This is a genomic window from Synechococcus sp. SYN20 (assembly GCF_014279555.1).
Lineage (GTDB): Bacteria > Cyanobacteriota > Cyanobacteriia > PCC-6307 > Cyanobiaceae > Synechococcus_C.
Genome location: NZ_CP047959.1, coordinates 1464090 through 1521123, shown reverse-complemented (window position 1 = coordinate 1521123; position 57034 = coordinate 1464090). Strand labels below are relative to the sequence as shown.

The window sequence follows — 57034 nt, the reverse complement described above, 5'->3', positions numbered from 1 at the left end:
AACTCAGCGGATTGCAGTTGCAGACCCATCGATGGACTCCCATTCATCCTTAACAACGCATCGTGTTGCATCAACCTCGTGGATTTCAACACTTTGTACAGACGCAAGTGACATTTGATCGGAATGAGCAAATTCAATCCGACTTGAAAAGCAAGCGCGGCACGGCGCATCTCTTTGTGCTGGGCGACATGGTTGGTCCTGATCGCGATTGCAATGCCTTGCTATCGCGATTACGCCAACCAAAGCGTGGGGATCTACAGCCCAATTGCATTTATGGATGGTGGGAAGAGCAGCTTCTTGCTGAACATGGCTATCGAGGCGATCAAAAGCCAGAAGCTTTTGATCGTGACAACGCAGCAATCACGATGCAGAAGTTGCGAGAAGCGGTGAACGTAGACCATCTCAATTGGCTGGCTTCTCTGCAGTTTGGCTTCGTCGAACTGGATTGTGGTTTGATCCATGGCAGCTCTGCAGACGTTGGTGATCAACTTCTTGAAACAACGTCACCCTTGATTCTTTTGGATCGCCTTACAAGGCTCGATGTCAATCGTCTATTCACTGCTCGCAGTGGACGTCAATTTCATCTCCAACTCAACGGCGGGACGATTCAGTCCAAGGTGAAGGATCATGCCGGTGAAGAACAGCAAGAACACACCGTGCCAAAACGCGGCGTGATTGGTATTGGCTCCGGGGCAAATTACACCCTTTACGATCCAGCGAGTGATCACATTGAATTTCTCAGTGTTTCAGGTCGATCCGGAAGATTTAGCCTTGGATTTGGGTAATCGGAAGATGAATCGAGCTCATTGATAAGATTTAAAATAAGGTCGTTACTGGAATGGGTTGTCTACAGCCGCGATCAGCGCAGAATCTGATTGTTGGAACTATGACTGCATGCTATTAATGCCACATATTGAGTTGTTGCCTTGCAAGTCTCCGGTCGATTCCTTGCTGAACCAGTCGCACTCAACGATCCGCTCCGGCCAGCTTTGAGCCGGGATCCAGAGGCAGTGGCTCTGCATGATCTAAACCGCAGCATGAGCTGGGCTGAACTTGAGCAGTCTTGTCATGCTCTAGCCAAGCATTATTGGAGCATTGGACTTCGCTCTGGTGACCGCATTGCTTCACTGATGCCTAATAGTTTGGAGTTGTTGATTCATTATTTAGCCGGCTTGCGCTGTGGACTTGTTTTAACGCCACTGAACTATCGCTATACCGTTCCCGAAATCAACCACGCTCTTGATGTGAGTGGTGCTCGATGTCTGATCCATCACTGCGAACGTCAGACTGATGTTGATGCCAGCAATGTTCCAACGGCCTGCGATCTTGGATGCATTGCGGTTAATGACGATGGATTTATCTCTGAGCTAAGCCAAGACTTTGGGGAGCTTGCCTTATCGCAAACTGAGCATGATCCTGATCAGCCTTGCTTTCTATTTTTCACGTCAGGAAGTACAGGAAAGCCGAAGGGTGTCACCCATACACGGCAAAGCTTGGGCTGGATGTTTTCTTCTGTTCTTGATGTCACCGGCTTAAGGCCTGGTGAGCAATTTCTCGCTGGTAGTTCTTTATCCCATATCGCTTCATCGACGTTTGCTTTATCGGCGTTGTGCCGTGGTGCCTCTGTTCTGGTGCCTAACAATCTCAGTTGTAGCTGCCTCGAAATCTTGCTTCGGGAGCATCATCCTCAGGTTGTGATGGCCTTACCTGTCACGTTGTTCAGTCTTGTGCGCGATGAACGCCTACAACGCAGCGACTTTGCATCGGTTCGGCTTTGCGTCAGTGGTGGTGACAAGGTCAACCATCAGTTGCATGTGGAGTTTGAACAGGCCACTGGACAGCGGATTGACGAGTGTTACGGCATGAGTGAGATTGGCTTTGCAAGCCTCTCCCCGATTGATGGTGAAAATCGGATTGGTTCTGTTGGCAAAATGTGCCCTGGTTTTGAAGGCTGCATCCGCTCATCCGATGGACGAGAGCTGAGTTTTGGTGAGGAGGGTTTGCTCTGGGTTAAGTCACCTACTTTGACCGTCGGATATTGGAATAATCCTGCCGCTACCGCTGAAACCATTCAGAAGGGTTGGCTCAATACCGGAGACGCCATGCGTCTCGATGATGATGGCTATCTCTGGTTCTGCGGACGTCGTAAACAAATCATCGTTCACGATGGATCCAATATTTGTCCCCAAGATGTAGAAGAAGCCTTGATGGAACATCCCGCCGTAGACCAGGCAGGCGTGATTGGGATTGAAGATGCCGTGCATGGACAAAACGTCCACGCTTATGTGTCCTTTAAATCTGGATTTGATCTGCCCACAGTTCCAGAACTGATTTCTTTTGCCCGTGAGCGGGTTGGGTATAAGGCTCCAGAAGTTCTGCAGATACTTCCCTCTCTTCCTCTTAATTCTGTGGGAAAGATCAACCGTGTGGCTCTTCATTCTATGACTTCCAAGCATTGAGTGACAGCTCACAGTTCATGGTTTCATTTCTAGTGAAATGATTTATGCTCCTCATGCACTACAAAAGGCATCGCTATTTTTAATCTAGCTGAATGGATTAATGGGATAACTTATTGCAAGCCTAGATTGCAAGTCTATGCTGAATGTTATTGATAAAAGTATTCGTAAGGCTTAAGTGCTGTAAAGTGCTTTCTAATTGCACCTCACCACTTGAATTAACTCAACCAGCGCTACTGTTAATATGTCTTAAATCTAATCAAAGCTGGTTTTATTGTTCTCAGCTTGTTATCTATTGTCCAGCTTTTGCCATTGATTTAAAAGCTTCATTGCCTGAATCATCAGCCATATCAGTCAATAATGCTTTGCTGTCTTCGCCAAGGTTTTCTAGGGTTTTGGCTGTGTAGTCGTAGTTATCAAAAATAGTTTCTATGGACCATACGTAATTATTTTCTATAGCATAGCTGCAAATACTTTTAACAACTTCGTCTTGAGTGGCTCTTATTCCTTTGTCCCAGAGATCTTTAACGATGAAATCCACCGTGACGGTCCCTTCAAGCATCGGGTCGAGGTCGAATGCCAGCACGCAACCAAGTTCATTAAAGGTTTCTACCCACGCAGTGTTGGTCTCAAGGCAACCCTTGATAATGGTATGGGCTTCTTGCTTTGTGGTCACTTGGAACCGATCAGATCTCTCATTCTTAATGCATCAACACCGGTATTGCCCTGATATTTCGGAATTATTTTATTCGGAATGTCTGACAAATCCTTTAGAGCTGCCGACTTTGCGATCACGCCTTGGATCTTGTGGCCCACACGAGGTTTCTTATGGGCAATTTATGTAGTGTCACTTCTAAAAAGCTTGCAAAAGTTTCTGTTTCATGACAGATCAGATCTCTCCTCGTGAACAGCCTTTTCGCAAGGCTCTATTAGATTTTTTGATCAGTTAATTTTTTGTTTTTCTTCTGTTGAGCTGACTACAGCTCTTTTCAGTTGGCGGATCGTAAGCATCAACATCGTGACGCGATGAGCTAGAGCTGATACCAAGAGATCATTGCGTCATGACTGCAGCGACACTGACCTCCTTTCCCTTGCAGAACTGCAGGTTTGAGCGGTTTGGCACTGCGATTATTCCCGTGGATGACATGACGCCCCATAGCGACGTTGATGCCCATCTCAAATTTGAGGGAGCTGACCTGCGCTACTACGTGATGCGCCTTCGCCATCGGCCGGCGGTTCTGGCAAGCATGACCCGCCATCAGCGGGCTACGCAGTGTTTAGGTTCTGCTGACGCCCAGCCTTGGTGGTTGGCTGTCGCTGCTCCAGAGCTGCTTCCCGAGGAGCTTTGTGCTGCATCTGTGCAATTGGTTTACGTCCACCCGGGCGAAGCTGTGAAGCTCCATCAGGGCACCTGGCATGCTGGGCCCTTTTTTCACGAGCCCTCTGCCCTGTTTTACAACCTGGAGTTGGGCGATACCAACCTCACCGATCACAACTTTCAGGCGCTCACAGCTCCGATCAAGTTGATGCTGGACCCATCCCTCAGCTCACCCAGCTCCTAATGATCTGCTACTGATGATTCTCTGGTCAGTCATTGACGCCAATGAGCACCACCAATAGCTTGCGTCCTCTTCCTTGCAGAACGGGTCCGCTCATGGGGTTGCGCGAATCCATCGCTTACCTGCGGGATCCTGACGGTTTCATCGCAGAACGCCACCAACAGTTTGGACCAGTTTTCGGCACAACCCTCTTTTTTCGTCCTACGGCTGTTGTTGGTGGTCCAGATGCGGTTGAGCAGTTCATCCGCCTTGAGCGCAGCATTAGTGAAAGCGCGTTACCAGCCGCCTTTACCGCCTTACACACAGCAGACGGTGCTTTAAATCAGGCTGGTGAGAAACATCGGTCCACGCGACGTGGCTATTCCGCTCTCTTCAGTCCAACCAATCTTGAGTCTTACTTACCACTGATCAATCGCTGCATGGTGCAGTTCACATCAAGCATTGCTCAACACGGGAGTACGTGTATCGCGCTCGATGCGAAGCATCTTTGTCTCAATCTCTATTCAGAACTCTTTGCTGGTGAATCGTTAACGAAGGATGAGATCGAAGCTTTTATCTCTTACAACGATGCACTTCTGAGTCTTAGCAAGCAGCTTCCTTCGTTTCGGAAGGGAGAGAAGGCACTAGCTGCGCTTCAGCAGAGCATGCAAGTGCGCTTGGGCAAATATCGACGCGGCGAATTGGATGGAGCTTGCTTCCGGATTTTTACTGACAATCTCGATGAACATGGACAGCCGTGGAGTGATGAACGCATTGCGACCGCCACCGTTTTGATGGTGTGGGGGGCCTATATCGAAGTTGCCTCCTTGATGGCTAGTTGTTTAATCCAAACCAAACATCGTCTTGATGTGAGAGATCAGGTCCTCGAGGAGGCAAGGAATCACAATCTGGAGTCTCCAGATACACCAGCTCATCTCGCTGCATGGGACCTTCCCTTCGTACAAGGTGTACTGCGTGAATCACTTCGATTACTACCCCCGGCTGGAGGCGGTTTCCGGATTACCTCTGAAGACATTGAGGTTTCTGGATACCGCATCCCAGCGGGAACCGTTGTGACGGCTGACCCGCGAATCGGAAACGCAATGTCTGCATTGTTTCCAGAGCCTCAGTCGTTTGCGCCTGAACGGTGGATGAGTGACTTTGATTTCAACAGCAACCTCAAACAAGGGACTGGATGCCCTTTTGCAGGGAGTGCCCTTCGGCTCCCCAAGGAAGGTTGGTTCCCAGGAGGGATTGGTAAACATGGTTGTCCTGGCTTGCCATTGGCTGAGCTCAGTGTGAGAGTTTTTTTGGTGCATTGGATGCAAACGATTCAGCATTGGGAGGCTGATTCAGACCAGGCTGAGTCGATTCCATACACACTTGTTCCTATTCGAATCCCTAGAGATTCCTACCGATTCAATGTTGTACCGGTTCCCAGGGATTCCACCTTTGGTTGAGTGTCGATTCACCATATTCCTTTTTGTTTTCGGGATTTCTAAAAGTGCTTTTAATGGATGCTAGGTAGCAATTTTTTAAGTATCTCTAACTTCGTTTTTGCTTCTCGGAATTGTCTGGATTTTGATTGATATTCACAAACGGATCTCAATGCTGAAAGTCCTGAATGGTTGTTGGATTATTGCTAGGCCATTCTGTAGCGTTTGTACTTATGCCCTGCTTTTCGTGTGAGATATTAGGGTTTACCTCTTTTTCGTTATGGCAAAGCTGCGCCTGACCATTTATGCCGCCACAGCCTTCGGAGGGATTGTCTGGCCTTGGTATTGCATCTATCAGTTTATCCAAGAAACTGAATCTCTAGGCCTGACTGATCCGCTGGAGATTGTCGACCTATTTTCTCAGGGCGTCTGGACTAACGCTTCCGCCGGTTTTATTGCTGCTGATTTGACTCTTGTTTTGATTGCTGCTTTTGCATTCATCATTGCCGAGGCATTGAGACTGAAAATGAAGTATTGGTATCTTTACTTTGTTGCCACTTTTGGCATCTCTTTTGCGTTTTCATTCGGCTTGTTTATGTTTAATAGAGAGAGGAACTTGATCCGTTCGTCTAATGCTTCTGCCTAAGATTTGGGCCTTGATCCATACGTATAACAACGTTTGATCCATGGGCTTTGGCATCAGCGTCAGTTGAGTGAAGCTGGAGATGAGCTTAAGAGTTTTTCAGCATCTGTTCCGAATCGCAAGCTCTCGACTGTTTTGCTGTTCCTCAGAGCGATGATGCACAAAGACTCGATTCTCCCTCGCTCATGATTCGCTCCAGAGCTGCGGTCGCTTGGGCTCCAGGCGAGCCCTTGGATGTCACCGAGATCGATGTCGCTCCACCCCGTGCTGGAGAAGTCCTCCTTCGTGTTGTGGCGACAGGGGTTTGTCATACCGATGCTTACACCCTGTCTGGCTCAGATCCTGAGGGTTTATTCCCTGCCGTTTTGGGGCATGAAGGCGGAGCTGTTGTGGAGGAGATTGGCGAAGGCGTGACCTCAGTGGCGGTCGGCGACCATGTGATCCCTTTGTACACACCTGAATGTGGGCGATGTCGCTTTTGTCTGTCCGGTAAGACGAACCTATGCCAGGCGATTCGTTCGACCCAGGGAAAGGGGGTGATGCCTGATGGCAGTAGTCGTTTTTCTCGTGATGATTTGATGATTCATCACTACATGGGTACGTCGACATTTTCCGAGTACACCGTTCTGCCTGAGATTGCAGTTGCCAAAATCAACTCTGATGCGCCGTTGGACAAGGTTTGCTTGCTTGGCTGTGGTGTGACGACGGGAATTGGAGCCGTCCACAACACCGCCAAGGTGGAACCTGGCAGCAGCGTGGCCGTCTTTGGCCTTGGTGGCATTGGATTAGCGGTGATTATTGGTGCGGTCCAGGCTGGAGCCGAGCGGATTATTGGGATCGACCTGAACCCTGCGAAGTTCGCCATCGCCCAACAACTGGGGGCCACGGAATGTATCAATCCTCGCGATCATGCAGCTCCCATCCAAGAGGTGCTGATTGACCTCACCGATGGAGGAGTCGACTACTCCTTTGAGTGCATTGGCAATGTGGATGTCATGCGTGCCGCTCTTGAGTCATGCCATAAAGGGTGGGGTGAATCCACCATCATTGGTGTTGCGGGAGCTGGACAAGAGATCAGCACCCGACCGTTTCAACTGGTCACAGGCAGAGTGTGGAGAGGGTCTGCTTTTGGGGGAGTGCGCGGACGCAGCCAATTGCCGGGCTACGTAGAGCGCTATCAAGCGGGGGAGATTCCGCTTGATCGCTTCATCACGCACACGATTGAATTGAAGGACATCAACCGGGCTTTCGCGTTGATGCATGCCGGCGAAAGCATTCGCACGGTTGTGCACTTTTAAGGAGGCTGTTGAGGAATGGAATTGATCAGTAGTCATCGTTGCTTTAACGGTGAACAACGCCGCTACCGCATCGAATCTGAACAGTTGAAAGGCAGCAGCACCGTAGGAGTGTTTATGCCCCCGAGTGCTCTCGCCACTCCTGCGCAACCTGTGCCTGCATTGATTTGGCTATCTGGCCTTACCTGTAGTGACGAGAATTTTGTTCAGAAAGCGGGAGCCCAACGGCGTGCTGCAGAACTTGGACTAGCTCTGATTACTCCAGATACCAGCCCAAGAGGCGACCACGTCCCCACAGATCCCGCAGGTCAATGGGATTTTGGCTTTGGCGCAGGCTTTTACGTTGATGCTGAGCAGGAGCCCTGGTCTAGGCACTACCGGATGCATAGCTTTGTGCTGGAAGAATTGCCATCACGGCTTTGCTCTGCATTGCCTCTTGATGTTCAGCGTCTTGGATTATCCGGCCATTCGATGGGCGGTCATGGTGCCTTGGTTCTCGGTTTGCGTCATCCAGACCGCTATCGATCGGTGTCGGCCGTGGCTCCGATCTCCCATCCTAGCCAATGTCCCTGGGGCCAAAAAGCCTTTGGTTACTTCTTTGGCACCACTCCTGAAGCTCAACTGCGATGGCGACAGTGGGATGCCGTTGCTTTGTTAGAAGACGGTTATCACCGCGAGGATCAGCTGTTGGTGGATCTGGGTTCAGCCGATCCCTTCTTGCAAGAACAGCTGCGTCCAGATGATTTGAGTCTTGCCGCTGAAAATCACCATCAACCAATGGCGTTATTCATTCATGAGGGGTACGACCACAGCTACTTTTTTATAGCCAGCGTGATTGATCGCCACCTTGAGCATCATGCGCAAGCTCTTGGTTTATTGAGTTAGGTAATAACAATTCTCGTTTAAATGATGCTTTCAAATCTCTACATGGCGCGTGTAGTTCTAGCTAGTGCACTATCCATTGATCCATGATGGTTAGAGTTAAAGAATTTTGAATCGTAAAAGCATTATGAATATAGTGTATCCCAGTGACACGAGCTAGGCTAAGCCAGTCTTTGTAGTAAAAACCTTATTTAGGTCTAATCTGATCAAAGACAGTGGTTGTGCCGTCGTGTGCAATGGCAAGCACATCAAAACCTTCAGCTTGAACACCTGCTGTTTCCATTCCTGGAGATCCCATGGGCATTCCAGGTGCTGCTAGGCCTCTAATATCTGGTCGCTCCTGCAACATTTTTTTGATGGATGCTGCCGGAACGTGGCCCTCTACGACATAGCCATCAACAACCGCTGTGTGGCAAGACGACAACTCCGGGGTAATGCCATTAGCTTGTTTGAAAGTCTCCATATTCTCGACCACTTTGTCTTGGATCCTGAAGCCTGCTGTTTCTACGTGTTCTCCCCATTTTGTGCAGCACCCACAGCTCTCAGAGCGATAAATGGCAATGTCAGGAAGAGACTCAGAATTCAGTGATGACTCCACAGCAACTGCTGTTTGCTGTGCCTCCACCGAAAGAGGCAGGATGGCAAAAAATAGCGCCATCACAACTCCTACATAAAACCGTTTCATCTCTATCTGCTCAACAACACGCCAATGATAATAAGCTGTAGCCTTACGCTGGAATCGTGATCATTAAAAGGTGTGACTATGCAGATCCTTCTAATGATTTTATAGGGTGATCAATGCAACTTCCGCGCATAAGCCTGGACCAAACGCAAGCGCAACGCATGGTCCATGACAATCGTGTTGTCGCATCTGGTCAAGAACAAACAATATTGTTGCTGACGACATATTTCCATGCTGACTCAGAATCTCTCTTGAGCTAGCAAGTTGATCGTCACTAAGTGACAATGAATCAGCACATGCTTGAAGAATCCTTGGCCCTCCAGGGTGAATGGCCCAATGTTGGATGCTGTTGAGATCCGTTCCACTGGAATGAAGCCACTCGTTAAGCCATGGTTGCAATGACGTGGAAATCGCTTCGGGCACTTTGGGGGATAAGCCCATGGAGAATCCGTGATCGCCAATTTGCCAATGCATTAAATCATGGGTCTTTGGAATCACTGTGGATCCAGAGGCCTGCAGGGTTACCTTTCCTGACGTTGATTTCGGGTTGGATGTCTCAGCATGAGTAGCGACCAAAGCAGCAGCACCATCTGCAAATAAAGTATTGGCCACGACATGTTCAGGATTCCAGCCGTATTGCAAATGAACACTGCACAATTCCACAGCGCATAGGAGAACAACAGCTTTTGGATCAGCTTCTACAAAGGCGCGGGCAACGCGTAAACCATTCAATGCCGCATGACACCCCATAAATCCAATATGTGTGCGTTGGACATTGGGAGACAACTGAAGTTGATCGATGAGATCAAAATCAACGCCAGGAGCATGAAACCCTGTACAGCTGATCGTGATTAGATGTGTAATTACACCAGCAGAGAGTTGTGAATCTGCGAGTGCACGTTTGCATGCTTTGAGTGCCATCAAGGAAGCGTTTAGGCGATACGCTTCCATTCGTTCTGCTGTCCTTGGGCTATTAACCCCATAAAACGGCAAACGTTGATGGATCGTCTGGGTTGCATCGCCAGTTAATAAAACACTGCCTCTGGTTTGGACTTGCGAGCGTCTCTGAATGCGGCGTACGAGCGAGGCGCGTTCGGGACGATCTGCACTCACCCATTCAGACAGTGTTGTGGACTCTGTTTGATTGACGCTCTGATCGGGTACTGCGGTTCCTAGACCACGAAACATTAATGGCATGGCTCACCTTTGGGCGATGGCAGCTTTTCTTCGTTCAGGCTGGAGACGATTGATTCAGCTATAGAGGGCCAACGTTTCACAAGTTCAAATAAAACTGTTGTGGAGGCCGGACGTTTTAAGACTGAGGACAAGGCTCTACAGACTGTTTGTCTCCTGCCGATATGCACCTGAAGCGTTGCCTTCCAGCGCATTTCCAAGTCTTCAGTCCACCGTTCCAGGCCTTCCAGTACGAATGGTGCTGCAGCAGCACCTGCCGTTAAGGCCCAGGCCATCCCTTCACCAGTGAAAGGCTCGACATATCCCGCGGCATCGCCCATCACAAGAAAGCGATCCCCTGCCACCACATTGGAAGTGCGGCTGAGAGCAGGAGTGAGTTGCCAGCGTTGCCCTTGTTGGAGTGCCGGTGGCACTGGAAATCCTGCCTGATTCAAAACATTTTGTGCTGCATCCACGGCGCCTTGACCTTGGGAGAGTGCATCTCGATCAAAGGCCCCCGCAAGATTCAGCAATCCGTCTTCCCTGCGAACCAATCCCACATAGCCCTGATTTCCAATGGCCATGTGAATGGCTCCACTGGGGTAGTGATCGGTGTCATCATCCACGACGCATCCGGCACCGTGTCTGGATTGCTTGCGAATCCTGCTTTGCCCTGCTTCGTTTTGGGGAAGACAACGCTGAGATAGGCCTGCGGCGACCAGCACAACGCGCGCGTTGACATGGCTAGTAGTCCCACTTTGATGATCTTTAAGGCGCACACATCTGTAGTTCGGGCGCGCCTCTTCCACTTGCGCAGTCATCTGAAAGCGAGCTGACGCTCCAGCTTTGATTGCTGCGTTGATCAGGGCTTGATCGAATAGTTCTCGAGAAAGGACATAGCCATTCGGTAATGCCAACGATGCTTCACGACCGCGCAGTCCAAGACGCAAGCTGTCCAGTCTTTGTCCGCCGCAATCTGCAAACAAGGTGGTTTCACCTCTAGAACTCAAAATCGCTTGAGCTTGGTTGTTAAAACAGCATCCACAGACTTTCCAGCGGGGAAACGAACGTTGCTCAACAAGCATGACGCGCAATCCTTGCTTTGCACAATCCAGAGCAGCAAGACCACCAGCTGGTCCAGCTCCAATGATCAGGACATCCCACAACACGTCCATCTCAGGAATGGGCCCAGGTCAACAGGTATCGCTCTGGCCATGAGCATTTGATCTGTGCATTTTTCATGCCTGCTTGCTTGGCAATGCTCATCATTTCATCGGGTTGAAAGGCGCCGCGTACAGAGAGAGGACCATCGGTATGAACCACCCAGGAACGGCTTAAGAGACGGGTTCCCATCCAGGCCAGTGCAAAGCCAATCCGGCTACGAATTAAATCATCCACGAGCACGAGTTTCCGAGATCGCAATGCCATCACTTCTAAAAGACGAACCACGTCAACCTCATCCAAATGATGTGCAAATAGCGTGCAATACACCACGTCAAAGGTGCTGTGGTCTTTGGGTTTTGTTAATGCATCGGCAGTAAAGACAGTGATGTCTGCTTTTCTCCTCTTCGCATTCGAGCGTGAAATCTCAACGGCCTCAGGGTTTAGATCACAGGCATGAATTTCGATTGCCAACCCCTTTCGTTGAGCCATCAGGGCAAGGTCGATAGCTGTATCACCTCCTCCACAGGCAAGCTCTAAAATGCGAAGTGGTTGTTCTGGTTGCGTGATCGCAAGGGCCTCGATAGCACGAAATAGAGCGGCAGAACAACGGCTGATCGCATTGATGCGTCGTAAGCCCATGAGTGCTTTTGCATGCTCTTTTGGATCGAGGCCAGGCTGATCCATGACTTCCGGTTGACGATCTCGGTTATTGAGAGCTGTACCCCAGATCATCGATCGCCCATTTTTTGTTTGGACAAGCTAGGAAGAATATGGCCCGGAGACGCTTTTGAGTTGGGCTTTTGGCTTCTCGGGATTGAGGCGTTGGTGTCCTAAGACCGCTAAGAATCGTCCGATGGAAGTGCTTTGCCTGAGGTTATGGGAATCAACCAGCGCGGATCGATTCTTGCTGAAGCACCTGTACATGCCTCACTCGTCATCGATACGGTATCGATCGACTCACGCTTGACGGGTAAAGACTTGTAAAAATGGGTTGACTCAATCGTTGCCAGATGTGTTCCTACTCCGTTATTGGCTGTGGCTACGTCGGTAGCTTCGTGGCGGCAAACATGAAAAGTCAAGGCCATTACGTCATTGGTACAACCCGCACCTCTCAACGGTTTGCGGAGTTGCGCAACGTTGTCAATGAACCGATCAGCCTTGATCTCGCTGACCCAAACTGCGATTTTTCATTCCTTGAAGAGCAGCAGGGTTTGCTGATCAGCGTGGCACCTACGCAAAATGGTGATGGATATCAATCGGTTTTTTCTAGCGGGATTCGAAACCTTGCCCGCGCTTTGCGCTGTCGTCAGTCCATCCAGCCTCTCCATGTGACCTACATCAGCTCTGCTGGTGTGTATGGAGATCATCGTGGCGAGATGGTAACTGAAGATTCATCTGTCGACTCTGCAAACCCTGTCAATGCGATGTTGGTGGAAGCAGAAAATGTATTGCTCACCATTGATCGTCCTGATACAAAAATCTGCGTGATGCGTTTAGGAGGTATTTATGGCCCCGGTAGGGATATGGTTTCGATGATTAAACAGGCAGCTGGTGAACAGATACCAAAAAATGGTAGTGATGTTCCTGCTTGGAGTGGCATTTTCGACATCACCAACGGTGTGAGTTTTGCTTTTAATAATCAGCTTGTGGGAACTTACAACCTTGTTGACGATATGCAGCTCAGTAGGCGCGAATTGTCAAATGAAATATGTGATATTGATGGATTGCCTCCTGTGATTTGGGCCAATGAAAATAGCCCAGGAGCTCGGGCGATGAATGCCAAAGTGAGTAATGAAAAAATTAAGTTAGAGGGATTCAGGCTGAGCTCACCTTCCATGCTCCTTCCTACTCCTGTTTAGGCAGTTGTTTTGTAGTTGATCGTCTAAGTTGTAGAGCTAGGTTGAAATAGCTCTACATGCATCCAAGTTCTTAGTACTTTCTTATTTCACTGGAAATATCCATAATGTATATCTAGGCTTACATATGTAGGAGTATTTTTTAGATAATTTGTAATCGTCTCCGAAACAGCAACATGAACCCTGCTAACGGTAATGAAGAGTTCAACATATTTACTCCATTGATAAAATTAAGGATTTCAATTTTCGGATTTAAATCAGCTGTTGAGAATTGATTCATCACGTTGAAGTATTAATTCACCAGGGAAGCTGTTGTCCGCTGGAATGCCAAAAGGTCCCGCTGGCATCGAGTTCTAGCTCATCAATTCGTGCCAGGAGCCCTATCACCGCTTTTTCTGGGCTGATTCCTTTTGGATTGAAGTTGATCATGCGCGTACTGACAAGCCCTGGGTGGAGGATGGCTACCGCAATTCCGCGTGGCTTCAGATCGATCGATAGTGATCGACCAGCCATATTCAGCGCTACTTTTGACATCCGATATCCATAAGAGCCACCTGATGTGTTGTCATCAATCGAGCCCATTCGACTAGTGATCAGGGCCAGCTTTGCGCCTCTTGGCATCAGTTCCACTAGCGATTGCGCCAACAACAACGGGGCTAGGGCATTCACTTCAAATTGACGTTTGATCCCTTCGCTATCAAGGGTCTCGAGATCCATGGATTGCAAAATCCCAGCATTGAGGATGACGCTATCCAACGACCGACTCCGTAAGTTCTGAACTAAGGCGGAGATAGAGGCTTCACTGCTCAGTTCGATGCCGGACTGAATCTCCACACCGATGGCCTCAAGCTCTGGAGACGCTTGGCGACATACAGCAATCACCTGGTCATGACGAGCCTGTAACTGACGGCAGAATTCAAGACCGATGCCCCTGTTTGCGCCTGTAACAAGAAAGGTGGACAAAGAGCCCTCTGAATCAGACAACAGTTTGGTTCGGAATCATGAGGGTGCGATGACCGGAAGGGATTTCCAGTTGTGCCAGTCGAAATGCCACCATTCAGTGGCAAAGGAACGAAATCCTCTGCGCTCCATTGCCCTGCGTAGTTTTTGAGCATTGGCGGCGCGGTCAGCGACGCCATCAGCATCCACATGGGCGGACTTCGAAAAATCGTCGTAATCCGTTGGCATTCGCAACGGATTCCCCTGCTGATTGATGAGTGTTACATCCACTGAAGCGCCTCGGGTATGACGTCCAGCATTGACTGAGGGATCTGAAACGTAGCGAGGGTCTTGGATTGCATCCCACATCAGCTGCTGAACAGCAAGTGGACGATGAGCATCCCAAATTTTTAATCCAAGTCCTTCCTTGGCAAGATCTTGTTGGACGTTTTGTAGTGCCAAGGCCACGGGACATCGTAATTGTGGATCAACCTTGGGATAAAGGGTTTGTCCTAGAAAATTATTAGAACTGGCATAGCGAATTTCAAACAGTGGTCTTGGTGAAACCCTATTTAATGACACAAGGTCAAGGCCGCTGCACGTTAATGGGGTCTCAGCACCACTAGGCAAAGCGCTAAGTGGGATGCAAAGACAAAATCCAGCCGCCACTTTGAGCAGGATCAGCACATCTTTAAGGCTTTTCCTTTTGCTTTCAGTCATTAAACCAAATACTGACATCAATGATTATGAGATGAATGTTGATTGAAAGTTCCACATTTCACCTGCCTCTTGCCACAACACCCAAGAGTGCCGAGATCCATCAACATCAATGAGTTGTCCAGCAAAACCGGCTGGTGATGGTTGAAAGAGATCGGTTAAATCCTTTACGGCCTTGCCATCACTTGTCAAGATTTCGGTGACTCGCTTTCCAATCCGCTTGGACAGATCTCGCTGGAACTCGTCAATGTTCATATGCCTTTTTCATGATGTTGCATGAAGTGTTTAGAGGTTCAGTGTTGAAACTGATTAGAGGTTAACTCTTGTCATTGGTTTCGTCTTCATGATCCTTCAAAAGGATTGTGTTTATTCATTCAACTATAGCTGCTTTCGTTTCGAGAAATGAATAAGCCAGGCATAGTTCATGGTTTGATTAAAGGCTTGTTGTGTATATAATGTTGAAAGAGGTCGATGTTGACTCAATCCTAATCAATTAGTTTGCACAATTAACATGGTTAATGCATTTGTAAGAGCTGTGGTCGGTTGATTTAGATGTTGCCTTTTGATGGAAGTTCATTCAACGTGATTGCTCTTTGTGCCCCGAGCATCAGGGCCGCAGCGTTTCAAGTGCAATCAATGGATTGAACAGGCGGTCGTGGATGACTAGGAGGTGCGATGTTCGATCCGGCAACGGCAGCGAATCATGGCAAGGTCTTCCTCCTTAGTCAATCGCTAATGCTCTGGGTGGATGTTGCCTCTCAATATCAATCGGCTGCATCCGTAGTGCCTGACTGGGACGAAATGCCGAGGAACGAGAATATGAAAATGATTCTCATTTTGTAAGAACTGAGCTAAAGTTCCTCTACTGGTTTCTCAGGGGTCAGCCTGAGAAGGAAACGGGGAAACAACGGTGTGATTCCGTCGCTGTCCCGCAGCTGTGAAGCGTCTCTTCGGGAGACGTCAGTCAGAACGCCCGCCAGATCTACAACCGACGAGGATCGACAATTGACTCTTTCGAAACAGGCCTTCTTGGGGCCGTTCAAAACGGCTGCCCTAGGAATTATTCCTCTCCTTTTGCTGGGAAGTCCAGCTTTTGCTCACCACCCGTTTGGCATGGGTGACAGCACCCAGCTCACCGGATGGTCGGGTCTTGTGAGTGGCATTGGCCACCCACTTCTTGGGCCAGACCATTTTCTCTTTTTGCTGGCCATCGCATTCATTGGTCTTAAACGTCCGAGCGCCTGGATTATTCCATTGCTGGCCATCGGCTTAGGTGGAAGCCTGATTTCTCAGTTCATCCCCTTACCTGATGTAGTTGCACCCTGGGCTGAAGCCCTCGTGTCGTTAAGCCTTGTGGTTGAGGGCCTGATTGCGCTTTCAATCGCTCCAGCTGCCTGGCTTTTGCCGCTCTTTGGTCTGCATGGCTTTTTGCTTGGCAGCACTATTGTCGGAGCGGAGCCCACTCCTCTCATCACCTACTTCTTAGGTTTGCTTATAGGACAAGGTGTTTTATTAGCCCTTGTCTGCTCTTTATCGCAAACCGTGATCACTCACCTTGGAGAGCAAGGGCGTCGTCTCGGTGCTGGGATCTGGATGGGTATCGGAATTGCCTTTGCCTGGGTCGTACTGATCGACTAATACGCTGATCAATAGAGAAAAACATTCACGACCTCTTCCTTCTTGATGAAAAAGAGGACTTATTATACAAACATTAAAATAGCCATGAATTTAATTCGTAAAATATTCATTGTGCCTGCAACTTTGAGTATTGTCTTTTCGACAGCTAATCTGAAGAGCAAAGCATCCAGTGTTATTGATCTCAGTATCAATGATATGCCCGAAAACACGGTGCACTCTGTTGCCAGCAGCCTCGAACAAGTCACCAGCATCACTCAGTTTTCAGACGTTTACCCAACCGACTGGGCTTATCAGGCACTGAGCAACCTGATCGAGCGCTACGGCTGTGTGGCTGGTTACCCCAACGGCACCTACCGCGGCAACCGTGCAATGACCCGCTTTGAAGCGGCTGCTCTTTTGAACGCTTGTCTCGACCGCGTCACTGAAGTGACCGACGAGCTCAAGCGCCTGATGAAAGAGTTCGAAAATGAACTCGCCATCCTCAAGGGCCGTGTTGACGGACTTGAAGCCCGCGTTGGCGAACTGGAAGCCACTCAGTTCTCCACCACCACCAAGCTTTCTGGATTAGCAACGTTTGTTGTTGGTGCCAATAACTTTTCTGGAACCAAATCAAAAGCAGATGCAGCCAATAGAGATTTTGGCGCTACTGCTTTCAATTACGACCTTCAATTAAGTCTTGAAACTAGTTTCACGGGAAAAGATTTGCTGCTTACAGTCTTAAGGACAGGTAATTTTGACGGTAATTTTGCTTTCGGAGGCAGTCCTAATGCATTATCAACTTTAGAAACAGCATTTCAAGAAAATGGTGGAAATAATTTAGGAATTGACAAGCTTTTTTATCAATTTCCTGTTGCCAACTCACTTACCTTCACTCTCGGTGCCCGTGTTGGTCAGGAAGATATGCTTGCCGTATGGCCTAGTGCTTATCCAAGCGATGCAATCTTGGATGTGACAACACTGAATGGTGCTCCAGCTGCCTATAACAAAAACCTTGGAGCAGGAGCTGGTGTTAGTTGGTCAGCTGACAACGGTTTCAGCGTCTCTGCAAACTATGTTGCTGCTCAAGTTTCAAGTTCAGACCCCAATGCTGGTGGTATAGGAACTGCATTTTCCGAAGCTTCAGGAACTATACAAATTGCCTATGAATCAGAAAGCTGGAACATCGCCGTAATTTGGTCAGGTGTTCAAAGTCCATCTGAATTAGCCGGTGGTTTTGGCACTCCATTTGCTGCAGAAAACTACTTTTCTGGTAGTAACTCTTATATGAATGCTTGGGGTATTGGCGGCTCCTGGCAACCACAAGACAGTGGTTGGATACCATCTGCCTCAGCAGGTTATGGCTATAACTCTGTTTACGCTAAGAATGCTGGAGATGTCACGGCCAGTCAGTCATGGAATCTTGGTCTGGAATGGGCAGACGTCTTCCTGAAAGGCAACAATGCAGGTATGGCTGTAGGCCAACCTATTTTTGCAACTAGTCTGAAAGGTGATTCAACTCCAGCTGATGGTAATTATGTATGGGAATGGTGGTATCAATTCCAGGTCACTGACAACATTAGTGTTACCCCTGCATTCTTTTATTTGAGCCGTCCAGAGGGTAAAAATACTGATCTTGATGGAAACGATAATACGTTTAGTCAACTTGGTGGATTGATAAAAACAACTTTCAACTTCTAAATTGCTTTAATCTAAAGCCAAATTTTCTTTATTTCTATGTTTTCTTTCTTGCGTTCTAAATCAATCTTCTCTGTTCCTTGAGCATTGCTGCTTATGATGTTGCTCGTTTCCTGTAGTAACTCACAAAAAACAGATCGCAATAGTGATCAATCAAAACTCAACGTTGTAACAACGTTTTTACCTATCACTCTGTTCACGGAAGCGGTCGCCGGTGAATGCGCCACTGTCACGTCATTGATTCCACCAAATCTTGGCCCCCACGATTTTCAGGCTACGCCTGCCGACATCTCAGCCCTAAGTAATGCCTCGGTCTTGGTAAAAAATGGACTAGGGATGGAATACTTTCTAGACAAATTAATTACCTCAGCAAACAATAACTCGCTTCAAGTTGTCGATACAAGTCGTGGAGTGGCTGTGATCAGGTCAGACGACGATCAGGATGAAGCTAAGCAGGGGGACCAGGAGTATGGCGAGGTCAACCCTCACATTTGGCTGGACCCACTCCGTGCGGTTCAACAGGTCGAAAATATCCGTGATGGCCTTGTGAAAGCTGATCCAGATTGCGCCGATGGGTACACAAAAAGGGCGGCTGCATACGCTTCTCAGCTGAAGGGTTTGAATACAACGATTGCAACCCAGCTCAAGCCTTTCCGGGGTCAGACGTTCATCGCTTTCCATGACTTTGCTCCCTATTTCGCAGAGCGTTATGGTCTCAAAGCGGATTTTGTCGTTGATGTTCCCGAGATGAACCCCACACCAGAGGATCTCCAACGCGTGTCCAAAAAGGTACAGCAGTCACAACTCAAGGCCCTTCTGAGTGAACCCCAGGAAGGTGACCGTTCTTTTAATGCGTTGGCTTTAGATCTTGGTGTCAAGGTCGTGACGTTTGATCCGCTGGAAACAGGTTCAGAACAAGCTTCTAAACAGCCCGATACTTACTTCAAGGTGATGGACAAGAACGTGGTCTCCCTTATCCAGTCCTTCGGAAGCTAAGGATGAGTGTGAAAGAGGCAATCCTCCAGGTTCATGATCTAAGCGTCGAACGCCGAGGGCGTTTGGCAGTAGAGGGGGTTTCCTTTTCTCTCCCTGCTGAAAGCGACACGGCCCTTGTCGGTCCCAATGGAGCAGGAAAGAGCACGCTTGTCGCTGCTTTGCTTGGGCTGCTTCCCCATGCCTCTGGGCGTGTTGAGCTGCTGGGTCAGCCCATAGCTGCCAATGGTTGTTTGCCGCGTTCTGTGCGGGCTCAGATCGCTTATGTACCTCAAAACCTTGTGATTCAAGGGTTGATTCCGCTCAGTGTTGCTGAGTTTGTGGGCTTTGGGTTTGACATGCCAGGACCAAGCCTGCCGTGGAGGTCGGGTAAGCAAAGAACAGCAGCTGTCTTGAGAGCCTTGGATAGAACTCAAACCTGTGATCTACGCAAACGCTTGCTGACGGAATTGTCGGGTGGTCAGCTGAAACGTGTTCTGCTGGCCTTTTGCCTTGTTCGTCCACGACGCTTGCTCGTGCTCGATGAAGCGCAAGCCGGTCTTGATGTTCATTCCAATGAGCAGTTTCAGCAGCAATTGCTCGACCTACGCCGTGAGGAGGGTTGGACTGTTTTGCAGGTCTCGCACGACTTAGAGATGGTTCGACGCAGCAGTGATCAGGTTCTTTGCCTGAACCGGAGTCTTCGCTGCAGTGGCACTCCGCAAGCAACCCTCAGTGAGGAGCGGTTAGGAGAGCTTTACGGCCTCAATATGGTGCATCAGCCCCATGGTTGAATCTCAATTTTGGAGCCTTCTGTCTGAGCCGTTCATGCAAAGGGCGTTGCTTGGAGGGATGCTCACAGGTGCCCTTGGCGGAGTACTCGGCAGCTTTGCCGTACTTCGTCAGCTGTCGTTCTTCAGCGATGCTTTAGGCCATTCATCTCTATTGGGAATCACTCTAGGCATTCTGCTTGGCGTGAATCCCACGCTTGTATTGATTCCTTTTGCCGTGCTCTTTGCACTGCTTGTGAGTCAGTTGGTTGAACGCAGTGCTCTTCCCACCGATGCGTTGCTTAACATTGTTTATTCAAGCTCACTGGCCGTAGCGATTTTGGTGCTGAGTCGCGTGAAGACGTACCGCGGAGGTATTCAACAGTTGTTGTTTGGAGACATCCTCGGTATTAGTCCACTCGATATCGTTGTGATTGCAGCCTTTCTTGTTGCAAGTGTGATCTATCTAGGCCTCAGTATGCGGGCTCAAGTATTGCTCACACTGAATCAGGATTTGGCGGGCGCGATGGGAGTACGTACACGTTGGCATGGTTTGGCATTTGTCATCCTTTTGGCTGTTGTGGTTGCCATATCAATCAAGGCTGTAGGTGTGTTGCTCATTTCAGCCTTTGTTGTGATTCCCGCTTGTGCTGGCCGTTTATTGAGTCGAAGTTTTCCAGTGTATGTGATGATTTCTTCTGCTATTGGTGGTGGATGTGCATTGCTAGGTCTCCTTTTCTCGGGCTTAACAAATTTACCTTCAGGTCCTTCAGTCGTGATGGTTCAATTCCTTGGTTTTCTACTCGCAATGTTGCTAAGCAGCAGCATCCACCTCAATACAAGATCATCCTAATTCATGCGCCTTTTTTCCTTTTCTTCTTTGAATCATTGATGGATCGTTGATATTAAATACTTGGCAATGCCTGAGCTAATACTGTGGTGACTGCCGTATCAACACTAAGAACTCTTGTGCCTAGATGTATTGGGGATGCAATCCTTGCCGTTGCCAGATCAACTTCAAAGGGTACGAATCCACCTTCAGGTCCAATCATGACGACAGAGGGTTTTGAGGCAATATTAAGATCAATTGCTGAATTTTCTGCACCCATGTCTGTAATCCAGCAGCTACGAGATCCGCAGAGATGGGGTAATTGATCTTCTACAAAAGGGCGGAACCGTGGATAAAATTGTACATTCGTCATCAGTGTATCTTTGGAGCGTTCCATGCCTGCAACGAGTGACTCCTGAATTTTTTCTGGTTGCAAAAGAGGGCTTTGCCAGTAACTCTTCTCTACTCTTGCGCTGTTGATCAAGTGTAAATTCTTAACACCATATTCTGCAATCGTACGTAAAATTCTTCGTAACATCTTGGGACGTGGTAAAGCAAGGACAATGTCAAATTGATGGCTTGGAGGGGCTGATTGGTTTAGAACAACCTTAAGTCGTACAACTTGTGAATCAATAGACTCAATGATGCCATGACCGCAATCACCGCCCAGTAGGCCTACTTTTAATGATTGTCCAATAGTTGGATTTAAGACCTTTAAGATATGCGTTAATCGATAATCACGAATGAGGGCTGTATTTGAATCACTAAGAAAGTCTTGCGTTTTGAGGAGAATAATATTCATGGAGAATGATAAATCTATTTAATGGTGAACGATTTGCTGATCGTATTCATTTTATGGATGGGACTCAAGTCAGCTGAATCGTCGGTTTTGAAAGGATGGTCGCTTCACAGACAGTTTGGTCAGATGCTCGACGTGAACAACCTCTGTGAGAGTCTGACTGTTCTCCCTATGGTGATCTGAGCAGGATGGCTGAGCATGCCGTGCGTTGTTTTGGCTGCTAATGGGGTTTGATCCTCGGCGATGGTCGTCAGCGGCAGAACCGCATCGTCGTCAGACGGTTACAAGCAACGTTGACGCCCTTTTGGCTGAAAATGACAGTCTGCGTAGACAGGTTCTGCAGCTGAAAAGGCAGCTTGATGTGCTCCGTCAGCGTCAGTGGACACAATCCCAGTCAAAACAACAACAGCGCTCAAATCCGCGTCGACAAGAGCAAGGAGACACAGCACCATCCGTTTCTTCTGAACAGGTTGAACGTTGGGGAGAAGCTCTTGCAAAGCAGCAGGGATGGAATGCCCTTCGTCTCAGCGAACTTGAGCATCTAATCGATGCATTGAATCGGGCCAGTTTTCACCCTCATCTCAATCTTCAACAACGATTGGATCGGCTGATGCCTGGGCTGGGTACCGATTTAATTGCTGCCATGCTTAAGCCGGTCACAAAAAAGCGATGCGCAGTACTTGCAGCATTTGCTCTGTATGGAATTAGGTCTCGTGAATGGCTTGACGAAGACCCACAACGGGTTGTCTTTGAATTAAAAAATAGACAAAGGAGCTCACAAAAAAGTCGCAGAACAAGGTCTGATCAGCGAGCTTCAGATCGCAACTACCAGTCCTACGGTGAAGGAAATAAATCTACGGAGTTATCAATCATCGAAGCACACCGAGTTTTAGGTCTCAAGCATGGGGCATCTCAAGACTCTATTAAAAAGTCTTATAGGCGCTTAGTTAAACAACATCATCCAGATCTAGGCGGTTCACCCGATTCATTTCGCAAAGTCAATGAAGCCTATCAGTTACTCATCATGAATGCATGACTCATGCTGAAGTGCAAAAGCTATTTATGGTTGTAAATACTGAAGCGAACATCAATTAGTTTTGAATCATTCCCATAGAATGCTTTGATTGTTTTCAGATGATTTTTGGATTCAAGCCAGATCCCGGTAATTGTAAATTTTTGGTTGAGAGTGATTCTTGCTGGACATCGTAACACAATGTTATCAGGGAAAAAATATTCTTCTTCATTCGTTTGTGGTTTCATTTCGAACGTGGTATTAATCGAAGATCGAGTCAAATCAGTATCAATAATTTGAGTGATTCCATGCCATTGGTTTCTGTTTTCCCAAGGTGGAACAAGCTCACTTGTATTCGACCACGATGAATCATCAAGATCCTTACGTCGCTCACGAATGCAAGCTGTTCTTTGAAGTTCACCATCGACCCCATAAAGCATGCCAACGCTGCAGCGAACATTCTTGTTGGTAAGAAAAAGCTCCATTGGAAAATATTGTTCTTTTTTGGCCTGAAGAACAAGCCATGCAGCAGATCCATCGCGAAAAGACAATCCCCGCATATAGTCGCTCGCAGGATGCATGAATCCATCTTTTTTGCAGTGATCTTTGAAGCTGTACGTCCAACGCTTTTCCTCATGCTCGCCATGATTATAGAAATACTGATTAAATTGATTAATAATCTTTTTTTCAGGATCTGATTCAAACGATCGATTACTTAAGAAGGATTCTGACAACTCTCCACTTGGTTTATAACGTGTCCATTGCCCATCCCAGGCTCCGAGGTGATAATCCCAAAATGCATTCCAGTTTTGTAGGGAGGATAAATTTTGATCATTCATGGTGTCACACCAGTGGAGATGAGGAAAGATACTTTTCTTAGACTGTTAATCTCAATGAAATAAAAGTTGGTGCTTCAGGAGGGGACATCGATCTCAATGATTTGGTTCCCTTAGTCTCATGAATATGCTGATCAAACTCAACCATTGGTAGTAGACGTATTTGAGTAATGGGTCCAGAATTGATCAAGACCACCATTATGAACACTCAGCGGCTGAGTATCGATGATTTGGACCTATTCCTTTTGCCTTGTTGCAGGAGCAGTTTTAATCGCCTTCTCCCTTGATAACGATGGCAATGGTCTCGATGGCGGAGGGTTTGATGGTGATGGTTCGGGCGGAAACCTAAGCCTGCTATTCAGTACTCCGTTTTGGTCGTTTGGTCTCTGTGGGTTCGGCTTGTGTGGACTGTTGATGTTGTTGCTTAGCCCAAAGGACAGTGGATTCCTCTCCTTGTTTGTCGCTAGTGCAATGGGTTTGGGTATGGGATGGGCTGCATCTCATGTGTTGCGACTCATGAGCCGTCGGGAGGCAGACACACTCATCCGCAATGACGACTTAATTGGTCAACAGGCTTTGGTGACATTGCCGATCACCCAAGTGGAACGTGGTTTTGTTGAATTACGCGTGCGTGGCAGTTTGATCCGAAGACCAGCCCTGAGCAACGCGGGACGACTTGAAGAAGGTACGGCTGTGGTCGTGCTGGCCAGTGATGAATACACCCTGCGCGTGGACCGGTTGTGAGGTTTGTGGACAATCTTCTTCTACGGAGCTAAGCCAGGATCAGCTTCTCGTTGCCCATGTCTTCACGACTGCTCAGTGAGCAGCCTTCACCATCGGTTGGTTTCCTGTCTAGGGATCAAAACAACACAATCGCAGGTGGAGTTGGAATTGTTGTCGTCAGTCTCGTTGGACTGACACTTCTAAGTCGATGGATGATTCGGATATGTCGACCCAACGAGATGCTTGTGGTAACGGGATCGCGTACCAATCAGGGAAGTCAGGGCTTGAAGGGATATCGCGTCGTTGCAAACGGCGGCTGGACATTTGTAAAACCAGTGCTCGAGACAGCACGGCGTATGGATGTCACGCTGCTGCCTGTCTTGGTTGAAGTAAAAAATGCCTATTCCAATGGAGGTACACCGCTGAATATTCAGGCCATTGCCAATGTGAAGGTCAGTACGGATCCTGATGTTCGTAACAACGCAATCGAACGTTTTCTGGGACGTGATCCTCGTGAAATTATTCAAGTTGCCCAAGAAAACCTAGAAGGAAATTTACGTAGTGTTCTCGCTCAGCTCACGCCAGAAGAGGTCAATGAGGACCGACTACGTTTTGCTGAGCAAATTGCCAAGGATGTAGGAGATGATCTGAGGCGACTCGGACTTCAGCTGGACACGTTGAAGATCCAAAGCGTTTCTGACGATGTTGATTATCTCAACTCAATCAGTCGCAGAAGAGTGGCTCAGATCGTTCGTGATGCTGAGATTGCTGAAGCTGAAGCGATCGGTCAAGCCGAGCGGATTGAAGCTGAAATGGAGGAAAAAGCCGAAGTGGTTCGGACTGATGCCCAGACCGTCGTTGTTGAAAAGGACAACGGCGTGCGTACCAAAGTTGCCTTAATGGAAAAAAAGGCACGATCTGAAGAGCAGCGAACAGAAGCAGCGGAACTGGAAGCTAGAGCGATAGCGGAGCAAAAACTTCAGAAAGTTAGGGCGGAGCTCGAACGACTACGGCTGCAAGCTGAACAAGTCCTTCCAGCTCAAGCCAATCAAAAGGCAAAGGAGCTGAGAGCTCGTGGAATGGCTGCTGCAACGGCGGAGGACGTGAAAGCAAGTGCCTTAGTGAATGATCTGCTCACTCAGGTTTGGGAAGAGGCAGGCAGCACAGCAGAGCTTGTGTTTCTTCTTCAGCAAATTGAAATGGTGCTTGATCACGCCACACGCCTCCCAGGACGTCTTCATTTGAAGAGGATCACAACGTTGGATGGCAACGATGCATCCAGCCTTGCCAGCCTCGTAGCGCTGAATCACGTAGTCGTACGACAGTTCTTTGATCAAGTCAAAGAAATTTTTGGTATTGACCTGATCGACACCCTTTCAAACAGAGGTAATCAGTAATGTTTTTGTCTATTCTTCTAACAGGCGGAGCGGGCTTATGGGCCTTCATAGTACTCCTCAAAAAGTTGTATTACATCTGTCAACCGAGCGAAGCTTTGATTTTTGCCGGTCTTAGACGCACAACTGGTTCAGGTCAAACAGTTGGTTATCGAACCGTTCGAGGCGGTAGTGCTTTGCGCATCCCATTGCTCGAAGAGGTGATGCGATTAGACCTAAGCAATATGATCATTGATTTGCAAGTTGAAAGCGCTTATTCACGTGGTGGTATTCCTTTAAACGTGTCTGGTGTTGCAAACATAAAAATTTCAGGTGACGAACCAGGTATTCATAACGCCATTGAACGTTTAATTGGGAAATCGCAAGACGAAATTCGGCATATTGCAAAAGAAACCCTTGAAGGGAATCTTCGAGGTGTCATGGCTAGTTTAACTCCGGAGCAATTAAATGAGGACAAGGTAACCTTTGCACGAACGCTACTAGAGGAAGCGGAAGACGATCTTCAAAAGCTAGGTTTGGTGTTAGATACTCTCCAAATTCAAAATATCTCCGATGATGTTTTGTATCTTGATTCAATTGGTAGGAAGCAACTAGTTGAATTGAAGAGGGATTCACGAATAGCAGAAGCAGAGGCCAAATCTCAATCTGCTGTGAAGCGTGCAGAAAACGAACGTATTACATCGCTACGTCGACTTGATAAAGACCTGGCAATTGCGACAGCGAATGCAAATAAACGCGTTCAGGACGCACTAACAAAGCGTGACGCCTTAGTTGCTGAGGAAGAGGCACGTATTGGTGCTGAGCTGGCTCGTGCAGAAGCAGAGCTTCCAGTACAGGAACAACGTATCAAGCAAGTTTTACAACAATTAGAAGCTGATGTTATCGCTCCTGCGGAATCAGAATGTCAAACAATGATGGCTGAAGCAAAAGGTGAAGCTGCAACGATTATTGAACAAGGAAGGTCTCAAGCAGAAGGATTACGTGATCTTGTTGAGTCACTAAAACGATCAGGTAGCGATGCCAAGCGTCTGTTCCTATTGCAAAAGCTGGAACCACTTCTAACGATGCTAAGCGATACGGTGCAGCCCATCGAAGTTGAAGAAGTCAATCTGATTGGAGAACGTGATGGGCAGAACAGTCTGTCAATTGCTACATTATTAAAGCAGCTGCAGTCCAGTACAGGGTTACGGTTACCAGAACAAATGACTTCTAAAGATATTGGGGATACGACTGACTGATTATCATATTTAAAAATATTTAAATGCCAAACCATACATTTACGTTAAGGAAATTGGATTAATGTGCACCCTATGTCTGTTCTAGTCAAGAGTATGAAAATTCTATTTCCTGTTTAGTTTTTCCCAAGCATCACTATGACGGAAAGCAGGCCACGCTACAAAATAATAAATGAAGAGTGGAAATAGCGAATATTCTGGATGAACATATGAACCATACAATAGCCAGTAACCTCCTAATGCTATAGGAAAAGCAATTAATCTTGGTCCATTTCCATAATCGTCTTCAGCCCAGCGTGCACTCAACGCTTTCCCTACAATCCAAGGAGATAAAATAAGCAAAAAAGACCAATGAATTAACAGACGATACAAATTCCAGAACGGCTTGAAAAACAATGAAATAATCAGGAATACGATTAAGTATGGAAAAACCACTGCTGTGATGACGCTGAATACCTATGCTAGTGCTTTGAATGCCCTAAATCAAAGCTACTTATAGATTTCTATAATTGATTGATAATCGTACTCAGAATTATAATCGACCATAGTCTATGATCCTCTATTTTATCAAGATGACTAGTCATTTGGTTGTTAATCTACTCTTATTGCAAAAGAGATATGTGTGGAGAATCAAATATTTCGCAGGAATTGCATCAGAATTGGTTATTATGAATAAGTAAATTCACCAATCCGTAATTCTTGTAATATAGTCATTAAATAGATCTACTTGATAATTTGGATCCAGCCTTAACCAAGCCTTTTAGGTATTCAACATTTAGTCCCTATTTTTCATTGACTACATTACTACATTCTCGGAGAATTAAATCTTATGTCTAAAAGCTGGAATGACATTGAGAATCATTGGATACGTCTAAGAGATCAATCATCCTTTGTACTAGAGACTCCTTGTATTTTGATAGATAAGGATGGAGATTTGTTTGAAACAACCCTTTTTGACTTAATAGATTATATTGAAATGCCTTCAACGCTGTCGAGACAACTCTTGAAGGATTATCTTCAAAACGCTGTTGAGTATGGAGTAGAAGCTGCAAGGAGCAAGATGATGGATACATATAAAAGCGACAGCCAGAAGTTTTTTGAAGAGCTTGCCTTAATCAAACAGCAGTCTCGAAATGATACCTTAGGTGATATTGATGACATCCTTCACGCAATGGATGTCGCTAATAAAGGTTTTATTGAAGCTCCACGAAAGATGCTGATTGTTCAAATGGGGGAGTCTCGAGCAGATCTCTTATTAGTTTCACCACCTTCCAATGATGGCAGGAAGATGGTTGCCACTCAGTAATTAATTCCCGTATAATTCAGTTCTCTGCTTAGTATTTTTATTATTAGATAGTTTTTGTGTTTTCATTTGATTGTTACTATAGGATAGTATATTACTTCCTGGTTTTTCATGAATGCTGATTTGATTGGGTATATAGCTGCAACTTTAACAACAGTCAGCTTTTTTCCACAAGCTCTAAAAACGCTACGCAGCAGAGATACGCAATCGATCTCATTACGAATGTATCTACTATTTACAGCTGGTGTGACGTTCTGGTCCATCTATGGGTGGATGGTAGATGATGGTCCAGTTTTACTTGCTAACCTAATCACTTTGGTACCAGCAGTTATTGTCCTGAGTATTAAGCTAAGTAGTTATTTGAAGAATGAAAGACAACTATAAATGATAGGTGATATTATGACTTAAAATTAATTTTCTGAATGATACAATAATGAATATTGCTTGAAATCTTAGAAACTAGTAAAAAATAAAATCTTAGAAAGACTAGAAACAAGCTTAATGCGTGATTCAGTTGAAAAAACATTAAGCAAGTAAATTAATAGGTTAACATAAAAGAGGGAAAACCTAGAAAGCCTAGTAAGTGTTCGAGAACACAGATTCTTTTAATGAAACTTTCTCTTTAACATAGCTTTCATCACCATGAAAGAACATTACCCATTGACACACTAATGTATGAAGAGTCTTGAGGGCCCTTAGTTGTTCTGTCGATCCTGGTTTTGTATATTTAAAATCCATAAAAATTCTGTCAGCTGTGATTTGTTGGCTCTTACAGCGTTGATCAATAGTCATAGCTTAGATTTGATCTTTTTTAGCAACTCTTAAGGCTGTGAGCTGTGATAAAGCCAAATGCCCTACTGACGTATCAACAACTAGAGGCGCATTCAGAGCAAAAAGGTTCGTTGAATAACCTAACACGAAGAAGTATGTAGTTATGTGAAGATTCTACTACAGTCTTGAGGGCTCATTCGTGAGTGTTTATACCTGCTGAACATGGCTAAATAGGAAGTCATGTCTCGAACGCGGCAACATCATGAAGCGCATAGCTGCGTCCGGATCTAGGGGCGGCTAAAGATAGGCTTCAACGCTTATGTCCAGCAAGAAGCTATTTCCTCTATTACTATCATATGAAAGCTGGGTAAGCCATTGCTTGATGAGCTGAAGAATCAAATTTTCATCGCCGATGCAGAGCTCGTAACGTTGAGGAGTTTGGCTGTTCAACTTGGTGAGAGCGATATGGAACTAGACCTCGCATCAGTAGTCCTAACCATTGAAAAGGCGTTGCATGAAAAATTTGATTGGGAATTAAAGGCTAAGGCTGCTGGATACCAGTCTGTCGATATGGCACTCACGGCTCTAAGTGAAGTAAGAGCATATTCCAAGGTTCCCTCTGAGTTCATGACTGCACCAAGTCAATGGCTTGTCTCGCGTTCTGCAAATAAGAACGATCAAAGTTCTCATGAACCGATCTCTGTAACAGCGACTCAGGCACAAGAGCTACTTAATAAGCTTCACCCCCTGATTGCTGAGTTTTGTGATGGAGCAACAGAAGCCTCGATTCAATCGTTACGAGAAGGTTTTTTCTGTTTGTCATACAATGACTTCTCGACTGAATTACTCAGAATTATCATTGAGGATAGGGGCATAAGTAATGTATCAAAACAGTTAGAGACTAACGCGTTCTGTCCACCTGTTGGAGAACTAATCCTTGCTAATGAAGATGTATGCCGACCATGGCTTCAGTCAAATAATGATTTTCAAATGCTGGTTAAGTTTGCCAAATATCCCATTCGTATGGACTTAGTTGATCAGGCTTCAGAACTTGATGCACTCAATAATTTTCAGAATGCAGAAATTGCTACACTTTTAATTAGTACATCGTTTTATGAATTGGCATCTATCGGACTGGAAGAGGTCACGGGGTATGAACTAAACCATCCAGGAGGACTTCCCACGAAAGGTCAGCTATTCCTTGAAAGATTAAAGAAAATAGGGCTGCAAGAGTCGATTAAGGATTACCAGCAAGCATTAATTGACTAATTCCTGCTTTGTATTATACTTTCATTTTCAAAGCCTAACTCTTTCTATGACTCTTTAGTTAAAATATATTTCCAATCTTATTTAAAAAACTCTGCTTTTGATCATGTATTACCCACTGGAATAGGCTCTTTCAATTGAAGAAGAATTGGTCAGAGATCGAAAATCATTGGAATAGACTAATAAGTCATGAACTATTTGATATGGCGATTCCTTGTATTATTATTAATCCAAACTGTGAGGTAATAGAAATAAATATTTCAGGACTATCGAATCACCTAAAGGTGTCGATTTCAATGTCTTCGCCCTTAGTTAAAAAATATAGCCAACTGTCATTACAGATCGGTTCTGAAAAAGCTATGAAGCAAATGATGATGTCTCATATGAATGAGGTAGATGAATTTTGTTTGATGTGGGATGAGGCTAAGAAGGATGTCGCAAATGGTGCAATGGCCACAATGGATGATTTAGTTGATGCCATAAGTACAGCCAAAAAGGGATTTTTTGAAAGCCCAAGGCGAATACTTGTTGTGCAAATCAATGAAATAGATTGTGATATATTGCTTGTTGGCAAACCAGTTTATGATGAGCTATGGGAGATTGATTAATATTCTAAAGTACATCACGATATAAGAGTTTATAGACTTGCTGGAGAATATGTTATGATTTGAATACTGCGCTTTAGCTTGATTTCAAACAGTTTTTTTCTACAAACTTCTTTCCTTTGTCATCGCCCAGCTCTACAGCTCTTTTCCAGTCTAGACAAGCAGTCATTAAATCTCCAGTCATATCCATTGACATTCCATGGTTGAAGAATGCATTACCATTGTTTGGATCAATTGAGATTGCTGAATCAAAATCTAAAATAGCTTCATTTAGATTGCCAGATCTAGCCTTCGCAATTCCACGATTTCCGTATGTATCAATTCGATATGGGTCTAATTCTATAGATTTATCATAATCAATGATTGACCCGGAAAAATCCCCTTTTTTAGCCTTTGCAACTCCTCGATAGTCATAAGTGACTGCATCATTAGGGTCTATTTCGATAGCCTTACTGAAGTCAACAATAGCTCCATTGTAATTACCTAATTCCAGCTTTTCTATCCCTTTCCGCTGAAAGTCTCCATTGACATCTGTATAAGAAGATATTGTCAATGAAATGAACACCAGAAATATTGCTAGTAGAAGCGAACGATACCTCATCTTGTTTAACCGTACTTGTTACAGCGTACACTCAAAACAACCTTCATGCTCCCCGATGAGATGGATCAAAGCAAATTTAATGTGAAGGAGGAAAGCTCAATTGAAATAGGTACGTCGCTTGACGATTATCCCCACTGTTACCTGTTCGCTTGCAGGTGCTTTTACCTGTTGAATTGTCAATAATTGTAGATGATAAAAAGCTTTTAAGAAATAGCTGACCTACAAATTATCTAGATCGATTTCTACCCTTTTCCTATGGATTGAGGAATCCAGTCATGTACTGCTAAATCGGTTCTCTTCAGCAGCGCAAAGCACGTGCCCGCATTTCCACGGCAAATCCGAAGTGAGTCATCTAACCCTGTGATATCGAGCCAAGCAGGAAAGGATTGATTAATCGTAGCTAAAAGCTTTGGTCTCCATCCATTGCCTAAAGAGGGACCAAGCCAGCCGCCTCTTTTAAACTGTACGCCAACTTGATTGGAGCTATTGATCGACAATTCAGCTTCAACAGCAATCCCCACTACAGAGCCAATGGGAGCACTTAAACGTAATAGATTAATCCCTTTTTTTTGTACTGGATCAAGAATCTGGAGATTTTCAAGCCAAGGAGCTTGCTTAAGCCAAGGCTGACTTGAGCTACTCCATTTTAATTCCCAAACTCCCTTAAGTAATGTTATATCAGTTTCAAGGTTAACCCTTGATAGCAATTCAAATTCCTCGATCAATGATGGAATGAAGCAACTTTTAGGATCTGATTGAAGTAAGTACGTTAATTCTTCCTTGCATTTCATCAGATTAACTCCGGGTGGTTTATGTCGCCTTTAAAGGGCCCAATCGTCCAACTTGTAATCCACCCACCATAAAATGAACCAGGTTGAGGTGAAACATGTTCACCTTCCAAAATGCAAGCATCAACTAATCGGGGGTACAGACTTATCCAATCCTTAAGGAGTGAAAAACGTTCTGTTGGTCTTGGATAGCTCCATCCAGCACGTGATCGTGAATCTGTTCCATCAGCTTTGCTCAGTGACCAATACTCAGCTACTCCCTTCCATTCGCAAAATGAGCCACGTCCAGAGATTTGTTGTAGAGAGCCATGGACAAAAGCCTTTGGATTGATATAGATCGTTGGTGGGTGAAAGGTTTCACATACACGCACGTAGCGGGTATCCTCAGCAATAACTTCATCAGCAATACGAACCGAGACATTCCCATTCACTAGCTCAATCAATGGTGGCCTTGGGTAATCCGATACATCTTCTTCAATTGGCATTGAATCACTACAACTTATATATTCTAGGTATTTAAGCTTTGCACTGCTTGCATTCCTTTCCTAAATTTAAATAGCTTTCAACTGGCAGCTTGAAACAATTTGACCTGGGATACAAATAAGTATGCTATTTTATCTAATCACTAGTTATTCTGCCGTTTTCAATAATTATGTTACCTTTCATGCCGCAACGCTTCATTTTGCATTCTTGTGACTCTTTCTAATATTGACTCATTGCTGAGCCGAGATCGTAATCGCTCAACTAACAGTGGAAACGCTAGTGGACCTGGTCTAACGATTTCACTATGGATAATGTCACCTTTTCGTATTCGTTGTAATGCTTTTTTTAAACGAGGTAACTCAAGCTGTTCATTTAGTACTTCAAATCGTGATTGCCTTAGCAGTAGATTCTTTGGTTCATGCTTATTGAATACATCCCACAGTAGAGATCCGCTGATTTGCAACTGTCCACTACTTTTGTTTTTACCTGGAAATCCTTGCATCATTAGTCCTGATATCTGAGCAATACTTCGAAAGCGTCGTTTACACAATTCTGATAAGTTTAATGCATTTTCAATGTCTTCCTCTAGATCTTTATCATCCAATAGAATTTCTAGAGTTTCTTCAACTAGTTTGCTTAATGGATATTGTTTGGGCCCTAAAATTTCAAATCCATAATCATTTACTGATACAGTGATTGTACTTTTTTGATACTTTGATAGGCGTGATGCCCATAAAAAGCCTAGTCCTTCGTGAACAAAACGTCCTTCAAATGGATAGGCGAAAAGATGTTGTCCTTCCTTGGTAATACATGTTTCAATTAAAAACTGATTTTCACTAGGAATCATTGACAAGTCTAGTTGTCGATCGATCAAGGGTCTTAAAGACATTAACTCTGGTGTATCTAGAATTAACTTGGATGCTCGTGATACCTCTTCTCTCAGCTGAGTCGTCAAAAGATCAGATAAGGCCATCTGACCTCCTGCCCAGGCTGGAACCTTTGAACTCTTCCTGGTTGTTGTTTTTACATAGGCTGTCATTTCTTTCATTCTGATAAGTTCTAATTGACGTCCTGCAAAGAAGAATACATCTTTTGGTTTTAATTGACTGATGAAACTCTCTTCAACATGTCCAAGATAGACACCACGACTAAAGCGAACACGCACGGAAGGTGCAGAAGTGATCGTCCCAATATTCAGCCGATGAAGTCGGGCTATTGATTGATCACTTACAAAAAACAGCTTTTCAATAGCGTTCCATTCAAGTTTACGAAAGCGTGTATATGCATTTAAACAGACTCCTCCTTTTTCGAGAAACAATAGACACCATTTCCATTCTTCGTCTTCTAATGAAGCAAACGAAGCTGTTCTACGGATTGCTATGAGTGTCTCTTCAGGATTAAAGCCTGGTCCACATGCCAATGTAGTTAAATGTTGAAGTAGTACATCAAGCGGCTTACTAGGCGTTTTTCTATTTTCTACTAAATCATTGTCTAGGCCTCTTCTTAATGCACTTAGCTCTAGGAGTTCTAATGCATTTGTGGGCATAAATAGTACTTGTGATTCTCCTCCAGGGGAATGAGCCGAACGCCCAGCTCTTTGTAGTAATCGTGCGATGTTCTTAGGACTACCAATTTGAACAATTTTTTCTACAGGTTGAAAGTCAATTCCTAGATCTAGTGAACTTGTACAAACCACCCAACGGATTAACCCCATTTTCATATTTTCTTCAATAGCTTCTCTTTCGGAACGATCTATTGCACTATGGTGAAGAGCTAGTAACCCCTCCATTTCCGGGCATGCATAACGTAAGCATTGGTGCCATCGTTCTGATTGGTTCCGTGTATTTGTAAATAGTAATGTACTTATTTTCGGATCTAGCTTTGCAATGAGTTCTTCGTAATTGCGCAGGCCTAGATGTCCACCCCAGGGAAATCCATCAATGGATTCTGGGATTATACTTCTAATTGTTGTTTTTCTTTTTGGTGCATGATTTATTATTACTTTATTTGCAGTACTGATTCCTAATGCATGCTCAGTAGCTTCCTCAATATTTCCGATTGTGGCGCTCAATGCCCATGTTTGCAATGAAGGTTGCTGATGTCTCAGCCAACTTAATGCCAATTCTGTTTGGCTTCCGCGCTTGCTTCCCATTAATTCATGCCATTCATCCAGAATGACTGTATGCAATCCATCAAATAATTCTTTTGCTTTTCGATTACTCATTAATACACAGAGTGATTCTGGTGTAGTAACTAAGATTTCAGGTGGACTTTTAAGCTGTTTGGCTCGTTCTGTTGAGGATGTGTCTCCATTCCTTGTCCCTAGACGTATTGGCCACTGCATCGCATGGATTGGTTCCTGAATTGCTAGCGACAAATCCCGACTTAGAGCTCTTAAGGGAGTGAGATAGAGCACTCGTAGTCCTTTTGGACTTGTTTCTTCAGACAGGATCCTTGCAATGGGACCCATCACTGCTGCATAGGTTTTTCCCGATCCAGTTGGCACTTGGATGAGACCGCTCGCACCATCTAAATAGGAATGCCAGCTTTGTCTTTGAAAGGTAGATGCTGTCCATCCTTGATGTGTAAACCAACTCTCGATCGGTTTGAGTAGATCTTCAGTTGTATGACCTCCATCACATCCTGATTTTTTTTTCATTGGTAATGATTGATTGGTTGCCTTTTGTATAAGCTTTTACTTTGTGCTCCTCTGCGCTTGATATGTACTTTGTTGAGATAGACAGATCTTATATTGATTTTCATCTGACTCATTTCCTTACAATAGACTCTTTCATCTTTGAACCTATATTTTTTGAGTTAATTTGCATTATTTAACTTGCTTTAATAATGCGTGCGCTTGTTCGATACAGTCTGCTTCCATAACTGGTTTATCAATTCTCCATCGGTGGATTCTTGGAAATCGTACTGCAAGTCCGCATTTATGGCGTTTTGACTCCATAACGCCCTCAAAGGCGATTTCAAAAATCTGTTTCTGCTCAACGACTCTTGTTGGTCCATATCGTTCGATTGTATGAGCGCGTATCCATTTATCTAATTCCATTAACTCAGAATTGTTTAGTCCAGAATATGCCTTTGCAAAAGTAACTAGTTTTCGATCCTTTGAACTTTTATTACTGTCATCCCATAATGCAAATGTATAGTCAGTAAAAAGATTTGCCCTTTTACCCGTTCCAGCTTGTGCATATACTAAAACTGCGTCAAGAGTCATAGGATCATGTTTATATTTCCACCAATATCCTTTTTTTCTGCCTGATAAATAGTGTGAGCTGTTTTTTTTAATCATTAAACCCTCGGCACCTTCTAGACGTGCTCGATCCCTTATTTTAGTTAGTTCTTCCCATTCTGCAAACTTTTTTTCACTGTCCATCATTAAGCATGGATGATTACAGCTTTGTTGTATACACTCCAAAAGTTTTAATCTATCTCTTAGATCGTACGCTCTAATATCTGTTGATTTATGTTCTAAAATATCGTATGCCATGAATACTGTTGGGCACTCCTTCAATAACTTCTTGTTCACTGTCTTCCGTCCAAGCCTGCGTTGCAACGACGCAAAAGCCATCGGTTTGCTTATATCTTTTTGCCAACATAATATCTCACCGTCTAGCACAGTGCCATCAGTAAGATCTTCTGCCATCTCTATTATTTCAGGAAATACATGATTCACTAGTTCTTCTCCTCTACTCCATAGATAAGCGCCAGTGTCCCTTTTTATCAATTGTCCACGAATACCATCCCATTTATATTCCAATCTCCAATCAGCTGGTGGGGTTTCTTTAATGTCTTCAATCTGAACAGGACTTGCTAGGTAAAAGGGATAGGGAATGGCTCCACGATCTGTTCTTTTTTCCGACACTTGTTGAGTTAATTCTTGAAACCATACTTTATTGATTTCCATTGGTTTCATCAGACGCTCAAGTACGGTGCTTTCATCTAGTTCATATGCTTGTGCAATACTTTTAACAACGAGGCCTTTTGACACACCATTCCTGAATCCACCTGTGATTAGTTTATTTGTTAAGTAGTGATCTTTGTCTGTGATTTCACTCCACAATTTCAGTATTAATCTTTGTTGTGTTGTTTCTGTTGAATCTTTAATCTCTGGCAGCAAGGTTTCCATCCACCAATGAAGGGGTTTTGACTCTTTTGTCTCATTAAACATTTTATTGTCATTCTCCTCGAATTCAATATCTGTGGTAGTAAGTTCATTCTTTAATTGTGGCCATAATAAACTAATTGTTTCTGCGGAGTCTCCCACTTGAGCAAAACAGTCATCAATAAGCCACGAGGGCATTTTTGAGGATGCTTGTAGAATTTCTTTCAAACGTCGACCTGTGATCAGTCTTTTCTGTCGACTGCCCATCAATAATAGGAGTATCCATGATCCGTCTCTTGGATCAATATCCTTTATGAATGTACTAATTAGGTTGATCTTCTTTTTTGTAGAATTGCACTGTTCAAGGGTGTTTATCAAGTTTCCAAATGTTCTAAAGCTAACATTGCGCATTAATTGAACCTCAGCTTAATGATTTGAGTGGATCTGCTTTGATGCCTTCTACTTCCCGCAGATATCGTGAAATCACATCTTCTTGTCCATGTGTGACATAGACCTGTTTGGCTTCACTTTCTTTAATTGTTTTTATGAGACCGGACCAATCTGCATGATCACTTAGGACGAAGCCCCTTTCGTAACCACCTCTTCTTTTCGCTCCTTTCACAGCCATCCAACCTGATACAAAAGCTGTTTGTGGTTCTTTAAATCGCTTCATCCAACTGGATCGATATGCAGATGGGGGAGCAATGATTAATCTGCCTCTGAGTGGATTCTTGCGTTCTAATTCACTCACTGGACGTGTTTTAGCCATGTTGATTCCTGCTTCACGATAGTGTCGTGTCACCGTTTCCACAGCTCCGTGCAGGAGAATTTCCTCATTGATTCCCAGTCCACTTAGTTCGGCTAGTACGCGTTGTGCTTTTCCAAATGCATAGCAAAACAATAATGATGGACGATCCTTTTCATCATTCCACCATTTATAAATTTCTGCTGATATTTCCTTTCCTGGCTTCCAGTGATAGATCGGCAAACCGAAGGTTGATTCTGTGATCAGTACATCGCATTTCACCGCTTCAAATGGTTCGCAACTTGGGTCATGGCATCGTTTGTAATCGCCTGTCACAAGCCATACTTCGCCTCCTACTTCGATACGTATCTGAGCACTTCCTAAGACATGCCCCGCACTATGAAACGATATCTTTGCTTCTCCAATGATGAGTGTTTCTCCATAGCTCACTGCATGAAGCTTGATCTCCCGTCCTAGTCGTTGTCTTAAAACCCCTTCCGACTGTTTCACCGCCCAATATTCTTCAGACCCAGCTCTTGCATGATCTGCATGGGCATGGGTCAAGAGTGCCCGTTTCACTGGACGCGTTGGATCAATCCATACCCCTGCTGCAGGGCAGTACAAACCTTCAGTTCGTTGCTCAAGAACCGCCATACCTTATTTTGTCGAATTTTCTCTCTCAATGTGGTTCTCCATTGGCTTTTTATGATTATTTTGTTGATCGTGTCTATGACTTATTTAGTTGTCTTGATTCGCTTTGCATTTCCTTGTAAAAGTGCAGCTCATTTCAATGATGAGCAGTTTCTTAATTGTTGAACTCTTTTCCCTTTTTCGGTTTCAGGTAATCCATGATGAATTGACATTGCATTTGTTGTATTGTTCTACTTCGTTTGCTGTTTTTGCTGAGCAATGGTTTTCTGCATATCGTAGCTAAGTGTATTGATTTTCTGATGAGATCTTTATTTATGATTCTTTTCGAGCGTCAATTGTATTGTCCCTTTTGTTATTGAAGAGTGGTTATTGAATTTTTCTATTTGCTCATCTCCAGCATTTTCTGTATTGGTGCCAATGCTTTGACTCGAAGGTTTTCGTCCATTTCAATCTTGGGTTCCAGTGTTTCTAGGCAATGCCATAGTTTTTCGAGTGTATTCATTCGCATATACGGGCATGTATTGCAGCTACACCCGTCTAGCCCCGGAACATCGATAAACCTTTTATTTGGAACTATCTTTTGCATTTGATGCAAAATTCCGGGTTCGGTGAGCACGATAAATGTTGTTGCTGAGCTTGTTTGAGCATGCGCTAGGAGTTTGCTGGTTGAGCCTATGAAGTCGGCAAGGTCTAGAAGGTTTTCCATACATTCAGGATGTGCAATGACTTCTCCATCAGGGTGTTCTAGCTTTAGTTTCAACAACGCTTCTTCGCTAAATGTTTCGTGAACGATGCAGCGTCCAGGCCACAATGTGAGCTCACGACCACTTTGTCGTTGCACCCAACGACCCAGATTCTGATCTGGTGCAAATAGAATCGGTTGATTAGATGGAAGTTGATTGACCAAGTCAACAGCATTACTACTTGTGCATATCAAGTCGCTTTGCGCTTTTACAGCTGCTGTGCAATTGATGTAACTCACAACAAAATGCTCAGGATGGTTTGCTCTAAATGCCTCAAAATCATCGGCTGGACAATCATCTGCTAGTGAACATCCTGCCTCGCTGTCAGGTAGCAGAACAATTTTCTCTGGACTTAAAATTTTTGCTGTCTCTGCCATGAAATGCACGCCACAAAAAACAATCACATCCGCATCTGTGTTGGCTGCTTTTCGTGAAAGCTCTAAGGAATCACCAATGAAATCAGCTATATCTTGTATTTCTGGCTCCTGGTAATAGTGCGCCAGAACGATGGCGTTCCGATCCCTTCGAAGCTGGTTGATGGCGCTTACGAGATCACTGGGAGCGTCTTTCATGATCCTGATCCCTAGATCTGTCTCAGTGTTGATTGCAGACATTCTGGCCACATCGGGCAGGATGTCCAAAGCCTAGGCACCACTCCTGACCAGATTGCGCCTCGCCATAGCCGGAGACCTTCACGGTGACTGGAGTTGTCACGACGAACAACTGCTCGAGCAGTTACGTCCTGATGCTCTTTTGTTCGTGGGCGACTTGAGTGATGGTGATTTGCGCTTAGTGAAGGCAATCACACGTCTAAAGCTCCCCTGCGCCGTGATTCTTGGTAATCACGACCGGGGCAGAGATCGCACTGGTGAACGACTGCGGCAGCAGATTTCAATGTTGGGTGATCTCGACTGCTCCTGGAAATTGCGCAATTGGTCGTCACCAGCCGTTGCCATTGTTGGCGGCCGTCCTTGCAGTTCAGGAGGTGGTTTCCATATCTCTGAAGCGGTGCAAAGCGTTTTCGGCCCAGTCACGGAACAGGAGTCAGTGGATCGAATCGTTAAAGCGGCGTCCCATGCTCCCGAGGATTGGCCACTTGTATTGCTTGCTCACAGTGGGCCTACTGGTCTTGGATCTGATGCGTCCAGCATCTGTGGTCGGGATTGGAAGCATCCCCACATCGACTGGGGTGATCGCGATCTAGCGATCGCTGTTGAGACCCTCCGTCGCCGCCGAGCCGCAGATCTTGTGGTATTTGGCCACATGCACCACAGCCTCAGAGGAGGCAAGGGTGAACGGATGACTTTCCATCGTGATCGTTATGGCACCGCCTACGTCAATGCCGCCTGCGTTCCTCGCTCGGGTTCAGACGAAGCTGGGCAAACCTTGATCCATTTCACCTGGGTTGAATTTGAGGGGCGTCATCTCAGCCTTGTCAGTCATCGCTGGTTCCATCCAAATGGAACCCTCGCTTATGAACAAACGTTGTTGCGGCACCCCAGTGAAAGTCGATCGCCATGCTGATTTATGTCTGCCTAAGCAGCCATGGTTTTGGTCACGCTGCACGACAAGCCACTGTTCTGTGCGCTTTGCACCGCCTTAAGCCGTCATGGAGGCTTGTAGTCAGTTCCAATGTCTCTGCTGATTTTCTCAAGCTCGTCTGCGCTGCTGTGCCCGTAGAGCAACGCTTCGTTGGGTGGGATGTGGGAATGATCCAGGCCGATGCCCTCGGCGTTGATCAAGAGAAGACGTTGGCGTCTTTGAAGGCTCTGGAGACTGATCTGCCACAACGAATCGATCAAGAGGTTGCCTGGATTGGTGAGCAGAACACTCCAGTGCTTGTTGTAGGTGACATTCCTCCGGCAGCAGCAGTTCTATCTGAACGGTTGGGAGCTCCTTTGGTTTGGATGGGGAATTTCGGTTGGGATGACATTTATGAGCCGCTTGGTGGTCGATTCAGCGAATACGCAGCAGCAGCTCGCGCTCAATATCGGCAGGGTGAGCTGCTGTTGCGCTGCCCCTTTTCAATGGCGATGCCTTGGGGTCTAGATGAGCAGCCGTTAGGTCTCACCGTGTCTGCCTTGCGCGAGCTTCCTGCACCATTGCGAGAGCACTTGGACACGATTCAACAGCCCCTCGTGCTTGTTGGATTTGGCGGCCTTGGTCTAGCAATTGACCCTGCCCTATTTCGTCTCTGGCCTCATCATCATTTTTTGATGCCAGCCCCAGTGGCTCCTCACCTTCGGGCCAACTTGAAATATGAGGCCAATGTCACTCTATTGCCCGAAAGCGTGCGTCCTTTTGATGTTATGCCTTTTTGCGAGCGGCACCTAGGCAAGCCTGGTTACAGCACGTTTTGTGAAGCGTTAAGCCAAGACCTAGGCATGCATGTCGTGGAGCGTGATGGCTTCGCGGAAGCTTCCGTCCTCATGAATGGTCTTCGATCATTCGGACAGCACAAGATTCTTAGTCGCCATGCTTTGAATCAAGGAGAATGGGAGCTGGATCAACAACTTGTCGATGCAATCCGCCCGATTGGTTCAAAGCAAGGCGCGGAAGAGGCAGCAAAGGCTTTGGTCTCGGTTGCAATGAACACAGTTCAGCACGACTGATCGCAGCAATTACTTTTATTTATCTATGCCGAGACGGACGGCCCTCTTTGGTTTTGGCGCAGGATGCGTCCCATTTGAGTCTTGCCAGTCCCTAGGGACAATGGCTCATCTGGCACATCAGCTCTTGGGCTGATTGAGCGTGTTCGTCAAAGTTCCGTCCATTGAGCCCGTTGTGTTCAATTTATTTTTTGCTGATATTTCGAGTGCCGCCTCGCTGCGGTCTGTTGATCTCCTCCTTCGGTCAATCTTTCTTTTTTTCACGTATGACTTTCCTTGCGAAAACTGTCTGTCGAATCCTTCCAGCGGCTCTCGCAAGTTTTGGTCCTTTGTTGATGTCGTCTCAGTCAGCTCAAGCTGCTGTCGCTGCGATGCCAACCCTTGAAGCCTCCCGTTCGGGACTTACTACCCCAACAGATCAGTCTGTAAGCGCTCTTCCATTCATCATTACCCCAGAACGGCGAGCTCTTCTCAACACGATTCGCTTTGCTGAAGGAACCTGGAAAAACGGTCACGATGTTGGTTACCGCGTGATGTTTGGCGGGAGTCTGATGGGGTCGATGGATCGCCATCCCGATCGTGTCATCTACTCCTCCCGTTATGCGAGTGCGGCGGCGGGCGCTTATCAGTTCATGCCGTTCACCTGGGATCTTGTGAAGCGCAGTCTGGGTGTGAGGGGGTTTGGACCTGAAGTTCAAGATCAAGGGGCCTTGTTCCTCGTTCAAAGGCGCAAAGCTCTACGGCTAACGGATGTTGGTGTGATGACACCTCAGTTGGCGGCCAAACTTGCCCCTGAGTGGGCCTCTTTCCCAACGCTTCGCGGTCGCAGCTATTACGGCCAGCCTGTAAAACGCTTCGTCAATCTTCAATCGTTTTACAAAGTCAATTTGAGTCAGCTGCGTCAGATCAGAGATAAGCGCCAGGAAGCTCTCAGCGGAGATGATGGCAGCAAGGGCTTAAAAGCCCCTGTTTGCACAGGACCCAAGATTCTTTGTGGTATGCCTTGATCAGGGTCTTGACCTGAAGAGACAGAATTATTCGTCTGTTTCTTTTGCCAATTTCCGACCAACGATTGTCTGGGCGATGAGATAAGCACCCACCATGCCTCCAATAAATCCCATCCCGTTCCGAACAAGCGGCAAGAGATCGCTTGTTCGTGTCACCACCGGTGCGATACCAAACACTCCAAACAACATCACCCATAAGGGAGATAACAGGAGTACCCAAGCCCAAGCGATCCGTTCACCTTCTTTGCGCGGATAAGCAGCAAATCCTGCGATTAAGCCACCGAGCACTGAAGTCGCCAGAGTTAAGAGCCATTGTTCCTGTGGCAAACCAGGAACAAACTGACACCCGCCACGATCCAAGCAAAGTTCTACGGCTCCGATCGTTGCCAACAGTGAACCGTCTTCACCATTGTCGCGGACGTAAAACTGATTTCCATAGCGCGTTTGCAGTTCCACCCACCAGGTGCGAGGCATTAATGCAAAGAAGGCATCGCCCACGTTGAAATTGAGCAGATTCCCACCGCGAGGATCTCCAATAATCAACAAACTGCGCTCATCGAGGCCCCAGAACTCTTTAACGGCGAGCCCAGGAGTCTTTTCATACTGGGTGAGAACTCTCAGTTTCCAGCCACTGCGCTGTTCAAACGCATCCAGCGACGTTTCCAGTTCTTTGAGTTGATTGTCACTAAAGGCTCGAGCTAGATCGATCACCGGCGTTGGATGGTCGGGAAGTAGCTCTGGGTTGTCAATCGCTTGGACAGGATTTGCGACGAGGAGCAACAGAAATAAGCTGAACAGGGGGAACAAAAATCGTGTGAAGCGCGTTTGTGTTCCCATAGCTCTGTCGCATTACAGGCATTCTCGTCAATGACAGGCCACTCTGCGTCTTGCCCTTTATGGCTTCAACAGCGCTTTGAGCAATCAGGAGGTTCCGTACCCTTCTCCCAGTTCATGGCCTGGGCTTTGCATGACCCTGAATACGGGGCCTATGGCAGTGGCCATCTGAAGATTGGCAAGGAAGGTGATTTTGTAACGTCAACCACCCTTGGTCCTGATTTTTCAGCCTTGATGGGTTGTCAACTTGTCCAGTGGCTTCGAACTCTCGCCCTGAACCACCCAACCAAAACCCTGTCCATCGTTGAGGTTGGGCCTGGCGAAGCGGAGTTGAGTTGTGACCTCATCGATCATTTGGTTGAGCAGCTTCCCGACCTGATCCATCGCCTTGAGCTGGTTTTGGTGGAGACCAATCCAGGGATGGAACAGCGTCAACGAAAACGTTTAGAGCAGCACCAGAGCTCATACGAATCCCAGCAACGTCTTCCACACCGTTGGACCTCCTTGTCCAATCTCAAGACCTGCCCGGTCATTGGTGTCTTGATTGCTCATGAGCTCCTCGATGCCTTTGCGGTGGAGCGCCTTGTTCTGAATGATGGACGGCTACGGCGTCAAATCGTTCAATTGCAACAAGGAAGCGATGGCGAGAAAAGACTGCACTGGGGAACAGAACCCATCCCTCAAGAGCTTCAAGAGCGCATGGACGCAACGTTGTCAGCCACACAGATTGCCTTGCCTCCAGAAGATGCTGAGGATGGATGGACAACGGAATGGCATGACGCGTGCGCCGATTGGTTCGCAGAAGCATCTGAGGCGTTCATTGCGGGCCATCTGCTTGTCGTTGACTACGCCCTCGAGGCTCATCGCTACTACTCCGCTCCACGCGGGGAGGGGACCCTCATGGCCTACCGAAACCAACGGGCTAGTGACAACGTCTTGGTGGATGCAGGAAAACAAGACCTCACGGCCCATCTCTGTCTTGAGATCGTCGTACACCAGGCGACAAGCAACGGTTGGACCCTGGAGGGGCAATGCCGACAGGGAGAGGCTTTGCTCGCTTTAGGTCTTGCTGAGCGCTTCAGCAGTCTTCAACAGCTTCCGGGACACCAACTTGCTGAGGTTCTGCAACGACGTGAAGCACTCCTGCGTCTCGTGGATCCTGCCTGCCTTGGGGAATTTCGCTGGCTGTCGTTCCTGCGATTCAACCCGTTGCTTCCAAACTCAGGAACAGAGGAGCGGAGTCAATTCCTGCAAGAGCCTTGAGGCATCAACCCATCGCTGCCAGGCAAGCTCTGATTTCATCACTACTGACGTCATCCACGATCGACACAGCACCGATACCTGACGGCAATACGAAGCGAAGACGACCATTGCGGACTTTCTTGTCGCCTTGAAGCGTGCTTAAAACCAGATCTGGATCGAGATCTGGCCATTGGCTAGGCAATCCAGCATTTTCAATCAAACGTTTCTGACGTTCCGCATCGGATTGGGGCATCACACCGCGCTGCACGGCAAGGGAAGCCACCGCCACCATGCCAATCGCTACCGCTTCCCCATGGAGCCAGGTGCCGTATCCGGTGAGTGTTTCGACGACGTGTCCAAACGTATGGCCGTAATTAAGGATGGCCCTCTGACCTCCCTCTTTTTCATCAGCAGCGACAACGAGTGCTTTGGCTTGCGCAGACCGTTCGAGCAAAGTTTCCAGCAGTTCGGTGGAAATGGAGAGAGGGTCGTCAAAGCCGGTGGATCGCTCGAGCAAGTCGAACAAATCCGTATCTCCGATCATTCCGTATTTGATGACCTCAGCTAAACCAGCCCTAAATTCCCGCACGGGAAGCGTCTGAAGCGTGTCTGGATCAATCATCACCAACCGAGGCTGATGAAAGGCGCCGATCAGATTTTTACCGCCTGGATGATTCACACCAGTCTTTCCGCCAATGGCGGCATCCACCATGGCCAATAGCGTTGTCGGCACCTGCACGACACCGATTCCGCGCAGCCAGCAAGAAGCCGCAAAACCAGTCATGTCGCCAACAACCCCACCCCCCAGAGCGAGCATGAGTGACTGTCGCTCTAACCCTTTCTTCTTGGCAGCATCAAGAATCGTGCTGAAGGTGTTCAGTGTTTTTTGTTCCTCACCTGCGGCAATGGTTAGCAAACTGGATTGAAATCCCGCCTGGGCGAGGCTTGAAAGGCAACGGCCTCCATAAGGCGTTGCAACATCTGCATTGCTGACAACCAGAATTTTGGTGTTAGGGCGAATCCCAATTCGTAGCAATTCAGCACCGAGATGATCGACACCGCCGGAGTTGATCACAACGTCATAGGGATGGTGTTCGAGCGCAACGCTGATACGTCTTGCGGTTAACGCTGATGTTGAGCTCAATTGGAATTTGGTCATGCCGCCCGCTGTGACGGATCTATTCTCCGTCAAACCATCTGGCGCTGGTGATGGCCCTGCCTTCAACGTCCAAACAGCGGACCACGCTGATCGCCTGGGGGTTTTTAGCTCCTGCCTTAACTCTTCTGAGCCTTTCCGTGCTGGTTCCGGCACTGATGGCGCTTGTAATCAGTTTCACGCAAACAGGTCTAGATGTCACCGAGCCACTGAAATTCATTGGCTTAACAAATTTTCAGAGGCTTCTTGGCGATCCAATGTTTTATCAGGTGCTTTGCACTACTTTAATTTATTTATTCGGGGTTGTTCCACCTATTGTGATTGGCGCCCTAACCCTTGCGGTTCTTGTCAATCGAATCCTTCCAGGTGTGCACATCCTGCGCGCTGCTTTCTACACGCCAGTTTTAGTTTCGATCGTTGTAGCTGCTATTGCCTTTCGATGGCTGTACGCCGAAAACGGCTTAATCAACGGATGGCTTGGCGCCTTATTTGGTCAAGGATTCATCCCCATCGATTTTTTAACCAATCCGTTTTTAGCCCTTCCCTCAGTGATGCTCGTCACCCTGTGGAAAGGTTTGGGCTACTACATGGTGATTTTCCTGGGAGGACTTCAAGGCATCCCAACAGAGCTTTATGAAGCCGCTGAGTTGGATGGAAGTGAAGGCTGGCGAAAGCATGTTGATATCACTTTGCCTTTACTGCGTCCATACGTCACCTTGGTGGCCGTGATCTCCGCGATTGCAGCAACCAAGGTGTTTGAGGAGGTGTTTCTGATGACACAGGGTGGCCCTGCAGACTCCACTCGCACCCTCGTTTATTACGTCTACGACCAGGCCTTCGCAGAACTTGAAATCAGCTACGCCTGCACGGTTGGCCTCGCGCTGTTCCTGCTCGTTCTTTTGCTAACTGCCATTCGACTTGCGTTCGGAGGAGAACGAAGCCTGATTTAAGGCTGTCATCGTTGCTAAAAGGAGAGAATGACAAGCTCCACTCAGACCGATCTGCAAAGGATGCCCAACGCTGACAACACAATTGGGGTGATCGGTGGAGGGCAACTTGCCCTCATGCTCGGTGAAGCAGCGCAAACACGAGGTTTGACGCTTGCGGTGCAAGCTTCTAAAGCCGAAGACCCTGCTGCCTCACTAGCTAAGGATTTAGTGATTGCTGGATCAACAGATGTCCGTGCAACAAGGGAGCTGTCATCGCATTGCGTAGGCATCACCTTCGAAAACGAATGGGTCGCTGTCGATGCCTTGATGCCTCTGGAGCGACAGGGAGTGCAATTCACTCCATCACTGGCGAGCCTGGTCCCTCTTGTGAATAAGTTGTCCCAGAGGCGGCTACTCAATGACCTTTTGATTCCAAGTCCAGATTGGATTTCATTAGCTGAACTCAATCCTGGGTCGCCATCCTTACCGAGCGGATGGACCTTTCCAGTAATGGCGAAGGCTGCCTATGGCGGTTACGACGGGAAGGGAACAAGGGTTTTAGAAGATCTGAATGGTTTGGCACAGTTACTTCGAAACGTCGATGCCAATGAGTGGTTAATCGAAGCCTGGGTTTCCTATGAACAAGAACTTGCTCTCGTTGTCAGCAGAGATTCAAAGGGGCGTATTCGTAGCCTGCCTTTAGCTGAAACGCATCAGAGAAATCAGATTTGCGACTGGGTCATCGCACCTGCACCAGTGAGTCAACTCGTTGAAGCAACGGCCTACAACATTGCGGCCTCACTTCTCACAAAGCTCAGCTACGTAGGGGTGATGACATTGGAGTTTTTCTATGGGTCAGAGGGTTTATTCGTAAATGAAATAGCACCTCGAACGCATAATTCAGGGCATTTCTCAATTGAGGCTTGTTCAAGCAGCCAATTTGATCAACAACTCTGTATTGCCGCAGGGCTTGATGTCCCTAATCCAGAATTCATTGCCGATGGCTCCTTGATGGTGAACTTGCTTGGTCTCAGTCCAGACCAAGAACCTTCGCTAGAGAATCGCCTCACACAATTGCGTTCAAACGAAGCGCTGCATCTGCATTGGTATGGAAAAGATGAAATCCCTGGGCGAAAAGTGGGGCATGTCACAACCCTTCTTAATGGCTCAACGGCTGTGGAGAGAGCTGAGCACGGACAGAAAATGCTGCAATGCATTCGTGAAATCTGGCCTCTTCCCCTAAATTGGTAGAGAACTGCTGTGTTGGTGACAGCCTTTCTCTAGTGCTCTGATCTGACTCTCTTTCGACATGGGGTGACTGTCGTGTGGGTGCCGTAAACCGGTCTTGTAATCGGAAACGAATCCTCTCGAAATCTTTTGCCCCTTCTGGTAACTCCAGGTCGAACACTGGGGCTCGCACGGCACAGCGGTTCACAACCATTTGAAGCTAGTGATAACAAGACTTCTCACCTGTACTTGATTCGGTTAAATCACTGTTAGGTAGCACTGAGAAGAGCAATTCCGAGCGGTGATTGAATCATAAGTTTTGGTTATGGATGGTGAGTTTGCTTATTGGCTAGCTGAGTGCATATCTCCTTGCTGTTGTTGGGCTCACCTTGAGGCATGTAGCGATGGCTCTGCATGTCTTGCCTTGGCTTGTCAAGCGTTTAGCCCTTTGCTTGGAGATAGGGCTACGCGCACAGGATCAGAAGAGGGATCGCCAGGAGGGCCAGGAGGGCCAAGACAGTCGCCCCCAAACAGGTTCTGGATGCCCTTGGATTGGGTAGCTAATACAATAAGAGCTGAATCATCTGGTTCATACTTAGATCGACTCCTATTCATCAACAACTCTGATGGTTGATGAGTTTATCTATATAGTGGTTTAGGTGTGTATCTTTGGCTGAGTATTAGTCACACTGTCTCTAGTGCTATTGAAAAAGGGAGAACCATCTTTGCTCCTCGTGGTCACCTCAGCTGACAGCTGCTGTCGCGATCAACGCCTCGTTGTTGTATTCCCTGGATTTGATTTCAGTGGCCGCTGTTAACTGCTTGACGGTTAAGTCTGTAACCAGGCTTTGTAGTGGATGTACGACAGGCTTAGCGGGCTTCCCTTAGACAAGGTTTTCAACCTTTTTCTGGTGCTTGAGATGTCTGTTGTGTTGATTGGGATGACGCTGATGGGGCTGACTGCGTTGGCTCAGCATGTCCTTGTTTGTGACCTGCGAGCTCGTTGATGATTTAACAGCTGAACTCTTCTAAATGTCCATACATTTGGATTGTTAATAACGTTGTGCAGCGCATGCTTCGCGGCTGTCTCGATACGGTGGCGGATGGACTCCTTGAATGCCCTACAGAATTGAAGATCTAGAACTGGCAAGTCGATCCATTAAGTCTGACTTGTCTAATGTTGTAATAACGAAGACTTCCTGAGCGGTTCTACCACGGCGTGCCATTAGTTTGAATCCGCCTCGAATTGGAACCGATGGCCTCAGCGTCAAGTCTTGACAGCGCCCTTTGACTCTTGCAATCACGCCTGGGGTTATGGTCTTGATTTGTGGGTCATTTGCCAACACCTTGAGCCAAGGTATTAGGCCCTTTACATAGGTGCTGTGCGTAACGACAAGACGGCCCACAAGGGGTACAAAAGGAAAGCTTGTTTAAGTTAGCCACTCTGGCTAGAGATCAGCTAACAGTTCTGTTCGAGCCATGCTCCGATCCGTCGATTCCCTTAGGACTGAAATCTCTGGTCCGTTGACATCTCGAATGGGCCCAAAAGCCAAGATCCTTACGGCAGAAGTCCATGGCGATGAAGTGCGGGGGCTAGCGTTCTGCCCTGGGAAAGTAATTCGGTATGTCTTTGCTGCTCAAACACAACGCTTGCGCACCAAAGCTCTGTTGTCGCTGACTCGCTCCAAGCGTAAACCTGCTGCTTGACTCAAGCGTCGATTTCTGCCATCAAAACCATGTCGAGTCGTTGAGTAGTGGTTTCTCTAAATTGAGCGACGCTGAGCTGATTCAGAACAATCAATGCGCCTGCCATGACAAGAATTTCAATCATAAAAACCAAGCCGTAACCAGCCATCGGACCAGAATTGGGCCAAAGCTGACGACCAAGATCAAGCAATCCTCCACCCACGACCTTGCCAAATCCGCGAGACAGAGCTTGCGCTAACCCCCAAATGCCTACAAAGGTTCCAGCCATCTCTGGAAGAGTGAGATCAAGCATCAAGGTAAGTGCGCTGTTAGTGCCAACTCCGGCAGCTAGGCCAAACAACACCATCACGACAGGAAGGAGTCCCGAAGCTTGTTGCCAGCCACTCACCATCAACAGGAACAAAGAGCCCATCACCATCCAGCAACCCAAACGCGCAGTGGCCAACTTTCCAAGTTTTGGGGTGATAAACCAGCCTGCTACAAGTAAACCAACAAGCGTTCCCGATCCCCACCAAGCATTAAGCAAAGTGGTCTTAGATACAGCTAATCCAAACACTTCTGCTCCATAACTTTCAAGAATTGGATCCTGCAAAAATAGTCCAAGAGTGAATAAAACTAAAAAACCAAAAAATATACCAATTTGACGACTTGATGTAACAACTCCCCAGGCATCTTTAAGTGTGACTAAATCCTGTACGGATTGAATAGATCCAGGCACTATTGGTTTTTCTACGCCCCAAGTCGAGATAATCGCCAATACCATCACAATCGCAGTGATCGAAATCATGAACTTCTGAAGCCAGTGCTGAAGAATCACTGGATCTGAAATGCCATCGATTGAGCGGACGGCAAGACTGATTGCAATTGCACCAACGATAATTCCTACTGTGAGCATCGCCCAAATCACACCGATACATCGTGGCCTTTGCTCTTCGGTTGTGCGATCAATGACAAGAGCTAAGTAAGAAGTACTCGCTAAAGAAGTACCCAATCCATAAAGTGCAAATAAACCACAAAATGCAGCAATACCAGCAGTGGCTATCAACGGTGATCCACTATCGAGAGCTTCCTTCACCTTGAAACTCACCGGAACGCTAAGAATCGCTAAAAGACAGATGGCGATCGTCCCGAGCAAGACATAAGGCGTCCGATGTTTGCCCATTAAGGGATGGGAGTCACTGAGATGTCCGAACAACACCCGTGCTGGTGAGACCAATTGCTCAAATCCCAAACCTCCACCCGCCAGTAATGCAGGAAAGGCAAGTTCTGTAATCAGAATCCGATTAAAGGTCCCAGTGAAAAGCACCGCAAGGGTTCCAAGACAGGCTTGAAAGAGACTCAATCGGAGCAGAGTCGGCCAGCGAAGACCTGTAACGTCATTCATCTCAATGGGTGCGGCAAGAGGCATTAATTACGTTCCAATGGAGCCATCGTGAGTCCCTCACTGCTGAGTTGTTGGTGGTAGAGCTCAGCTGGCTCCAGGGGACCAGCCCACACTTCTGCAGCGCCTTCATCATCGATTTGATGGGCAAGTGTCCAAGCCCTATCGCTGTTCATTCCAGGGATGATTTTGCATATACACTCAACCACGTGTTCAAAGGTATTGACGTCATCGTTGAGAACGATGACTCTTGCATTCGGATAACGCAGGGTTGTGCGTTTCGGCTTAAGGACGCTCGCGGTTCCAGGTGTTGCCATAGTCATAAGAAGTAATGAATCAACCGGTCAGTTTCGAGGAAGAACCTAGGTAAGCTCATCGCATTCAAGCGCTATTTCAATGCTGTTCACGATTGCCTGGGCATCCCTCGCTGCTGTCTTCAGTTTCTCCATCGCCATGGTCGTTTGGGGTCGCAACGGTGATGGCACCCTGAATTTCTGAAGTGAACGAAGCACTGCAAGCTCCCATCGTCAGCCAGGGATTGGCGATGACCGCTGCGGTTCTTTTGGTCTTTGTCAGCGTGATAGTCGCTTACCTCTCCACTATCGAGTGGAAGGATCGTCGTCGCAGGCGTTCTCGTGACCGCAACTGACTCACTCCTGAAGATCTCCACCTACCGATCGGTCGCTCAGTCCAATCCCGTCACTTTATTGGGTTTAGGGGCTGTTTTATTGGGCGGTTTGATCGGCGTCAGCCTTAATCAGCCAAATCATCAAGAGGATGGAACCCCTGCATCGCTGAGCCGCATCTCAGGGGCTTTCAGTTTGATGCAGTCTTTCCATGGTGATTCAAAACGCCCAGCTCCCAAGCTTTGGTACCAACGGCTTGGCCTCGTTCGAGCTGCAAACTTATGGAAACGGCAAGGGCGCGCGATCTGGTGGCAGGGATGGTCAGAAGATGGCGATGCCTATTTGATCCTTCCTGATCAACTTCTTGCCACCGACACGAAAAATTTACGCAAACACCAAGTCTTGGGATTGACGTTGCTTGGTTCCGATGAGCTGCATCGTCAACAACTCATTCAAAGACTTCAACGCCAACCCGAACGTCCACCTCAACCAACATCCCTTCAAAGTCGATGTATGCAGCGTCTTGCCAACGCTCCTGCCGTGTTTTGGACGAGCGACGCACTCGCTGCCATTAGTGGAACGAGAGCTCTCCTGCTCCAGCAGGCAAGTCACGGCTGCCTTGCACTTCGCCTGATCGGCAACACACTCCATTGGGGCGGCTTTGTTGGTGATCGCTCGCTCGCTTTTGCCGTATCACAACCTAAAAGTGGTTGGAAATTTTTGGTTTCTGAGCGTCAAAAGCCAGCGAACTTTGACCGAGACAGTCTTCTAGAAGTGCATGGAGCCCGAGTCGATTTGATTCTGGGCACATTGTTGAGTCGTGAAATCATCCAAAAGCCCTTGGAAGATCAATACGGAGTGAATCAATCGATTCGATCAAGGCTTGCTCTAGCCCCGTTTTCGCTTCGTCTCAAACAACAAGCCAAAGGTGCCTACCGAGCGGAGCTTCAATTTCAAGCACCATTGCCAGGAGGAGCCGCAGCTTGGGCCTCAGTCCTTGATCGAGTGAGCAACCGCTTAGAAGAACGGGGCTTTGAACGCATTAATCCAGCTGAAGACAAAGCCAAAAAATCTGATGCCGTGATTTGGAAAGATAAACGTGAGGGGCAAAATAAGGTTGTGGGTGGCTGGCGTTGGTTGCAAAACCCCAATAAACCGATGCTTTTGAGTGCCGGACTGGCAGGTCTTCCGGTCACAAAACCGTTTTATCAAGCCCTCCCCGCATCCACGCGGTTAGCACTGAAGCTCGATGCCCGCCCGCGAGATCTTCTGTCGCTTGGACTGATCAACGGATCATCGCCTGCTCTTCTGAAGCAGGCCGATTCCTTACAGTTCCAAATCAAACCAGCAATCCACGCATCCAAATTGAAGGCTTCAGGCCAACAAGCTTGGTGGGAAGTCACTGGTCAATTAGTGCTCTCTTCCGCGGCTGAATCCTCTGACGACTCAGATTGAACATCAGGTGTCTGAGAATCGCTGGCTTGAGAATCAGCCGCCTGACGATCCCGTTTGCGCCTTTCTGCAGCAAGGGTTTCTTCAATCAGTTCCACAGCCTGAGCCATCTTTTCGAGATTGGTTGTGTACAGGCTGAGGTCCTTGTCAAGACGAGGCTTAGAGAGTCCTAGTTGCTCACCAATTTCATGGGCGAGGGTCTTGAGCTCAACGGGATCAGAAGGTTCACCACCCTGGGCGGAAGAGAGCAGGCTCAACAAACCCACAGCCATCAAACGCGAGTAGTGAAACGATTCGCCGCCAACACTAGAAATTCCCGACGCCAAAGGCTCTGGAGCTCCAGCGCCGCGATTGGAAAGCCATTCACGGACTTCACTGACGGTATGTCCTGAAACAGCTGAGGTGGATCCCTCTGCCAGCTGTTTCAAAGCCTCTGGATTGAACCCATTGCAGCTGCAAATGGCCGCATAGAGCTCATCGAGGTGTGTCTCAGGTTTGTAGCCCTGCGTGAACGCCTGAAACACCTGACGCAGGCCCACAGCGAAGAAAGCGTCGCTTTTGAAATGCTGCTGATGGCTGAGTAGATGCAGCTCAACCAAGAGCTCGTCTGCCGTTCTTCTGTACAGAGACGGAATCACGTAGGGAAAAGCTTTATGGAAGGCACGCTTGCTGTCAGCGATCGTCCGTTGATCCGTCAAGGTCCTTCCACCCCACTTTGAATCAAGACCATAGCGCCGCTGCCGCCGCCGTTAGGATTGTTCTAACTGAAGCTATGCAACATGATCCCGATCGTGATCGAGGAATCAGGAAGAGGAGAAAGGGCTTTTGATATTTATTCTCGTCTCTTAAGGGAGCGAATTATTTTCTTAGGCGAGCCTGTTACCAGCGATTCCGCCAATCGAATCGTTGCTCAGCTTCTTTTTCTCGAAGCGGAAGACCCCGAAAAAGAGATCTTCCTATATGTGAATTCCCCCGGCGGTTCTGTTTACGACGGGCTTGGAATTTTTGACACCATGCAACACATCAAGCCGGATGTGCACACAGTCTGTGTTGGACTTGCCGCGAGCATGGGTGCATTTCTGCTCTGTGCTGGCGCGAAAGGCAAGCGCAGCAGTTTGCAGCATTCTCGGATCATGATTCACCAGCCCTTAGGAGGAGCAAGTGGTCAGGCCAGTGATATTCGAATCCAAGCCGACGAAATCTTGTTCCTTAAAGATCGCCTCAATCATGAATTGGCTGATCGCACTGGACAACCTCTAGACAAAATCCAAGCCGATACCGACCGCGATTTCTTTATGTCCCCACAACAGGCGATGGAATATGGCTTGATCGACAATGTCATTGATAAGAGCCCAGTTCGCTCTGTATAAAAAAAGACCCTCAAAATGAGGGTCTTTTAAATCATCACTAACCAACTGAAAGACCAGGTTTTCCCAAAACCTGGTCTTTTTTATTCAAGCTAGTAGGGGAGAGAATCGTTCCTTTTCGGGGATTTCTGTGAATTCAGCAACAACAACACGGAATTCATCTCCATCTAATGTTTCCTGTTCGATAAGCTGCTCGACTAATTTATCCATGGCTTGGCGATGTTGGCCTACGAGTGCAACGGTCTCCTCGTAGAGCTTCATGACGATCAAGCGCACTTGTTCATCAATTTGCTTGGAGATGGCATCGGAAACATCGCTCCTTGTCATCAGATCGCGACCAAGGAAAACTTCCTGGTTGCCGCCCTCAAGTGCCATTGGTCCTAACTGACTCATCCCAAATTGAGTCACCATTTGGCGAGCCAGAGAGGCCACCATTTGAATATCTCCACCAGCGCCAGTCGTGACTTCGGAGTGACCAAACACAACGTCTTCAGCAGCGCGACCTCCCAAAGCCCCCATGATGCGAGCTTTGAGTTGGGCGCGAGAGACGAGCATCTGCTCTTCATCAGGTGAGAACCAAGTCAAACCCTGTGCCTGTCCACGTGGAATCAACGTGACCTTTTGAACAGGATCGTGATCTTTTACAAGCGTGCCAACTAAGGCATGTCCAACTTCGTGATACGCAATAAGTCGCTTGCTTCGACCATCGGTGAGGGGATGTCCTTCCATTCCGGCAATGATGCGATCCACGGCATCATCAATTTCAGAAATACCGATGCTTTCCTTGCGACGTCGTGCCGTAAGGATCGCCGCTTCGTTCAACAAATTGGCAAGGTCTGCCCCTGTAAAACCAGGAGTCCTTCTTGCAATGCTGTCGAGAGTAAGGGTTTCTTCGAGCTTTTTGTTTCTTGAATGAACTTCAAGGATGGAAAGACGACCTTTGATATCAGGTGCATCAACGGTGACTTGACGGTCAAAACGACCTGGACGCATTAGCGCAGAGTCAAGAACGTCAGGTCTGTTAGTCGCGGCAAGAATGATGATTCCGCTATTTCCCTCGAAACCATCCATTTCTGTGAGCAGCTGATTAAGCGTTTGCTCACGCTCATCGTTACCACCACCAATTCCAGCACCACGCTGACGGCCTACGGCATCAATTTCATCAATAAAGATGAGGCAAGGGCTGTTTTCCTTCGCACGTTTAAACAGATCTCGGACCCGGCTAGCACCGACACCCACAAACATTTCAACGAATTCAGAACCAGAGAGGGAGAAGAAAGGAACACCAGCTTCTCCAGCGATGGCTTTAGCAAGAAGAGTCTTGCCAGTTCCCGGAGGGCCCACTAACAAAACACCCTTAGGAATTTGTGCACCAACCGAAGTAAAGCGCTCAGGCTGCTTCAAAAAGGTGACCACTTCCTGCAGATCTTGCTTCGCTTCGCTAACACCGGCCACATCATCAAATTTCACACCGGTGTCGGCTTCCATTGCAAAACGAGCTTTCGTCTTACCGAATTGCATCGCTTGACCAGGACCGCCAGGCATGGAGTTGCCACGACGAGCCAAAAAGATCAAAGATCCGATCAGCAACAGGGGGAACAAAAGATTGCCAAGAATTCCAAGGGCAGGAGGAGCAGTCTTCGGTGGATGAATATCGAAACTGATGCCCTCTTCTTTCAGGGTGTTGATTAACTCAGGAGCTAAGCCAGGAAGATCAACACGGAGCCTTTGAACGCGATTGTCAAGATCAGGATCAACCGCTTCTACAACTGCGTTACGGCCACCGTCGTAAATATCAACCGCCGTGACGCGACCAGCTGCCACGTAATCCAAGAAGCGTCCGTAGCTCATTCGAGCAACGGCAGCATTGCGTGGAGCAACTGTGGTAGAGCCGCTCGTGGGAGCACTACTGCTGCGAAGATTATTGAGAGCTCCGCTTCCAACCAGCTGCCAAACAAGCAGCAACGCGGCGCCTATGGGAAGAATCCAAAGGGCTATCTGACGCCAGCGTTGATTCATGGATTCATCGTGAGTAACAAGACTGTAAGAGTTTCCTTACCTAAACCGCTGTTTCGAGGCAAGGTGAATTAAAGGCTTCTTAATGCAACGATCGGATCGAGCATCGCTGCGCGCTTGGCAGGGACAACTCCGAAAAACAGACCGATGGATCCGGATAGCCCCACCGTCACCAAAATTGTCGAAGCACCAATCGCTGCCGGTAAGGGCGTAAAGAAGGCAACAGCTGCCACGGTGCCAAGTCCTACTGCGGTTCCAATCACCCCACCAAGGCTCGCCAAAACAAGACTTTCAACCAAAAACTGGCGAAGGACATCGGAACTACGTGCGCCCAATGCTTTGCGCAAGCCGATTTCTTCTGTGCGCTCGCTAACGGATACCAACATGATGTTCATGATTCCGATGCCCCCAACAAGCAGAGAAACGCCTCCGATCGCACCGAGCATCAGGGTTAGGCCGCCTGTAATCGTGCCAACGATGGTGAGAGCATCCTTCTGAGATCTGACAGCAAAATCGTCTTTGCGCAAGATGCGATGCCGTTGCCGCAGCAAATTGGTGATTTGAAACTTGGCTGGCCCTGTGCTTTTTTCATCGTTCGCTTCAACACTGATGAAGCTGAGACTCACTCCATAGGTTGGGTCACGGCCAGTGAGGCGACTCACCATGGTTGTTAGCGGGATGTAGGCGTTTTCATCCTGGTTTGAACCAAAGACCGCTCCCTTGGGTTCCATCACCCCAATGACAG

General features: G+C 47.1%; 56 protein-coding genes, 1 other RNA gene and 1 riboswitch (2 of these 58 only partly in view). Of the genes, 32 read left to right on the top strand and 25 right to left on the bottom strand.

Going from position 1 to position 57034, the window contains the following annotated elements:
• A protein-coding gene (locus SynSYN20_RS07905; RefSeq protein ID WP_186525524.1) for a hypothetical protein crosses the window boundary here: on the bottom strand, positions 1–29 show its start. It extends 196 nt beyond the left edge of the window; only the first 29 of its 225 coding nucleotides appear in the window; its start codon is at positions 27–29; its stop codon lies off the left edge, out of view.
• Between the two features lie 114 nt (positions 30–143).
• On the opposite strand from SynSYN20_RS07905, the gene SynSYN20_RS07900 reads away from it, so the two are divergent.
• The gene (locus SynSYN20_RS07900) at positions 144–785 is read left to right on the top strand and encodes a phosphoesterase (RefSeq protein WP_255476203.1); all 642 of its coding nucleotides are present in this window, start codon (positions 144–146) and stop codon (positions 783–785) included.
• Between the two features lie 141 nt (positions 786–926).
• A complete protein-coding gene (locus SynSYN20_RS07895; protein ID WP_186522794.1) occupies positions 927–2459 on the top strand; it encodes a class I adenylate-forming enzyme family protein in 1533 nt (510 codons plus the stop codon).
• Positions 2460–2748: 289 nt separating this feature from the next.
• Here the strand turns inward: SynSYN20_RS07895 and SynSYN20_RS07890 are convergent, their stop codons facing one another.
• The gene (locus SynSYN20_RS07890; protein WP_186522793.1) at positions 2749–3132 is read right to left on the bottom strand and encodes a hypothetical protein; all 384 of its coding nucleotides are present in this window, start codon (positions 3130–3132) and stop codon (positions 2749–2751) included.
• Positions 3133–3517: 385 nt separating this feature from the next.
• Here SynSYN20_RS07890 and SynSYN20_RS07885 point away from each other — a divergent pair, with 385 nt between their 5' ends.
• The 5 genes from SynSYN20_RS07885 (at position 3518) to fghA (ending at position 8253) form a co-directional block, all read left to right on the top strand.
• The gene (locus SynSYN20_RS07885; RefSeq protein WP_186522792.1) at positions 3518–4018 is read left to right on the top strand and encodes an ureidoglycolate lyase; all 501 of its coding nucleotides are present in this window, start codon (positions 3518–3520) and stop codon (positions 4016–4018) included.
• 41 nt (positions 4019–4059) lie between these two features.
• Entirely contained in the window at positions 4060–5454 is a 1395-nt protein-coding gene (locus tag SynSYN20_RS07880; RefSeq protein ID WP_186522791.1) for a cytochrome P450, read from the top strand.
• A 256-nt stretch (positions 5455–5710) separates the two neighbouring features.
• Complete coding sequence (locus SynSYN20_RS07875) at positions 5711–6076, top strand: DUF2834 domain-containing protein (RefSeq protein ID WP_186522789.1); 366 nt, start codon at positions 5711–5713, stop codon at positions 6074–6076.
• A gap of 182 nt (positions 6077–6258) precedes the next feature.
• On the top strand, positions 6259–7371 hold the full coding sequence (locus SynSYN20_RS07870; RefSeq protein WP_186522788.1) for an S-(hydroxymethyl)glutathione dehydrogenase/class III alcohol dehydrogenase: 1113 nt from the start codon (positions 6259–6261) through the stop codon (positions 7369–7371).
• 15 nt (positions 7372–7386) lie between these two features.
• Positions 7387–8253: an S-formylglutathione hydrolase gene (fghA, locus tag SynSYN20_RS07865; RefSeq protein ID WP_186522787.1), complete on the top strand. Its 867-nt coding sequence runs from the start codon at positions 7387–7389 to the stop codon at positions 8251–8253.
• Positions 8254–8437: 184 nt separating this feature from the next.
• Here the strand turns inward: fghA and SynSYN20_RS07860 are convergent, their stop codons facing one another.
• The 4 genes from SynSYN20_RS07860 to SynSYN20_RS07845 all read right to left on the bottom strand — a co-directional run bounded on the left by SynSYN20_RS07860 (position 8438) and on the right by SynSYN20_RS07845 (position 12001).
• Positions 8438–8935, bottom strand: a complete 498-nt coding sequence (locus tag SynSYN20_RS07860) for a DUF411 domain-containing protein (RefSeq protein WP_186522785.1) — start codon at positions 8933–8935, stop codon at positions 8438–8440.
• Positions 8936–9034: 99 nt separating this feature from the next.
• Positions 9035–10129 (bottom strand): type III polyketide synthase, encoded by a 1095-nt coding sequence (locus tag SynSYN20_RS07855; protein WP_186522783.1) that lies wholly within the window; start codon positions 10127–10129, stop codon positions 9035–9037.
• Entirely contained in the window at positions 10120–11280 is a 1161-nt protein-coding gene (locus tag SynSYN20_RS07850; RefSeq protein WP_186522781.1) for an NAD(P)/FAD-dependent oxidoreductase, read from the bottom strand. Before SynSYN20_RS07850 ends, SynSYN20_RS07855 begins: the two co-directional genes overlap by 10 nt.
• 1 nt (position 11281) lies before the next feature.
• Entirely contained in the window at positions 11282–12001 is a 720-nt protein-coding gene (locus tag SynSYN20_RS07845) for a class I SAM-dependent methyltransferase (protein WP_186522779.1), read from the bottom strand.
• Positions 12002–12279: 278 nt separating this feature from the next.
• Here SynSYN20_RS07845 and SynSYN20_RS07840 point away from each other — a divergent pair, with 278 nt between their 5' ends.
• The gene (locus tag SynSYN20_RS07840) at positions 12280–13128 is read left to right on the top strand and encodes an NAD-dependent epimerase/dehydratase family protein (RefSeq protein ID WP_186522777.1); all 849 of its coding nucleotides are present in this window, start codon (positions 12280–12282) and stop codon (positions 13126–13128) included.
• A gap of 294 nt (positions 13129–13422) precedes the next feature.
• Here the strand turns inward: SynSYN20_RS07840 and SynSYN20_RS07835 are convergent, their stop codons facing one another.
• Positions 13423–14088 carry an SDR family oxidoreductase gene (locus SynSYN20_RS07835; protein WP_186525523.1) on the bottom strand — a complete coding sequence of 222 codons (666 nt, stop codon included), beginning with the start codon at positions 14086–14088 and terminating at the stop codon, positions 13423–13425.
• A 36-nt stretch (positions 14089–14124) separates the two neighbouring features.
• Complete coding sequence (locus SynSYN20_RS07830; protein WP_255476202.1) at positions 14125–14784, bottom strand: M15 family metallopeptidase; 660 nt, start codon at positions 14782–14784, stop codon at positions 14125–14127.
• 846 nt (positions 14785–15630) lie between these two features.
• Positions 15631–15777: riboswitch (cobalamin riboswitch) on the top strand.
• A gap of 117 nt (positions 15778–15894) precedes the next feature.
• Here SynSYN20_RS07830 and SynSYN20_RS07825 point away from each other — a divergent pair.
• The 5 genes from SynSYN20_RS07825 to SynSYN20_RS07805 all read left to right on the top strand — a co-directional run bounded on the left by SynSYN20_RS07825 (position 15895) and on the right by SynSYN20_RS07805 (position 20688).
• Positions 15895–16419, top strand: a complete 525-nt coding sequence (locus SynSYN20_RS07825) for a HupE/UreJ family protein (RefSeq protein ID WP_370586729.1) — start codon at positions 15895–15897, stop codon at positions 16417–16419.
• Positions 16420–16503: 84 nt separating this feature from the next.
• A complete protein-coding gene (locus SynSYN20_RS07820; RefSeq protein ID WP_186525522.1) occupies positions 16504–18096 on the top strand; it encodes an iron uptake porin in 1593 nt (530 codons plus the stop codon).
• Between the two features lie 96 nt (positions 18097–18192).
• Positions 18193–19089, top strand: a complete 897-nt coding sequence (locus SynSYN20_RS07815) for a metal ABC transporter solute-binding protein, Zn/Mn family (RefSeq protein WP_255476201.1) — start codon at positions 18193–18195, stop codon at positions 19087–19089.
• A gap of 2 nt (positions 19090–19091) precedes the next feature.
• On the top strand, positions 19092–19859 hold the full coding sequence (locus tag SynSYN20_RS07810) for a metal ABC transporter ATP-binding protein (RefSeq protein WP_186522772.1): 768 nt from the start codon (positions 19092–19094) through the stop codon (positions 19857–19859).
• Positions 19852–20688, top strand: coding sequence for a metal ABC transporter permease (locus SynSYN20_RS07805; protein WP_186522771.1), 837 nt, complete (start codon positions 19852–19854; stop codon positions 20686–20688). The genes SynSYN20_RS07810 and SynSYN20_RS07805 overlap by 8 nt, the downstream gene beginning before the upstream one ends.
• 52 nt (positions 20689–20740) lie before the next feature.
• Here SynSYN20_RS07805 and SynSYN20_RS07800 read toward each other — a convergent pair whose 3' ends face one another.
• Positions 20741–21466 (bottom strand): 16S rRNA (uracil(1498)-N(3))-methyltransferase, encoded by a 726-nt coding sequence (locus SynSYN20_RS07800; protein ID WP_186522770.1) that lies wholly within the window; start codon positions 21464–21466, stop codon positions 20741–20743.
• Positions 21467–21686: 220 nt separating this feature from the next.
• Between SynSYN20_RS07800 and SynSYN20_RS07795 the strand changes: the two genes are divergently transcribed.
• Positions 21687–22499 carry a J domain-containing protein gene (locus SynSYN20_RS07795; RefSeq protein WP_186522769.1) on the top strand — a complete coding sequence of 271 codons (813 nt, stop codon included), beginning with the start codon at positions 21687–21689 and terminating at the stop codon, positions 22497–22499.
• Positions 22500–22519: 20 nt separating this feature from the next.
• On the opposite strand, the gene SynSYN20_RS07790 is transcribed toward SynSYN20_RS07795, so the two are convergent.
• On the bottom strand, positions 22520–23314 hold the full coding sequence (locus SynSYN20_RS07790) for a DUF3598 family protein (RefSeq protein ID WP_186522768.1): 795 nt from the start codon (positions 23312–23314) through the stop codon (positions 22520–22522).
• A gap of 222 nt (positions 23315–23536) precedes the next feature.
• Between SynSYN20_RS07790 and SynSYN20_RS07785 the strand changes: the two genes are divergently transcribed.
• The 7 genes from SynSYN20_RS07785 (at position 23537) to SynSYN20_RS07755 (ending at position 30611) form a co-directional block, all read left to right on the top strand.
• Positions 23537–24055, top strand: a complete 519-nt coding sequence (locus SynSYN20_RS07785; RefSeq protein WP_186522767.1) for an NfeD family protein — start codon at positions 23537–23539, stop codon at positions 24053–24055.
• 56 nt (positions 24056–24111) lie between these two features.
• Positions 24112–25431: a flotillin family protein gene (locus SynSYN20_RS07780; protein WP_186522766.1), complete on the top strand. Its 1320-nt coding sequence runs from the start codon at positions 24112–24114 to the stop codon at positions 25429–25431.
• The gene (locus SynSYN20_RS07775) at positions 25431–26666 is read left to right on the top strand and encodes a flotillin family protein (RefSeq protein ID WP_186522764.1); all 1236 of its coding nucleotides are present in this window, start codon (positions 25431–25433) and stop codon (positions 26664–26666) included. Before SynSYN20_RS07780 ends, SynSYN20_RS07775 begins: the two co-directional genes overlap by 1 nt.
• Positions 26667–27492: 826 nt before the next feature.
• Positions 27493–27969 carry a hypothetical protein gene (locus SynSYN20_RS07770; protein WP_186522762.1) on the top strand — a complete coding sequence of 159 codons (477 nt, stop codon included), beginning with the start codon at positions 27493–27495 and terminating at the stop codon, positions 27967–27969.
• Positions 27970–28077: 108 nt separating this feature from the next.
• Positions 28078–28350 (top strand): SemiSWEET family sugar transporter, encoded by a 273-nt coding sequence (locus SynSYN20_RS07765; RefSeq protein WP_186522761.1) that lies wholly within the window; start codon positions 28078–28080, stop codon positions 28348–28350.
• 762 nt (positions 28351–29112) lie between these two features.
• Positions 29113–30006 (top strand): hypothetical protein, encoded by an 894-nt coding sequence (locus SynSYN20_RS07760; protein WP_186522759.1) that lies wholly within the window; start codon positions 29113–29115, stop codon positions 30004–30006.
• A 200-nt stretch (positions 30007–30206) separates the two neighbouring features.
• Positions 30207–30611 carry a hypothetical protein gene (locus SynSYN20_RS07755; protein WP_186522757.1) on the top strand — a complete coding sequence of 135 codons (405 nt, stop codon included), beginning with the start codon at positions 30207–30209 and terminating at the stop codon, positions 30609–30611.
• Between the two features lie 73 nt (positions 30612–30684).
• Here the strand turns inward: SynSYN20_RS07755 and SynSYN20_RS07750 are convergent, their stop codons facing one another.
• The 7 genes from SynSYN20_RS07750 to nadA form a co-directional block, all read right to left on the bottom strand.
• Entirely contained in the window at positions 30685–31173 is a 489-nt protein-coding gene (locus SynSYN20_RS07750) for a tetratricopeptide repeat protein (RefSeq protein ID WP_186522755.1), read from the bottom strand.
• A gap of 278 nt (positions 31174–31451) precedes the next feature.
• Positions 31452–32000: a PAP/fibrillin family protein gene (locus SynSYN20_RS07745; RefSeq protein ID WP_186522753.1), complete on the bottom strand. Its 549-nt coding sequence runs from the start codon at positions 31998–32000 to the stop codon at positions 31452–31454.
• Positions 32000–32482 carry a DUF427 domain-containing protein gene (locus SynSYN20_RS07740; RefSeq protein ID WP_186522751.1) on the bottom strand — a complete coding sequence of 161 codons (483 nt, stop codon included), beginning with the start codon at positions 32480–32482 and terminating at the stop codon, positions 32000–32002. The genes SynSYN20_RS07745 and SynSYN20_RS07740 overlap by 1 nt, the downstream gene beginning before the upstream one ends.
• Before the next feature lie 170 nt (positions 32483–32652).
• Complete coding sequence (locus SynSYN20_RS07735) at positions 32653–35139, bottom strand: ligase-associated DNA damage response DEXH box helicase (RefSeq protein ID WP_186522749.1); 2487 nt, start codon at positions 35137–35139, stop codon at positions 32653–32655.
• Positions 35140–35307: 168 nt separating this feature from the next.
• Positions 35308–37008 (bottom strand): ATP-dependent DNA ligase, encoded by a 1701-nt coding sequence (locus SynSYN20_RS07730; protein ID WP_186522747.1) that lies wholly within the window; start codon positions 37006–37008, stop codon positions 35308–35310.
• A 10-nt stretch (positions 37009–37018) separates the two neighbouring features.
• The gene (locus SynSYN20_RS07725; RefSeq protein WP_186522745.1) at positions 37019–37996 is read right to left on the bottom strand and encodes a ligase-associated DNA damage response exonuclease; all 978 of its coding nucleotides are present in this window, start codon (positions 37994–37996) and stop codon (positions 37019–37021) included.
• A gap of 376 nt (positions 37997–38372) precedes the next feature.
• Complete coding sequence (gene nadA, locus SynSYN20_RS07720) at positions 38373–39308, bottom strand: quinolinate synthase NadA (protein WP_186522743.1); 936 nt, start codon at positions 39306–39308, stop codon at positions 38373–38375.
• A 94-nt stretch (positions 39309–39402) separates the two neighbouring features.
• Between nadA and SynSYN20_RS07715 the strand changes: the two genes are divergently transcribed.
• The 3 genes from SynSYN20_RS07715 to SynSYN20_RS07705 all read left to right on the top strand — a co-directional run bounded on the left by SynSYN20_RS07715 (position 39403) and on the right by SynSYN20_RS07705 (position 42352).
• Positions 39403–40260 carry a TIGR04168 family protein gene (locus SynSYN20_RS07715; RefSeq protein ID WP_186522741.1) on the top strand — a complete coding sequence of 286 codons (858 nt, stop codon included), beginning with the start codon at positions 39403–39405 and terminating at the stop codon, positions 40258–40260.
• A complete protein-coding gene (locus SynSYN20_RS07710) occupies positions 40254–41348 on the top strand; it encodes a hypothetical protein (protein ID WP_186522739.1) in 1095 nt (364 codons plus the stop codon). Before SynSYN20_RS07715 ends, SynSYN20_RS07710 begins: the two co-directional genes overlap by 7 nt.
• 263 nt (positions 41349–41611) lie before the next feature.
• A complete protein-coding gene (locus SynSYN20_RS07705) occupies positions 41612–42352 on the top strand; it encodes a glycoside hydrolase family 104 protein (protein ID WP_186522737.1) in 741 nt (246 codons plus the stop codon).
• Positions 42353–42379: 27 nt separating this feature from the next.
• Here SynSYN20_RS07705 and SynSYN20_RS07700 read toward each other — a convergent pair whose 3' ends face one another.
• Positions 42380–43189, bottom strand: a complete 810-nt coding sequence (locus tag SynSYN20_RS07700; RefSeq protein ID WP_186522736.1) for a TPM domain-containing protein — start codon at positions 43187–43189, stop codon at positions 42380–42382.
• A gap of 30 nt (positions 43190–43219) precedes the next feature.
• Here SynSYN20_RS07700 and SynSYN20_RS07695 point away from each other — a divergent pair, with 30 nt between their 5' ends.
• Positions 43220–44449 carry a class I SAM-dependent methyltransferase gene (locus tag SynSYN20_RS07695; protein ID WP_186522735.1) on the top strand — a complete coding sequence of 410 codons (1230 nt, stop codon included), beginning with the start codon at positions 43220–43222 and terminating at the stop codon, positions 44447–44449.
• Between the two features lie 4 nt (positions 44450–44453).
• Here SynSYN20_RS07695 and aroB read toward each other — a convergent pair whose 3' ends face one another.
• Positions 44454–45587: a 3-dehydroquinate synthase gene (aroB, locus tag SynSYN20_RS07690; RefSeq protein ID WP_186522734.1), complete on the bottom strand. Its 1134-nt coding sequence runs from the start codon at positions 45585–45587 to the stop codon at positions 44454–44456.
• Positions 45588–45637: 50 nt separating this feature from the next.
• Here aroB and SynSYN20_RS07685 point away from each other — a divergent pair, with 50 nt between their 5' ends.
• The 3 genes from SynSYN20_RS07685 to ssrS all read left to right on the top strand — a co-directional run bounded on the left by SynSYN20_RS07685 (position 45638) and on the right by ssrS (position 47950).
• Positions 45638–46534 carry a carbohydrate ABC transporter permease gene (locus SynSYN20_RS07685; RefSeq protein ID WP_186522733.1) on the top strand — a complete coding sequence of 299 codons (897 nt, stop codon included), beginning with the start codon at positions 45638–45640 and terminating at the stop codon, positions 46532–46534.
• A 27-nt stretch (positions 46535–46561) separates the two neighbouring features.
• Positions 46562–47764, top strand: a complete 1203-nt coding sequence (locus SynSYN20_RS07680; RefSeq protein ID WP_255476200.1) for a 5-(carboxyamino)imidazole ribonucleotide synthase — start codon at positions 46562–46564, stop codon at positions 47762–47764.
• Positions 47763–47950: non-coding RNA, 6S RNA (gene ssrS, locus SynSYN20_RS07675), on the top strand. Before SynSYN20_RS07680 ends, ssrS begins: the two co-directional genes overlap by 2 nt.
• A 911-nt stretch (positions 47951–48861) precedes the next feature.
• On the opposite strand, the gene SynSYN20_RS07665 is transcribed toward ssrS, so the two are convergent.
• The gene (locus SynSYN20_RS07665) at positions 48862–49146 is read right to left on the bottom strand and encodes a DUF2103 domain-containing protein (protein WP_186522732.1); all 285 of its coding nucleotides are present in this window, start codon (positions 49144–49146) and stop codon (positions 48862–48864) included.
• Positions 49147–49219: 73 nt separating this feature from the next.
• Between SynSYN20_RS07665 and SynSYN20_RS07660 the strand changes: the two genes are divergently transcribed.
• Positions 49220–49447 carry a hypothetical protein gene (locus tag SynSYN20_RS07660; RefSeq protein ID WP_186522731.1) on the top strand — a complete coding sequence of 76 codons (228 nt, stop codon included), beginning with the start codon at positions 49220–49222 and terminating at the stop codon, positions 49445–49447.
• A gap of 1 nt (position 49448) precedes the next feature.
• Here the strand turns inward: SynSYN20_RS07660 and SynSYN20_RS07655 are convergent, their stop codons facing one another.
• Both SynSYN20_RS07655 and clpS read right to left on the bottom strand, forming a co-directional pair.
• Positions 49449–50831 carry a BCD family MFS transporter gene (locus SynSYN20_RS07655; protein ID WP_255476199.1) on the bottom strand — a complete coding sequence of 461 codons (1383 nt, stop codon included), beginning with the start codon at positions 50829–50831 and terminating at the stop codon, positions 49449–49451.
• A 23-nt stretch (positions 50832–50854) separates the two neighbouring features.
• Positions 50855–51151 carry an ATP-dependent Clp protease adapter ClpS gene (clpS, locus tag SynSYN20_RS07650; protein ID WP_186522729.1) on the bottom strand — a complete coding sequence of 99 codons (297 nt, stop codon included), beginning with the start codon at positions 51149–51151 and terminating at the stop codon, positions 50855–50857.
• A 73-nt stretch (positions 51152–51224) separates the two neighbouring features.
• Between clpS and petN the strand changes: the two genes are divergently transcribed.
• Together petN and SynSYN20_RS07640 are read left to right on the top strand one after the other, a co-directional pair.
• Positions 51225–51326 carry a cytochrome b6-f complex subunit PetN gene (gene petN / locus SynSYN20_RS07645; RefSeq protein WP_011619345.1) on the top strand — a complete coding sequence of 34 codons (102 nt, stop codon included), beginning with the start codon at positions 51225–51227 and terminating at the stop codon, positions 51324–51326.
• 137 nt (positions 51327–51463) lie between these two features.
• Positions 51464–52909 carry a hypothetical protein gene (locus tag SynSYN20_RS07640; protein WP_186522727.1) on the top strand — a complete coding sequence of 482 codons (1446 nt, stop codon included), beginning with the start codon at positions 51464–51466 and terminating at the stop codon, positions 52907–52909.
• Here SynSYN20_RS07640 and psb29 read toward each other — a convergent pair.
• Entirely contained in the window at positions 52861–53604 is a 744-nt protein-coding gene (gene psb29, locus SynSYN20_RS07635; RefSeq protein WP_186522725.1) for a photosystem II biogenesis protein Psp29, read from the bottom strand. The genes SynSYN20_RS07640 and psb29 overlap by 49 nt on opposite strands.
• Positions 53605–53685: 81 nt before the next feature.
• On the opposite strand from psb29, the gene clpP reads away from it, so the two are divergent.
• Positions 53686–54276, top strand: coding sequence for an ATP-dependent Clp endopeptidase proteolytic subunit ClpP (gene clpP / locus SynSYN20_RS07630; protein ID WP_011619341.1), 591 nt, complete (start codon positions 53686–53688; stop codon positions 54274–54276).
• Between the two features lie 84 nt (positions 54277–54360).
• Here the strand turns inward: clpP and ftsH are convergent, their stop codons facing one another.
• Positions 54361–56292, bottom strand: coding sequence for an ATP-dependent zinc metalloprotease FtsH (gene ftsH, locus SynSYN20_RS07625; protein ID WP_186522723.1), 1932 nt, complete (start codon positions 56290–56292; stop codon positions 54361–54363).
• A 68-nt stretch (positions 56293–56360) separates the two neighbouring features.
• Positions 56361–57034, bottom strand: partial view of an ABC transporter permease gene (locus SynSYN20_RS07620; protein ID WP_186522721.1) — the 3' portion only. Its footprint extends 556 nt past the window's final position; only the last 674 of its 1230 coding nucleotides appear in the window; its start codon lies beyond the right edge, outside the window; it ends in the stop codon at positions 56361–56363.

Bases quoted from the DNA above. Each gene is read 5' to 3' on its own strand.
- aroB (WP_186522734.1), bottom strand. From the start codon at position 45,587: ATGACCAAATTCCAATTGAGCTCAACATCAGCGTTAACCGCAAGACGT.
- SynSYN20_RS07840 (WP_186522777.1), top strand. From the start codon at position 12,280: ATGTGTTCCTACTCCGTTATTGGCTGTGGCTACGTCGGTAGCTTCGTG.
- SynSYN20_RS07825 (WP_370586729.1), top strand. From the start codon at position 15,895: ATGGGTGACAGCACCCAGCTCACCGGATGGTCGGGTCTTGTGAGTGGC.
- SynSYN20_RS07850 (WP_186522781.1), bottom strand. From the start codon at position 11,280: ATGGACGTGTTGTGGGATGTCCTGATCATTGGAGCTGGACCAGCTGGT.
- SynSYN20_RS07700 (WP_186522736.1), bottom strand. From the start codon at position 43,189: ATGGGAACACAAACGCGCTTCACACGATTTTTGTTCCCCCTGTTCAGC.
- SynSYN20_RS07820 (WP_186525522.1), top strand. From the start codon at position 16,504: ATGAATTTAATTCGTAAAATATTCATTGTGCCTGCAACTTTGAGTATT.
- SynSYN20_RS07780 (WP_186522766.1), top strand. From the start codon at position 24,112: ATGTCTTCACGACTGCTCAGTGAGCAGCCTTCACCATCGGTTGGTTTC.
- SynSYN20_RS07815 (WP_255476201.1), top strand. From the start codon at position 18,193: ATGTTGCTCGTTTCCTGTAGTAACTCACAAAAAACAGATCGCAATAGT.
- SynSYN20_RS07810 (WP_186522772.1), top strand. From the start codon at position 19,092: ATGAGTGTGAAAGAGGCAATCCTCCAGGTTCATGATCTAAGCGTCGAA.
- SynSYN20_RS07855 (WP_186522783.1), bottom strand. From the start codon at position 10,129: ATGCCATTAATGTTTCGTGGTCTAGGAACCGCAGTACCCGATCAGAGC.
- SynSYN20_RS07725 (WP_186522745.1), bottom strand. From the start codon at position 37,996: ATGGCGGTTCTTGAGCAACGAACTGAAGGTTTGTACTGCCCTGCAGCA.
- SynSYN20_RS07680 (WP_255476200.1), top strand. From the start codon at position 46,562: ATGACAAGCTCCACTCAGACCGATCTGCAAAGGATGCCCAACGCTGAC.
- SynSYN20_RS07870 (WP_186522788.1), top strand. From the start codon at position 6,259: ATGATTCGCTCCAGAGCTGCGGTCGCTTGGGCTCCAGGCGAGCCCTTG.
- fghA (WP_186522787.1), top strand. From the start codon at position 7,387: ATGGAATTGATCAGTAGTCATCGTTGCTTTAACGGTGAACAACGCCGC.
- SynSYN20_RS07735 (WP_186522749.1), bottom strand. From the start codon at position 35,139: ATGAAAAAAAAATCAGGATGTGATGGAGGTCATACAACTGAAGATCTA.
- SynSYN20_RS07655 (WP_255476199.1), bottom strand. From the start codon at position 50,831: ATGAATGACGTTACAGGTCTTCGCTGGCCGACTCTGCTCCGATTGAGT.
- SynSYN20_RS07660 (WP_186522731.1), top strand. From the start codon at position 49,220: ATGCTCCGATCCGTCGATTCCCTTAGGACTGAAATCTCTGGTCCGTTG.
- SynSYN20_RS07710 (WP_186522739.1), top strand. From the start codon at position 40,254: ATGCTGATTTATGTCTGCCTAAGCAGCCATGGTTTTGGTCACGCTGCA.
- SynSYN20_RS07845 (WP_186522779.1), bottom strand. From the start codon at position 12,001: ATGATCTGGGGTACAGCTCTCAATAACCGAGATCGTCAACCGGAAGTC.
- ftsH (WP_186522723.1), bottom strand. From the start codon at position 56,292: ATGAATCAACGCTGGCGTCAGATAGCCCTTTGGATTCTTCCCATAGGC.
- SynSYN20_RS07805 (WP_186522771.1), top strand. From the start codon at position 19,852: ATGGTTGAATCTCAATTTTGGAGCCTTCTGTCTGAGCCGTTCATGCAA.
- SynSYN20_RS07770 (WP_186522762.1), top strand. From the start codon at position 27,493: ATGTCTAAAAGCTGGAATGACATTGAGAATCATTGGATACGTCTAAGA.
- SynSYN20_RS07795 (WP_186522769.1), top strand. From the start codon at position 21,687: ATGGGGTTTGATCCTCGGCGATGGTCGTCAGCGGCAGAACCGCATCGT.
- SynSYN20_RS07880 (WP_186522791.1), top strand. From the start codon at position 4,060: ATGAGCACCACCAATAGCTTGCGTCCTCTTCCTTGCAGAACGGGTCCG.
- clpS (WP_186522729.1), bottom strand. From the start codon at position 51,151: ATGACTATGGCAACACCTGGAACCGCGAGCGTCCTTAAGCCGAAACGC.
- SynSYN20_RS07790 (WP_186522768.1), bottom strand. From the start codon at position 23,314: ATGAATGATCAAAATTTATCCTCCCTACAAAACTGGAATGCATTTTGG.
- SynSYN20_RS07785 (WP_186522767.1), top strand. From the start codon at position 23,537: ATGATTTGGACCTATTCCTTTTGCCTTGTTGCAGGAGCAGTTTTAATC.
- SynSYN20_RS07775 (WP_186522764.1), top strand. From the start codon at position 25,431: ATGTTTTTGTCTATTCTTCTAACAGGCGGAGCGGGCTTATGGGCCTTC.
- SynSYN20_RS07830 (WP_255476202.1), bottom strand. From the start codon at position 14,784: ATGACTGAAAGCAAAAGGAAAAGCCTTAAAGATGTGCTGATCCTGCTC.
- SynSYN20_RS07885 (WP_186522792.1), top strand. From the start codon at position 3,518: ATGACTGCAGCGACACTGACCTCCTTTCCCTTGCAGAACTGCAGGTTT.
- SynSYN20_RS07685 (WP_186522733.1), top strand. From the start codon at position 45,638: ATGGCCCTGCCTTCAACGTCCAAACAGCGGACCACGCTGATCGCCTGG.
- SynSYN20_RS07740 (WP_186522751.1), bottom strand. From the start codon at position 32,482: ATGCCAATTGAAGAAGATGTATCGGATTACCCAAGGCCACCATTGATT.
- nadA (WP_186522743.1), bottom strand. From the start codon at position 39,308: ATGAAAGACGCTCCCAGTGATCTCGTAAGCGCCATCAACCAGCTTCGA.
- clpP (WP_011619341.1), top strand. From the start codon at position 53,686: ATGATCCCGATCGTGATCGAGGAATCAGGAAGAGGAGAAAGGGCTTTT.
- SynSYN20_RS07695 (WP_186522735.1), top strand. From the start codon at position 43,220: ATGACAGGCCACTCTGCGTCTTGCCCTTTATGGCTTCAACAGCGCTTT.
- petN (WP_011619345.1), top strand. From the start codon at position 51,225: ATGCTGTTCACGATTGCCTGGGCATCCCTCGCTGCTGTCTTCAGTTTC.
- SynSYN20_RS07730 (WP_186522747.1), bottom strand. From the start codon at position 37,008: ATGCGCAATGTTAGCTTTAGAACATTTGGAAACTTGATAAACACCCTT.
- SynSYN20_RS07745 (WP_186522753.1), bottom strand. From the start codon at position 32,000: ATGAAATGCAAGGAAGAATTAACGTACTTACTTCAATCAGATCCTAAA.
- SynSYN20_RS07860 (WP_186522785.1), bottom strand. From the start codon at position 8,935: ATGAAACGGTTTTATGTAGGAGTTGTGATGGCGCTATTTTTTGCCATC.
- SynSYN20_RS07800 (WP_186522770.1), bottom strand. From the start codon at position 21,466: ATGAATATTATTCTCCTCAAAACGCAAGACTTTCTTAGTGATTCAAAT.
- SynSYN20_RS07765 (WP_186522761.1), top strand. From the start codon at position 28,078: ATGAATGCTGATTTGATTGGGTATATAGCTGCAACTTTAACAACAGTC.
- SynSYN20_RS07705 (WP_186522737.1), top strand. From the start codon at position 41,612: ATGACTTTCCTTGCGAAAACTGTCTGTCGAATCCTTCCAGCGGCTCTC.
- SynSYN20_RS07875 (WP_186522789.1), top strand. From the start codon at position 5,711: ATGGCAAAGCTGCGCCTGACCATTTATGCCGCCACAGCCTTCGGAGGG.
- SynSYN20_RS07755 (WP_186522757.1), top strand. From the start codon at position 30,207: ATGGCGATTCCTTGTATTATTATTAATCCAAACTGTGAGGTAATAGAA.